The 57,671-nt window shown below is 31.7% G+C and carries 42 protein-coding genes (2 of these 42 cut by a window edge); 10 read left to right on the plus strand and 32 right to left on the minus strand.

The features are described 5' to 3' along the window. Positions 1–156, minus strand: the 5' end (the start) of a protein-coding gene (locus WC223_03595) for a PorP/SprF family type IX secretion system membrane protein (protein MFA6923317.1). Its footprint begins 864 nt before the window's first position; 156 of the gene's 1,020 nt are visible here — the first part of the coding sequence; the start codon lies at positions 154–156; its stop codon lies off the left edge, out of view. Between the two features lie 7 nt (positions 157–163). Continuing rightward, positions 164–4,597: a PKD domain-containing protein gene (locus tag WC223_03600; GenBank protein MFA6923318.1), complete on the minus strand. Its 4,434-nt coding sequence runs from the start codon at positions 4,595–4,597 to the stop codon at positions 164–166. Positions 4,598–4,988: 391 nt separating this feature from the next. On the opposite strand from WC223_03600, the gene WC223_03605 reads away from it, so the two are divergent. Further along, the gene (locus WC223_03605) at positions 4,989–5,840 is read left to right on the plus strand and encodes a M43 family zinc metalloprotease (GenBank protein ID MFA6923319.1); all 852 of its coding nucleotides are present in this window, start codon (positions 4,989–4,991) and stop codon (positions 5,838–5,840) included. Positions 5,841–6,658: 818 nt separating this feature from the next. Here the strand turns inward: WC223_03605 and efp are convergent. The 6 genes from efp to WC223_03635 form a co-directional block, all read right to left on the minus strand. Beyond that, a complete protein-coding gene (efp, locus tag WC223_03610) occupies positions 6,659–7,222 on the minus strand; it encodes an elongation factor P (GenBank protein ID MFA6923320.1) in 564 nt (187 codons plus the stop codon). Between the two features lie 51 nt (positions 7,223–7,273). Then, the gene (gene tsf, locus WC223_03615) at positions 7,274–8,101 is read right to left on the minus strand and encodes a translation elongation factor Ts (protein ID MFA6923321.1); all 828 of its coding nucleotides are present in this window, start codon (positions 8,099–8,101) and stop codon (positions 7,274–7,276) included. A 28-nt stretch (positions 8,102–8,129) separates the two neighbouring features. Further along, on the minus strand, positions 8,130–9,068 hold the full coding sequence (gene rpsB, locus WC223_03620; GenBank protein ID MFA6923322.1) for a 30S ribosomal protein S2: 939 nt from the start codon (positions 9,066–9,068) through the stop codon (positions 8,130–8,132). Positions 9,069–9,087: 19 nt separating this feature from the next. Next, positions 9,088–9,474, minus strand: coding sequence for a 30S ribosomal protein S9 (gene rpsI / locus WC223_03625; protein ID MFA6923323.1), 387 nt, complete (start codon positions 9,472–9,474; stop codon positions 9,088–9,090). Positions 9,475–9,479: 5 nt separating this feature from the next. Then, positions 9,480–9,935 (minus strand): 50S ribosomal protein L13, encoded by a 456-nt coding sequence (gene rplM, locus WC223_03630; GenBank protein MFA6923324.1) that lies wholly within the window; start codon positions 9,933–9,935, stop codon positions 9,480–9,482. Positions 9,936–10,161: 226 nt separating this feature from the next. Then, positions 10,162–10,938 (minus strand): toxin-antitoxin system YwqK family antitoxin, encoded by a 777-nt coding sequence (locus WC223_03635; GenBank protein ID MFA6923325.1) that lies wholly within the window; start codon positions 10,936–10,938, stop codon positions 10,162–10,164. 299 nt (positions 10,939–11,237) lie between these two features. Between WC223_03635 and WC223_03640 the strand changes: the two genes are divergently transcribed. The 3 genes from WC223_03640 to WC223_03650 all read left to right on the plus strand — a co-directional run bounded on the left by WC223_03640 (position 11,238) and on the right by WC223_03650 (position 17,045). Further along, the gene (locus WC223_03640; GenBank protein MFA6923326.1) at positions 11,238–12,776 is read left to right on the plus strand and encodes a Re/Si-specific NAD(P)(+) transhydrogenase subunit alpha; all 1,539 of its coding nucleotides are present in this window, start codon (positions 11,238–11,240) and stop codon (positions 12,774–12,776) included. A gap of 6 nt (positions 12,777–12,782) precedes the next feature. Beyond that, the gene (locus tag WC223_03645; protein MFA6923327.1) at positions 12,783–14,171 is read left to right on the plus strand and encodes an NAD(P)(+) transhydrogenase (Re/Si-specific) subunit beta; all 1,389 of its coding nucleotides are present in this window, start codon (positions 12,783–12,785) and stop codon (positions 14,169–14,171) included. Between the two features lie 606 nt (positions 14,172–14,777). Beyond that, positions 14,778–17,045 carry a molybdopterin-dependent oxidoreductase gene (locus tag WC223_03650; GenBank protein ID MFA6923328.1) on the plus strand — a complete coding sequence of 756 codons (2,268 nt, stop codon included), beginning with the start codon at positions 14,778–14,780 and terminating at the stop codon, positions 17,043–17,045. An 11-nt stretch (positions 17,046–17,056) separates the two neighbouring features. On the opposite strand, the gene WC223_03655 is transcribed toward WC223_03650, so the two are convergent. The 4 genes from WC223_03655 to WC223_03670 all read right to left on the minus strand — a co-directional run bounded on the left by WC223_03655 (position 17,057) and on the right by WC223_03670 (position 20,139). Next, positions 17,057–17,965 carry a DUF2279 domain-containing protein gene (locus WC223_03655; GenBank protein MFA6923329.1) on the minus strand — a complete coding sequence of 303 codons (909 nt, stop codon included), beginning with the start codon at positions 17,963–17,965 and terminating at the stop codon, positions 17,057–17,059. 6 nt (positions 17,966–17,971) lie between these two features. Beyond that, on the minus strand, positions 17,972–18,556 hold the full coding sequence (locus WC223_03660) for a Maf family nucleotide pyrophosphatase (protein ID MFA6923330.1): 585 nt from the start codon (positions 18,554–18,556) through the stop codon (positions 17,972–17,974). Between the two features lie 81 nt (positions 18,557–18,637). Further along, complete coding sequence (locus WC223_03665; protein ID MFA6923331.1) at positions 18,638–19,600, minus strand: geranylgeranylglycerol-phosphate geranylgeranyltransferase; 963 nt, start codon at positions 19,598–19,600, stop codon at positions 18,638–18,640. A gap of 17 nt (positions 19,601–19,617) precedes the next feature. Continuing rightward, the gene (locus WC223_03670) at positions 19,618–20,139 is read right to left on the minus strand and encodes an HAD hydrolase family protein (GenBank protein MFA6923332.1); all 522 of its coding nucleotides are present in this window, start codon (positions 20,137–20,139) and stop codon (positions 19,618–19,620) included. A gap of 515 nt (positions 20,140–20,654) precedes the next feature. Between WC223_03670 and argF the strand changes: the two genes are divergently transcribed. Next, a complete protein-coding gene (argF, locus tag WC223_03675) occupies positions 20,655–21,656 on the plus strand; it encodes an ornithine carbamoyltransferase (protein ID MFA6923333.1) in 1,002 nt (333 codons plus the stop codon). A gap of 242 nt (positions 21,657–21,898) precedes the next feature. On the opposite strand, the gene WC223_03680 is transcribed toward argF, so the two are convergent. Continuing rightward, positions 21,899–23,398: a glutamine synthetase family protein gene (locus WC223_03680; protein ID MFA6923334.1), complete on the minus strand. Its 1,500-nt coding sequence runs from the start codon at positions 23,396–23,398 to the stop codon at positions 21,899–21,901. A 141-nt stretch (positions 23,399–23,539) separates the two neighbouring features. Between WC223_03680 and WC223_03685 the strand changes: the two genes are divergently transcribed. After that, complete coding sequence (locus WC223_03685; protein ID MFA6923335.1) at positions 23,540–29,617, plus strand: alpha-2-macroglobulin family protein; 6,078 nt, start codon at positions 23,540–23,542, stop codon at positions 29,615–29,617. Between the two features lie 192 nt (positions 29,618–29,809). Here WC223_03685 and pheT read toward each other — a convergent pair whose 3' ends face one another. The 3 genes from pheT to WC223_03700 all read right to left on the minus strand — a co-directional run bounded on the left by pheT (position 29,810) and on the right by WC223_03700 (position 36,569). Then, a complete protein-coding gene (gene pheT, locus WC223_03690) occupies positions 29,810–32,293 on the minus strand; it encodes a phenylalanine--tRNA ligase subunit beta (protein MFA6923336.1) in 2,484 nt (827 codons plus the stop codon). 216 nt (positions 32,294–32,509) lie between these two features. Beyond that, positions 32,510–34,618 carry an ATP-dependent DNA helicase RecG gene (gene recG, locus WC223_03695; protein MFA6923337.1) on the minus strand — a complete coding sequence of 703 codons (2,109 nt, stop codon included), beginning with the start codon at positions 34,616–34,618 and terminating at the stop codon, positions 32,510–32,512. Between the two features lie 100 nt (positions 34,619–34,718). Next, the gene (locus WC223_03700) at positions 34,719–36,569 is read right to left on the minus strand and encodes a tetratricopeptide repeat protein (GenBank protein ID MFA6923338.1); all 1,851 of its coding nucleotides are present in this window, start codon (positions 36,567–36,569) and stop codon (positions 34,719–34,721) included. A 132-nt stretch (positions 36,570–36,701) separates the two neighbouring features. Between WC223_03700 and WC223_03705 the strand changes: the two genes are divergently transcribed. After that, positions 36,702–38,525, plus strand: coding sequence for a carbon starvation protein A (locus WC223_03705; GenBank protein MFA6923339.1), 1,824 nt, complete (start codon positions 36,702–36,704; stop codon positions 38,523–38,525). Between the two features lie 62 nt (positions 38,526–38,587). Here the strand turns inward: WC223_03705 and WC223_03710 are convergent, their stop codons facing one another. The 15 genes from WC223_03710 to WC223_03780 form a co-directional block, all read right to left on the minus strand. Beyond that, the gene (locus WC223_03710) at positions 38,588–39,217 is read right to left on the minus strand and encodes a hypothetical protein (protein ID MFA6923340.1); all 630 of its coding nucleotides are present in this window, start codon (positions 39,215–39,217) and stop codon (positions 38,588–38,590) included. 21 nt (positions 39,218–39,238) lie between these two features. After that, positions 39,239–39,727, minus strand: a complete 489-nt coding sequence (locus WC223_03715; protein MFA6923341.1) for a hypothetical protein — start codon at positions 39,725–39,727, stop codon at positions 39,239–39,241. Positions 39,728–39,737: 10 nt separating this feature from the next. Then, positions 39,738–40,454 (minus strand): head GIN domain-containing protein, encoded by a 717-nt coding sequence (locus WC223_03720; GenBank protein ID MFA6923342.1) that lies wholly within the window; start codon positions 40,452–40,454, stop codon positions 39,738–39,740. A gap of 153 nt (positions 40,455–40,607) precedes the next feature. Then, a complete protein-coding gene (locus WC223_03725; protein MFA6923343.1) occupies positions 40,608–41,711 on the minus strand; it encodes a hypothetical protein in 1,104 nt (367 codons plus the stop codon). Continuing rightward, complete coding sequence (locus WC223_03730) at positions 41,689–42,381, minus strand: hypothetical protein (protein MFA6923344.1); 693 nt, start codon at positions 42,379–42,381, stop codon at positions 41,689–41,691. The genes WC223_03725 and WC223_03730 overlap by 23 nt, the downstream gene beginning before the upstream one ends. Continuing rightward, entirely contained in the window at positions 42,368–42,952 is a 585-nt protein-coding gene (locus WC223_03735; protein ID MFA6923345.1) for a sigma-70 family RNA polymerase sigma factor, read from the minus strand. Before WC223_03735 ends, WC223_03730 begins: the two co-directional genes overlap by 14 nt. Before the next feature lie 180 nt (positions 42,953–43,132). Then, entirely contained in the window at positions 43,133–44,380 is a 1,248-nt protein-coding gene (locus WC223_03740) for a DUF1015 family protein (protein MFA6923346.1), read from the minus strand. A 102-nt stretch (positions 44,381–44,482) separates the two neighbouring features. After that, complete coding sequence (locus WC223_03745) at positions 44,483–45,403, minus strand: 3-phosphoglycerate dehydrogenase (protein ID MFA6923347.1); 921 nt, start codon at positions 45,401–45,403, stop codon at positions 44,483–44,485. 61 nt (positions 45,404–45,464) lie between these two features. Further along, entirely contained in the window at positions 45,465–45,857 is a 393-nt protein-coding gene (locus WC223_03750) for a four helix bundle protein (GenBank protein ID MFA6923348.1), read from the minus strand. 8 nt (positions 45,858–45,865) lie between these two features. Continuing rightward, on the minus strand, positions 45,866–46,942 hold the full coding sequence (gene serC, locus WC223_03755; GenBank protein MFA6923349.1) for a 3-phosphoserine/phosphohydroxythreonine transaminase: 1,077 nt from the start codon (positions 46,940–46,942) through the stop codon (positions 45,866–45,868). A 277-nt stretch (positions 46,943–47,219) separates the two neighbouring features. Next, a complete protein-coding gene (locus WC223_03760) occupies positions 47,220–47,891 on the minus strand; it encodes a YggS family pyridoxal phosphate-dependent enzyme (GenBank protein MFA6923350.1) in 672 nt (223 codons plus the stop codon). A gap of 243 nt (positions 47,892–48,134) precedes the next feature. Beyond that, on the minus strand, positions 48,135–49,124 hold the full coding sequence (locus WC223_03765; GenBank protein ID MFA6923351.1) for a T9SS type A sorting domain-containing protein: 990 nt from the start codon (positions 49,122–49,124) through the stop codon (positions 48,135–48,137). A gap of 112 nt (positions 49,125–49,236) precedes the next feature. Then, complete coding sequence (gene gcvP / locus WC223_03770) at positions 49,237–52,098, minus strand: aminomethyl-transferring glycine dehydrogenase (GenBank protein MFA6923352.1); 2,862 nt, start codon at positions 52,096–52,098, stop codon at positions 49,237–49,239. A gap of 153 nt (positions 52,099–52,251) precedes the next feature. Then, positions 52,252–53,715, minus strand: a complete 1,464-nt coding sequence (locus WC223_03775) for a restriction endonuclease subunit S (GenBank protein MFA6923353.1) — start codon at positions 53,713–53,715, stop codon at positions 52,252–52,254. A gap of 2 nt (positions 53,716–53,717) precedes the next feature. Further along, on the minus strand, positions 53,718–55,886 hold the full coding sequence (locus WC223_03780; GenBank protein ID MFA6923354.1) for an N-6 DNA methylase: 2,169 nt from the start codon (positions 55,884–55,886) through the stop codon (positions 53,718–53,720). Positions 55,887–56,099: 213 nt separating this feature from the next. On the opposite strand from WC223_03780, the gene lipB reads away from it, so the two are divergent. The 3 genes from lipB to WC223_03795 all read left to right on the plus strand — a co-directional run bounded on the left by lipB (position 56,100) and on the right by WC223_03795 (position 57,431). Then, entirely contained in the window at positions 56,100–56,771 is a 672-nt protein-coding gene (lipB, locus tag WC223_03785; protein ID MFA6923355.1) for a lipoyl(octanoyl) transferase LipB, read from the plus strand. Positions 56,772–56,898: 127 nt separating this feature from the next. Continuing rightward, positions 56,899–57,117 carry a hypothetical protein gene (locus WC223_03790; protein ID MFA6923356.1) on the plus strand — a complete coding sequence of 73 codons (219 nt, stop codon included), beginning with the start codon at positions 56,899–56,901 and terminating at the stop codon, positions 57,115–57,117. Further along, positions 57,102–57,431: a type II toxin-antitoxin system PemK/MazF family toxin gene (locus WC223_03795; protein MFA6923357.1), complete on the plus strand. Its 330-nt coding sequence runs from the start codon at positions 57,102–57,104 to the stop codon at positions 57,429–57,431. The genes WC223_03790 and WC223_03795 overlap by 16 nt, the downstream gene beginning before the upstream one ends. Positions 57,432–57,588: 157 nt before the next feature. On the opposite strand, the gene WC223_03800 is transcribed toward WC223_03795, so the two are convergent. Continuing rightward, positions 57,589–57,671, minus strand: partial view of a LysE family transporter gene (locus WC223_03800; GenBank protein ID MFA6923358.1) — the end only. Its footprint extends 550 nt past the window's final position; the window shows 83 of its 633 coding nt (coding positions 551–633); its start codon lies beyond the right edge, outside the window; its stop codon occupies positions 57,589–57,591.

A 57,671-nucleotide genomic window follows, 5' to 3' on the forward strand; every position in this document is an offset into this window, starting at 1 on the left:
GCTCATAATACGAGAATTACCATTATAATTTCCGGTGTTGGATGGCGATAAAGTTAATGGTGAAGCATAATATTGAGAGAAGTGAATGTCTTGTGCAAATTCACTTTTACAAATGAAAACAGCTATTAAGAGTAATATAAATTTTTTGTTAATCATTTAAAAATTATCTGAGAATTTTAATTAACCCTTTTTTTGTTATCGGTTCTTTATCAATGTATGTTTCAGCAATTACATAATAAGTATAAGTTTCAGTATTCTGAGGGGTTCCTTTATATTTTCCATCCCAGCCGACTTTAATGTCATTGGACTCAAATAATAATTCGCCCCAGCGATTAAATATTTTGAAAGAAATTAATTTCTTTATTCCCCAACCTGCAACATAAGCTATATCATTTATTCCATCTCCGTTAGGTGTAAATGCAGAAGGAACATCTACTGAAGATACCGGTAAAACTTTAATAGTAAATATGGATTCTCCGGTAAAACAACCCAATGTATCTCTAAATGTAACAACATATTTAATGTCTTGCAAAGTTGAGGAATTAGGTACGGGACAATCAGGACAACTTAAATCTTTTGGGGGGTTCCACGAATAAGTAAAGCCATCTCCGGCGTTACCATTTAGATTAACTTTTTCCCCCACAACAATTGTTGTATCCCATATTATTTCATTTGGCGGCTGTTGAATATATACATAAACATTTTTACTGTCAGTGCAGCCATTTATATCTGTTACTTTTATTTGATAATTTGTTGAAGTTTTCGGTGAAGCATAAGGGTTGGCAATAGTATCAGAACTTAATCCGGTGCTTGGTGTCCATTTGTATTTTATTGCATTATTTGCATTTGAGAATATTTGAACTGATTTATTAAAGCATGTATCTCCTCCACTTGCTATGATTTCAGGAAGAGGGAATATAATCATTTTTTTTGTAATTGTATCTTCGCAAGTTGTTGCAGTATTTTTAACTAAAAGCTCAACATTATATGTTCCGGCAGATTTATATTTGTGTTGAGTGTTAAATGTATTGTCTGTATAACTGTCTCCGAAATTCCAATAATAAGTATTTGCAGAATCTGAAGTATTAATAAAATTATCGGTGATATTTAAACAATGAGCTGTATCAATAGAACTAATTTCATTATTTCGTTTAAAGTCGGCAATAACCTGATGTACTTTTAAAGGTTTTGAAAATGTTTTAGGACAAGTTGAATCCTGCGACCAGCATATAAGAGTAATATTATTATTTCCATTTGAAGGATGATAATTAAATATATGATAAATGGGATTTGATTTATTAGCACCTGTTCCATCTCCAAAATCCCAATGCCATGTATCTAAATTAAAAGTATCTGATGTATTCAGTGATATCAATACACTATCACCTTTACAAACTGATGAAGGTGTTACGTTAAAGTTTGCTTTGGGTCCATACAACTGAAATGTTTTTAAAGAGCTGTCTTTGCATCCAAAAGTAGTTGTTAAGTATAATTTCACTGTATATTTACCGGGCTCTCCGTAATGCTGATATACAGAAGCATTAGAAATAGTTGCTCCGCCTGTTCCTAAATCCCATATACGTGAAACATAATTTTTATACCTGTTTGCTGTATCAATAAAATTAATATCTTTTGGGTAACACCTATTTGCGGCAGTATCCAAAGAAGAATAAAAATTAGGATTAGGATAATCCTGAACGTGAATATAATTAGAAATTGTACTTTGACTTGGACAATTTATAGAATCATTAATTTTAAGATTAACGCTATATGTTCCGCTATTAATATATTTATGATAAGGATTTATTATGGTATCCGTTTTGCCATCTCCAAAATTCCAACTATATTTTTCATGAGTTGTAACAACAGGATTAAATCTGACTGAATCGCCGACACAAAGATTTAATTTTGGTGTTGCACTAAAATTTGGATTTGGTTTTGATGGAATTATTGTATAGTTAGCTGTAGAACTACAACCTAATTTATCTGTTATTGTTAAAGTAACAATAAAAGAATTTGGTGCTGTATTAGTATAAAGATGGGATATTGAGTCAATGGTAGATGTTCCGCCATCACCAAAATTCCAGTTGTATGAAGTTATTGTTGTATCGGCAGTAGTACCTTTTGTATAAAAAATTACATCTTGCGGCACACAAATATAGGTTGAGTCGCAAACAATTTTAGGGAAAACTCCAAAGGACTTAACTCTTTTAGATATTGTATCCCAACAATAATTAACATCTTTAACCACAAGTTTTATATTATGATATCCGGAATTAGTAAAAATTTGATTGGTATTGGTACTGCTTGTCATTTTTGGCGGCTCATTATCAAAAAACCAAATGTATCCGGAATTATCACATGAAACATCAACATCTGTGGAACCAATAGAGTTAAATGGATTAATCACATTATTACAAAGTAAAGTATCAGGAGTAAAAAATGCTTTTAATTTTCTGACTTCAGCTATTTTTGTGTCTGTCCATGGATTGCAGCCCGTAGTATCGTTTTCAGCTTTAAGGGTAACAGTATAATTTCCGGAATTAATATATTTGTGCGAAACTATTGCTTGAGTTGTATTGTTAAGATTTGTGCCATCACCGAAGTTCCAACTCCATATTTTTGATTGTTGGGGAGCTGCTGTAAAAATATATACCTGTGGCGAATCGCAATACGATTGAGTTGTAAAAGTTATTATAGGTCCTTTAACCCATATTAAAGAATTTTTTGTAATTGAATTATAACAACCTTTTGACCCAACTTCAAGTTCTACATTCTGTGGTCCAGTGGAAGAAATAAATTTCCACGTAGGATTGCCATCATTAGGACAATGTGATGTCATAAATCCTTTGCCATCGGAGTAATAATGCCAAGTGTCAATACTGTCGGACAAAGGGGTTTTATCAGTGAAAGTAACTTCTTCATCAGGACATAGAGATGTTTTTGAAACGCTAAAATCAGGGAAGGGAATTTTACCAACATCTATTTTTATTGCATAAGAAGTATCAATACATCCTTTAATATTTGTAATAACGAGTTTAACCCAGTATGTGCCGGGATTATTAAAAGTATGCGGAACGTTTTTTCCACTGGTAGTTGTTCCATCGCCCCAAATATATTTCCAATTTGTAATTTCATCACACGACCTGCTTGAATCGGAAAAATTAACTTCTAATGGAGCACATCCATAAGTTATATCAGGCATAAAGCGTGCTATTGGCAGGCAAACAGTATCAATAAGTTTAGTTAAAGTAGCCGTACAACCGTGAGATGTTGTAACAGTTAAAGTAGCGTAAATTTTGGATTTATTAATAATAATGTATTGACTGGTATCGCTTCCTTTTTCAATAGTTATTACAGGATTGCAATTAGTTGAAGACGAAGGATTGATTTTTATTTTATTATGCAGAGAATCATCATCAGTCATTTGAGGAATATGAGAAAAGCTCCAACTGCATGTTGTTCCAGGTGAAGAATTATTAGTTAAAGTAATACTTGCCGGAATAGAACAGAAATATGTTGGAGTAAAAGTAAAATTTGCTGTAGGAATTTCCACATATATTCTTCTTGTTGTATCATCCTGACAATTTCCTGAAGAAATTACAGTTAATTTAACATTATAAAATCCGGAATTGGTGTATGTATGAAAAGGCGAATTACCATTTGTCCCATCCCCGTAAATCCAAATAGCTGTAGTTCCTGGTGTTGAATTATTTATAAAAGTAACAGGATTACATACTGTATCCCCAACATTGAAAGAAGCTACTGGTTTTCCAATTGATATTATTTTTTTTACAGAATCAGAACAGCCATTAATATCAGTTACAATAAGCTTTGCAGTATAACTGCCATTATGTGTATATGTTATAACAGGAGAAGGAGTAATAGATGAACTAGTTTGTCCATTACCGAAATTCCATATATAATTCAAAGTTTTATTCTGCGTAGCATTACTTGTAGCAGTAGTATTGTAAGTAACAACAAATGGCACGTTGCATGAAATTAAATTCAAAGGATTTGTAATTACAGATATTGTCGGTTTTTGAGAAACAGATATATATAGTTTTTTTACAATAGAAGAATCACAGCCATTATCATCAATTACTATCAATGATACATCAAATACTCCTCCAAGTGTATAAACGTATTGTGGATTCGGGTTATTTGTATTATCTCCTCCTCCATCACCAAAAGTCCACTGCCAATTTTTTATTGTACTTCCTCCCCAACCTGTAGATTGGTCGTTAAAGTGCATTAAATGAGGAATACATCCTTTTAAATTATCAGGAGTAGTAAATTTAGGAGTAGGTTTTCCAAAAACTTTTATATTAATGGTTGAACTATATGGTGATGAGTTAACAGTAGCATCATATTTAACTACATAATTACCGGTTAAAGCATACGTATGCTGAGGATTATTGATATTGCTTCCGGCGCCATCGCCAAAATCCCATAAAATATTTGTTGCTCCGGGTACTCCTGTAAAATGAACTAAAAATGGAGCACAACCAGTACTATCATCGGCTTGTTGTGAAAAAACAAAATTTGAAGTAAATAAAAAAAATAATGTAAAAATTATATAACTTTTTTTAAACATCTTTATTTAAATTTGATACCGCTTTGTAAGTGGTATAAAAAACGATATGAAATGTCATTATGAGTTTGTGAACGGTATTTTTTTATTTTTCTAAACATACTATAAAATAATTATTACTTTTCTATATTATTCAACAAACATAAAAAAATAAAACACTCCTGTCAAGTGCATTTTAGAATTCGCTGGAAACTATTTAGAATTTGTAGCACTTTTGTGAGAATTCGTCAAATAAATGAATTAACTCCGATATTATTATGGACAAACTCTAATTAGTTAATACTTAATTAGCAAATATATAATTTTACTTTTATTAATTCTAATTTTATTTTATTGAATATTTATATATTTTTGTTAATTAAATTTAATTTTCATATAAACTAATAGCAACAAAATGAAAAAAATAACTGCTTATTTATTTTTTTACTTTTCAATAATTTCATATTTATATGCTCAGGAAAACAAATGTGGAACAGTTGTCTCACCTGAGTTTATGAAATCATACAAACAAAGAATCAAGAATGAATTTAATAAAACCAGAAATGTTAACATCAAGGCATCCACTGTACCCGATACATGTTTGAATAAAGAAATTGCCATAACCATGCATATTGTTTGTGATAGTACAGGAAGTTGTAAAATAACAAAAAGCGATATTGACGATGCTTTTACTATTCTTAATAATGATTTTAAACCAATATGCTTATCATTTAAAATATGTAAAATTGACACAATAAAAAATTGGAAATATAATTTTTTTGATAGCCAAATTGAAGAAAAAGAAATTTTCACATTATATTATAATCCTAAAACAATAAACGTATATCTTGTAGAAAAAATAAAGCTTAATGGAGGTTATCCTGCCGGATATGCACCTCTTCCTCCAAGTTCGGATTATATTTTTTTGAATAAATCTGCTATTAAAACTTCAATATCGCATGAAATGGGACATTATTTTAATCTTCTTCACACTTTCGAAATTTCAGGTGGTGCAGAAGATGCTGATGGCGATAACTGCGAAACTGCCGGCGATTTAATATGCGACACTGAAGCCGACATTGAAAACGCACAATTTTCAGGATGTACTTATATTGGTAGTGCAAAAGATACCAAGGGGGATTATATTACGCCTCCAATATGCAATCTTATGTCGTATCATCCGAAAGCATGCAGATGCTGTTTTACAACACAGCAATATAATCGTATGGCTCACGCGTATATTTATTTTAGAAAGTATTTGTATTAAGCTCTGCCGGTAGGATTTATTATTTAAGTAGTTTAAAATATAGTATATATATTATTTTTATTATTCTAAATTGGATTTCGCTTTACTGCGGTAATATGTATTCCAACCGAATCGTGACCTATTCCCTATCCAAGAAGCTATTTTTTTAAATTGATATCGCAATAAAAATCTATGGGGAATTATTGAAACCTTATGATTAGAGAATGACATTAAAATGAACTTTCTTATATTTTGTTTGTCTTCAGAATTTTCTGAATTTGCATCCAGACAATCCCTTTGCATTTGTTCAACAGTGAACTTATACGAAAGTTCATCTAAATATTGTCTAAATTTTTTTTTTGATTTTACAGTTATCATAATTATTTAGAGATTAATAAACCTAATACTAATTAGAGTTTATGGACAAGTACTAATTAAGGTTGATGACACTCAATAAATAAATTTTTTATTTTCTTATTATCTTCTAATAACGAATTATTTTAACTGATTCACCTTTTTTGTTTTCCTAAATTTTGTTTTAAAAAACAATTTTCTTTTACAATAATTCATTTATAATTAATAAGATATTACAAAATTAATAAGAAAAAAATAAAATAATAAAAAAAAATAAAATTCAATATTTATTCTTAATATCACTATCAATTTGTACTATGAATTATCTTTGATATTCGATGTAAATACAGAAAAAAAATATAAGTATATAATACTTGATGAAATTTATTAATATATTGTTTTAATGAAAGGGAAAGATAAAAAAACAGGAACTCCCACATGGAAATGTTATTGCGGAAAAGTAATCAAAAATAAATTTATTGACTTTATTTTGCCCGTTCGGAATATGAAAGTGATCTGGTATCAACTTTAATTCTGTCACCCTGATTAATAAACAGGGGAACATTAATGATTGCACCTGTTTCTACTTTTGCCGGTTTCAGAGTATTTGTAGCAGTATCACCTTTTAATCCGGGCTCTGCATAAATCACTTCCATTTCAACAAACGGAGGTAATTCACATGAGAGGGGGGTTTCGGTATCGGCATGAAATAATATTTGCACTTCCTGACCTTCTTTTAATAAGGAAGGAGCATTAATAAGATTTTCATCAATTACAATTTGTTCAAAAGTTTCGGAATGCATGAAATTGTATCCCATATCATCCTTGTAAATAAACTGGTAAGTTCTGTTTTCAACACGCGCAACGTCAATTTTAACGCCCGAAGTAAACGTATTTGGAATTACCTTGCCTGTTTTCAGATTTTTAAGTTTTGTTCGAACAAAAGCAGGTCCTTTGCCAGGTTTGACATGCTGAAAATCAACAATTGTATATAATTCGTTATTAAATTCAATACAAAGACCATTTCTGAAATCGGCTGTTGTTGGCATATTAATTAATCATTAATTATCTGAAAATTTATTTTCTGGAACTTAGCAGAGTTAATTGCCAAGCTGGAAACGCCTGAATTCAGTTACCTGCAATTCTTTATCAGTTTCCTGCAAATATTGTCTTACGGTTTTCTTATTATCTTTAATAAATTCCTGATTTAAGAGAGTACTTTCATTATAGAATTTATTTATTTTTCCTTCAGTAATTTTTTCGAGCATTTGTTCTGGTTTTCCTTCCTGTCGAACCTGTTCCATGGCAATTTCTCTTTCCCTTGCAACAAGTGCAGGGTCAACGTCTGCCTTGTCAATGGCAACAGGACTCATGGCAGCAATTTGCATTGCAATATCTTTGCCCGTTTCGGTGCTTGTTTCTTTGTTAAATCCTACAATTGAAGCGAGGCGGTTACCCGGATGAACATAAGAAAATACTTTACTTGCATTTACTACCGCATATTTTGATAACTGAATTTTTTCACCAATTTTTCCGAGCATTTCATTCAATTTTTCAGAAACAGGTAATCCGTTTATTTTTAATCCGCAAAGTTCTTCAACGTTTTTCGGAGAATTCTGAACTGCAATGTTTAAAATTTCAGAAGCAAAATCAATAAATTCCTGATTTCTTGCAACAAAATCGGTTTCACAATTCAACATGATAATAAATGCCTTTTTATTATCATCGGAAGTTTTCGCAAGAATTACGCCTTCGTTGGCTTCTCTGTCGGCACGCTTGCTTGCTACTTTTTGTCCTTTTTTTCTGAGAGTATCAATTGCTTTTTCAAAGTCGCCTTCTGATTCTACAAGTGCATTTTTGCAATCCATTATTCCTGCACCGGTCATTTGTCTTAATTTATTAACATCTGCTGCTGTAATGTTTGCCATTTTTCTGTTTTCTTTTAAAAATTAAACTTTATTTCTTTTTCTGAAATCTTCTTGGTTTATCTCTATGAAAATCGTCATCCTTTCTCGGAGTACCTTTAATTTTAAGAGCTTCTTTCTTTGCAGGAGATATTTTATGTTTTCCTTTAATAACATCTTCATCTTCTTCCTCTGAAATCATTGTGCTTATTCTCTTTTCTTTCATTTTTATTTCATCATCATCTTCTTCAACTTTTGCTTCTTTCTTTATTCTTTCTTCTTCTATCTGTTTTTCCTTATCAATTTTTCTTTCATCCAATCCTTCCTGTACTGCTTCAGTGAGAGCTTTAACAATCGCTTCAATAGATTTTGCTGCATCATCGTTGCCTGGAATAGGAAAATCTATTTTATTAGGGTCGGAGTTTGTATCAACTATGCCGAAAGTAGGAATACTTAATTTTTTTGCTTCAGCAACCGCGATATCTTCTTTAATAATATCGACAACGAATACTGCAGCCGGAAGTCGTGTGAGGTCAACTATACTGCCGAGGTTCTTTTCAAGTTTTGCTCTTTGGCGGGTAACCTGCAAGCGTTCTCTTTTCGACAAATTTGTAAATGTACCATCAACCGCCATTTTATCAATAGATGACATTTTTTTTACGGCTTTTCTTATTGTAACAAAATTGGTGAGCATTCCGCCGGGCCATCTTTCTGTAACATAAGGCATGTTAACTTTTTTAACATAGTTTGCCACTACATCCTTTGCCTGTTTTTTTGTTCCAACAAACAAAATCTTTTTACCTGATTTTGCAATTTGTTTAAGTGCGGAAGATGCATCTTCAATTTTCGCAACAGTTTTATTGATGTCGATAATATGTATGCCATTACGTTCCATAAAAATATACGGAGCCATATTGGGATTCCATTTTCTTTTTAAGTGTCCGAAGTGAACACCAGCATCTAATAGTTCTTTGTAATTTGTTCTAGTCATATTTTTATTTGAATAATTTTTATCGTTTACTAAATTGAAATCTTTTTCTTGCTTTTTTCTGTCCCGGTTTTTTTCGTTCAACCATGCGCGGGTCTCTTGTCATTAAACCACTTGCTTTCAAAGGAGGTTTATTTTCTGCATTGACCTTGACCAATGCACGTGAAATAGCCAGTTTGAGAGCATCTGCCTGTCCCGATATTCCTCCACCCACAAGATTCACTTTCAAATCAAACTTTCCGGTACTGTTGGTAAGTTCGAATGGCTGGTCTATTCTTGCCTGTAAAATGGATATAGCAAAATATTCTTTGTAGTCCTTGCCGTTAACTGTGATTTTTCCCGTGCCTTCCTTCATGAAAATTCTTGCTACTGAAGTTTTTCTTCTTCCGATAGTGCTTATTATTTCCATCTTTATTATTTTATTGAGTTAAGTTTTATTTCTTTTGGTTGTTGTGCTGTATGAGGATGTTCGTTGCCTGCGTATATATGTAAATTTTTAATTATCGCATTGCCAAGACGGTTTTTTGGAAGCATACCGCGTACAGCTTTTCTTATTATTTGTGTGGGATCTTTTATAAGAAGCTTTTTGGGTGATGTAAATCTTTCTCCACCGGGATATCCCGTATAATGCTTGTAAACTTTATCGGTTAATTTTTTGCCTGTAAGTTTTATTTTTTCGGCATTGATGATGATAACATTATCACCGCAATCAACGTGAGGAGTAAAGTTTGTCTTATACTTTCCCCTGACAAATTTTGCAACTTTTGAAGCCAATCTGCCCAGAATTTCATTTTCTGCATCAATTAAAATCCATTCTTTTGTAACTGTTAATTTGTTTGCAGAAATTGTTTTATAACTAAGAGTGTCCACCTTTTTATTTCTTTATTATTAATATATATTCTTTTATTTCCTTTTAAAATGGGGTGCAAAGGTAAAATTTTTTTTCAGTAATACAAATTTATTATGCAACATTTTTAAGGCGAGAACTTCTATTCATAAATTCAATTTTTAAATGCGGCAAGAATCAAGGGAATTTAATATAATTCAAAAGATTCCATCTTATCGAAAGATGGAATCTTTGTACTTATTCTAACTTTTATTTTTTCTTTTTCACTTCCTCTCCACCTTTAAATACAGTAGTTTTAATGAGTTTTGCGTTTTCATCAAATTCTTTCCATTCACCTTCTTTCTTTCCATTTACATACATTCCCTGTATTTTCATTTGTCCTTTTTCATAATACTCTTTATGCTCGCCTTCTTCAACGTTATTCTTAAAATTCTGTTCACTCATAGTATTTCCGTTTTCATAATACGAAGTTTGCATGCCTTCAAAATTTCCGTTTTTATAATTAATTACAGTAGAAATCCTGCCAGATGTATAATACCACCTTCCCTCACCGTTTCTGATATTATCAACATATTGACTTTCTTCCTGCAGCTTTCCTGAATCGTAAAATGTTCTTTTGCTTCCGTTTATTTTTCCGTATTTATAAGAAATTTCGGTTTTTAATCTTTCTGATTCAAAGTATCTGCAATCGCCATCAAGCACGTCATCTATATAATATTTTTCTTCTACAATTACACCATTTTCATTTAATAATAATGAAAGACCATTTTTCTTTCCGTGGATATAATTTTCAACTTGTATAAGTCTTCCACTGCCAGTATTATATCCGAGCCACTGACCTTCTTTTAAGTCATTTACGTATATTCCTGTGGAATACATATTATCAATTTTGATTCGCCATTTTCCGGTTTTTAAATTTTTCGCATCTCTTTTATTAATGGTATCGCCATTATAGATTTCGGCATTCTGTGCTGAAATGCTTATCCACAAAGCCGTTAAAATAATAATTGCAAATAGTTTTTTCATAACCAAATCAAATTTATTTAAGCAAAACTAATTAAATTAATTTTTATAAAAATTAATTTTTATAAAAATATAAAAATAATTTTGATGTTTTTTAAAAAAAGAATTACGTTTGTGCCCGTTTTTATACAATAATTGTTTTTAACAAAAAAATCTATTTTAAAAATACGGATATCAAGAATATTTGAAAACGAACAAAAACAATTTTAAATTCATTATAAATACTACGTGGTGTTTTTTTATTTTAAATACAAGATATATTATACACTTTTGAATTTATTAAAACATAAAATTATGAAAATATGAAAGTAGGAATTCTAAAAGAGTTGAATCAAAGCGAATTTAGAGTCGCTGCAACTCCCAAAACGGTTACACGCTTGAAAAAGCAGGGTTTTAGTGTGCTTGTGGAATCTGGTTGCGGATTAAAAGCAAAGTATTCTGATGCTGAATATTCATCGGCTGGTGCTGAAATTATTTCTTCAGCAAACGAGCTTTATTCTAAGTCAGACATCATTCTTAAAGTTCAGCCACCCACAGAACAGGAGGTTGGTTTAATGAAAAAAGGTACGTTAATGTTAAGTTACCTTTGGCCTGCACAAAATCAACAACTGTTAAAAAAATTATCTGAAGCTGGCGTTAACGCCATAGCAATGGATGCTATTCCAAGAATTTCACGTGCACAGAAAATGGACGTATTGTCTTCAATGGCAAATATTGCAGGTTATAGAGCTGTTATCGAAAGCGCCAATTATTTCGGTCGTTTTTTAAATGGACAAATTACTGCTGCAGGGAAAGTTGAGCCGGCAAAGGTACTTGTTATAGGTGCTGGTGTTGCTGGTTTGGCTGCTATCGGAACGGCAAAATCATTAGGTGCCATTGTCAGAGCATTTGATACAAGAAAAGAAGTTGCTGAACAAATTCAGTCCATGGGCGCCCAATTTATAACTGTTGATATAAACGAGGATGGATCCACTTCTTCGGGTTATAGCAAATCAATGAGTCAGGCATTTATTGATGCTGAAATGGCATTGTTTAAACAACAGGCATCAGAAGTTGACATTATTATCACTACTGCACAGATTCCAGGTAAAGAAGCACCAAAACTGATATTGAAAGACCATGTTGAAGTAATGAAACCGGGTTCGGTAATTGTTGATTTGGCAGCAGGAACAGGTGGCAACTGTGTCTTAACAAAAAAGGATGAAGTTTATACAACTACAAACGGAGTCACTATAGTTGGCAAGGTTGATGCACTTCCTTCGCAAGCAAGTTTCCTTTATGGAAATAACTTGTGCAACCTATTAGATGACATGGGCAAAGCTGACAGTTTTAAAATAGATATGGCTGATGATATCGTAAAGCGTGCCATGGTTACATTTGAAGGAAAAATAAACTGGCCCCCGGAGCCATTAGCTGTAAGCGTCAATAAAACAACAGAAACACCAAAACCTTCTGCTGAAGAAGAAGCCAAGAAAAAGGCCTCAAAAGTAAAAAAAGCAATTATTTCGAATATTATATGGCTTGCAATTATTGGTGTACTGTTCTTCTTCCTTGGTAAAGTTGCACCTGCTGATTTTATGTCGCATTTTACTGCTTTTGTTCTTGCCGTTTTTGTTGGCTGGAATGTAATCTGGAATGTTACTCATGCTTTGCATACTCCGCTAATGTCGGTTACAAATGCAATAAGCGGAATTATTATCATCGGAGGATTGCTTATTATACAGGATGATTTTACTAGCCCGAGAACTATATTGGCTTTTATAGCAGTATTGATTGCAAGCATTAATATTGTCGGTGGTTTTATGGTTACATATAGAATGTTAAAAATGTTTAAAAAATAAATAACTATGATTACAACAAATATTCAAATAGCAGCGTATATCTTTTCTTCAATCCTGTTTATTCTAAGTTTATCAGGATTAGCTTCACAGGAAACAGCAAAAAAAGGAGTTATCTATGGTATTATAGGGATGATTATTGCCATTATGGCTACAGTATTTGGCGAAAATATCCAGGGATATACTTATATAATTGTAGCAATGGTTATAGCTTCCATTATTGGAATTATTGTTGCAAGGAAAGTTGAAATGACTTCAATGCCGCAGCTTATCGCATTACTTCATAGTTTTGTTGGTATGGCTGCAGTTTTAGTTGGTTTCGGTACTTTTATCGACCCTCATACTTTTGAATTGACAGGAGCTGAAAGGTCAATACATCTTGTTGAAATTTATGTTGGCATATTTATTGGCGCAATTACTTTTACAGGTTCTGTTATTGCTTGGGGAAAGCTTACCGAGAACATCTCCGGTAAACCACTTGTTTATATGGGGAAAGATATTGTAAATGTAGTCCTTCTTTTGGCATCTATTGTATTAGGTGTTTTGTTTGTTGGTGCTGACAGTTCTCATGCTATGTTATATTTAGGTATAATGACCGCCATTGCAGCATTTTTCGGAATAATTATGGTGATGGCTATCGGTGGAGCAGATATGCCTGTTGTAATATCAATGCTGAATTCACTATCAGGATGGACAGCTGCTGCTTCCGGTTTCATGCTGGGAAACGACCTCCTTATTGTTACCGGTGCACTGGTAGGTAGTTCGGGTGCAATTCTTTCAATAATTATGTGTAATGCTATGAACAGGTCTTTCTTTTCAGTTATATCAGGTGGTTTTGGTCAGGAAATTAAAACAGGAAAGAAGCTGGAAGGAAAAGTAAATTCAATAACTCATGAGGAAGCAGCTGAAATTCTTAATGAAGCACAATCAATTGTTATTGTTCCCGGATATGGCATGGCTGTTGCTAAAGCACAGTATCCTGTTCACGATATGGTCGAGAAATTAAAGAAAAAAGGGAAAACTGTCCTATTTGGTATTCATCCGGTAGCAGGACGTCTTCCCGGACACATGAATGTTTTGCTTGCTGAAGCAAATGTGCCTTATGATATTGTTTTGGAAATGGATGAAGTTAACCCTGATATGCCGGAAACAGATGTTACAATGGTTATTGGTGCTAACGACACGGTTAACCCCGGAGCGCAGGAAGACCCCTCAAGTCCGATTTATGGAATGCCTGTTGTTGAAGTTTGGAAAGCAAAAAGGGTTATTGTTATGAAACGTTCTATGGCAGTAGGTTATGCAGGCGTTGAGAATCCTCTGTTCTATAAAGAAAATGCCGCCATGCTTTATGGCGACGCTAAAGAGAGTGTTGATAAAATTAATAGTAATCTGAAGTGATTTTTAGAAATGTTTATATAATGAAGCCGTCCCAAAAACAATGACGGCTTTTTTTAAACAAAAATGGCATAAGTATTCACAATCCTTTAATTATCATTGCTACTAATGTTGATGTAAAGACGTTGTAAATCCTGCTACTGAAGAAGAACTTTCCGGTTCAATTTATGAAATGCCTGTAATAAATGTACTTGGTTCAAAAAATATTACTGATATGAAATATCCATGCAAACAAAAAAAGACAAATAAACAGCAATTAATTTCAACAACTTATAAAATTTAAACAGATGAAACGTATTATGGTTTAGGGTTATACCACAATTGATAATAAGCATGTTTTAACATGATAAAACAGAATGTTATTCGGAGATGCAAAAACAACAATGCAAAAATTAATTGCTGAAATTAAAAATATTTAAAATTTAAAAAACATCATACACCTAATCTTATGGTGATTATTTTTAAATATAGCTTTAAAAAATTAAGCTATAATTTTTTTCTAATAATTCAGTATTAATTAGAAATTAAATTTTAAATTTGTTGATATTTCAACTTTGTAATATGAAGTAAAAATACAATTATAATGATTCAATAAAAAAACTAAAACAAATGAACGAAGTAAATGTCTTCTTAAATGGGAAAAAACTTATAGGAAAAAAAGGGGAATCAATCTTAGAATTTGCAAATAGAAATGGGTATAAAATACCCACTCTTTGTTATGACCAGAGATTAGAACCATTCTCGTATTGTAAAATATGTGCAGTAGAAGTTAAAGGAATGAACGAACTTCAACCTGCATGCTCTACAATTATTGTTGAAGGAATGATTATTGAAACTGAAAGCGAAAACATTAAAAAATACAGAAAAAATTCATTAGAATCCATTGTTAGTAATTATTATGTTGGCGACGTGGAGAAAAGAAATGCGGATTTTTATAAAAGTGATTTAGTAAGATTAATAAATGAATACGGGGTTGATATAAAAAAATTTAAAACTAAAAGCAAAGAAAATAAAACTGATTTTAAACATCCGTTTATTAAAATTGATAATGATAAATGCATTTTATGTTCAAGATGTATAAGAATTTGTAATGAAGTAGCAGGAGCAAAAGCTATTAAGTTGGTTGAGAAAGGCAACGAAACTCTTGTTGTTCCGGCTATTGGCGAAAAACTTCAAGATTCAGTTTGTGAATCTTGCGGCTTATGTATTTCAACATGTCCTGCAGATGCTATTACAGAGAATGCTGCTTTTAAACTTATTGATGCTAAAATTGACGAAGATGAAACAATTTGTAATTATTGTTCTATAGGTTGTAAAATAAAAATACATCATAAAAATGGTTATGTAATGAGAATTACAGGAGCAGCTGGCGATATCAATAATGATGGTTCAATCTGCAAATTTCCAAAATTCGGATATAATTATTTTAATGATAAAAAAAGAATAATAAAACCACTTCAAAAAATAAATGGCAAATTTGAAGAAATATCATTCGATAAAGCATTTCAGCTTATAATAGAAAAAATTAAAAGTGTTAATGCTGATGAAAATGCTTTTTTTGCTGGTGCGCGTCTTACAAATGAAGAATTATATTTGATTCAAAAACTTTCAAGAGCTGCTGTAAAAACTAATAATATCGCAAGTTTTCATTATCTTGGCAGAGGAGAAAATTATTTCAGCAATATGTATGACAGTTTGCCTTTTGAACAAATAAAAGATTTGAAAAATGTTTTTTTGCTTGGAACAGAATTGAGCAAAGACAATCCTGTATTAGGATATATGATTAATAAATCAAAATTTAAAAATGATATAAAACTAACTGTTATTTCGAATAAGCCGAGTAGCTTGATGAAACCCAAAGCAGATGAGTTTATTCTGATAAAATCATATTATCATTTTATTAAAGCAATGAACCATTATCTGCTAAGCAATAATTTGGCAGAAACAAATTTTATCACAGATAATTGCTCTGGTTTTGAAGAATACAAAAAGAAACTTCTCTCCGAAAATTATAAAACTTTAGTGAAAGAATCGGGAGTAACCGATGAAAAAATAATTGAAGAAACTGCAAAATCATATTTAAAAGGATTGAACAGCGTGGTTGTTTTTTCAGAAAAAAATCTTTCAGCAAATGCAACTACTGCGTTGATAAATTTTTCACTACTGACAGGAAAGATGGGAAAAACAGCAAACGGAATAATTGCACTTAAAGAAAAAAATAATTCACAGGGATTGTTTGATATGGGAATTACTCCCGAATATGGAGTGGGTTATCAGTCGGTAAATGATGCAAATTACAAAATTCTTTTAAAGAAAAAATGGGAAGTAAATAATTTACCAGATAAAGTTTATGCAGACCAACTTTCGCTTCTTAATGAAAACAAAATAAAAAATCTGTTCGTTTTCGGCGAAGACCCTATCGGCTGTGCTGTTGATAAAAATGCCGTGAAACTTTTAATAAATAAAACAAAGTTTAAAGTTGTTCAGGATTATTTCATCACCGAAACCGTTGCTGAGGCAGATTTGATTTTACCAGCATCGTTGCCTGTTGAAATTGGAGGACATTTCACAAATACAGAAGGGTTTATTCAAAAATTAGATATTGTTTTTCAGAGTAAACCCGAAAAAAATTCATATAATCAAATTTATACTCTTTTAAATAAACTTGATGTAAAAACTGAAGTTGCTCCCGAAAACCTTATTCTCGAAACAGCATCATTATTAGAACAACCCAGCGAAACAGATGCAAGCGATAAGAAATATTCATTCATTAGCTTGGTAAAAGATAATGAAAATAGAATGTTTCATTATGGCTGCGATAATATTACAAAGCAGTTTGTAGAATATTTTAATAAAACTTTGGGATATAAAAATTAAAAATGCTACTGTTAAAAATATACTCCATGCAATTTAACTTTGTCAATTCTGTTAAATTCTATGGCAGGTGCAGGAAATTTAAGCAAGTTCAATGCCTGAAAAATGGTATTTACAAATTTCGATTTTGTTTTAATTCTTGATAAATCCAAATCCAAAGAAATATAATATTGGTGGTATCTTTCGTATATCGGTAGTATGCTTCCTTTATAATCATAAGGATTACTTGTAGCACCGAGCATTCCTTCGGCACCATAGCCAAATGAAACATTAAGCCATTTCGGAAATTTTGAATTTTTATTTAAAAATGAATATATATTACACGAAACCCAATATGTTTGTCCGTTATAATCTTTGAGCCAGTTTTCCTGCATATTTTTTCCGAGCAAATCCGGTCTGTATTTGGAATATTTCGTTTGATGAAATGACCATTTGCCGATAATTTTTTGTTCGTTCCATGCCAACTGCTGTGAAATAACGGCAAAAGAACCTAAAATATTTACAGTCATATCACCTAAAGAAAATCCCCAATGCTGTGAAAAACCATCGAGAATTTCAATGTTTGTCATGTAAACCGTGCCTATTAATCCACCAAGCCAGATTGCTTTTTTTCTTTCAAGTCCTGTCCAGTTAAAAAGTTTTATTCCATAAGTTCCGATATAATATGCAGTATAAAAATGCCCTAATTTATCAACCTGTAGCCACTCATTGTTATCATTAAAAAAATGAAATGATGATTTTGGATAATCTTTGTACCACAAATCATTCAATAAATACATTGATACTCCATAACCAACAACACAAGTTCCTGTGAGAAATAATAATCTTTTGGAATTATATTTATTTTGAGATTGAGATGAGTCAACCTGTGCTGAAGTATTGAGAAAATAAAGAGAAAATAATATTAAAATTATATTTTTCATTTTAATTTACTTGCAAAATTTAACAAGTTCTTCGTAAAGCTTATGAGTAGGCAAACCCATTACATTAAAATATGAGCCCTCAATTTTACTGATGCCAACAAAACCAAGCCATTCCTGTGCTCCATAAGCTCCGGCTTTATCATAAGGTTTATAATTGTCGATATAAAATTTTATTTCCTCTCTTGAAAGTTTTTTAAAATAAACTTTTGAAATATCATAAAAAGAAACTGTTTTATTTTTTGTTTTCAGGCAAACTCCAGTAATTACTTCGTGCATTTTTCCCGAAAGCTCAGAGAGCATATTAAAAGCATCAGTATAATTTTTTGGTTTGTTAAGTACTTTATTATTCAGAAATACCAATGTATCAGCTGAAATAAGAATAGTTTTATCATTTTTTATTTCATTAGCAAAAGTATTTGCTTTAAGTTCGCAAAGGTAGATGGGAATTTTTTCACGTTTGTATTCAGTTGGATATTTTTCATTAATTTCTTTAGTTTTTATTTTAAATTTTATTCCCATTCCCTCTAGCAACTGCTGACGACGCGGCGACTTTGAAACCAATATAAAATTATAATTTTTAAATAAAGTCATTGTTTAAAAAAGTTTGTAGTTTGTTGTTAGTTGTTTGTTTATTTGTTGATGTTTTTTTAACAACAAACCACAAACGTATTTTCAATTATTAAAAGGCCATATATGGAAAAGGGTAAAATGAAATACAACAATTGCAAAAATACCGGTAAACATAATAAGCTTTACTAAATTACTTGCATTGCTATAGTCCTTTCTTTTATTTGCTTTAGGAACAATATAAAACATTAAAATAAGAGGAATCTGGACGAAAATCATAAGATACCAGAACAAAACAAATAACCCCTCATCATAAATATTTTTTTGTGTAAGCACAATCAAAAGAAACACAATGCATGAAAAAACAAGTATTATTATTTCGGTATTTTTTATTCCTAATTTTATCGGTATTGTTTTGCATCCAATTTTCCTGTCGCCTTTTATGTCTTCAATATCTTTGATTATTTCGCGTATCAGATTTATAAAAAATGCGAAAAATGCAACAGCAAAAAGTCCTTTTTTTAAATCAGAAAAATTGAAAATAGTTATGTTATAGTTATTTTCTTTCATCGTTGAAATTTCAAAAAACCAAACGAGCAACGGCACAAATGCTGCATGCAATGAAATTATTATGTTTCCTATTAAAAAAGTTTTTTTCAGAGTTGTTGAATACCACCATAATAATATTATTGCAATTACATAAATCAATATTAATTTGAGATTTCCTGCAAGAATTGACAAGTAAACAGCAATAATAAAAGCAGCTGCATTTAAAACAAAATGCAGAAAAATAGCACGACTTCTTTTAATATGACGTCCCAGTATAATTTTATCGGGACGATTAATCCAATCGGCTTTAATATCAAAATAATCATTGATTATGTAACCAGCTGCAGCTATCATCATAGTTGATAGAACAAGTAAAAAGAAATTAAAATTATTCAGTTGAAGTTCGGTGTCGGTAAAATATCTGAAATATGGTTTCAACATACAATATCTCACAGTATATTGCGTCAACGCAATAATAAAAAGATTTTTATACCGTATAAGCCGTAAATAGTTTATCATTCAAAAAAAGTTTTCAGTTACCAGCAAAAAGCATTATCATTCATCCATTTCCCCTGTATTTTCAAAACCTGCTCAATTATATCCCTAACACAACCATCTCCTCCTTTTACTTCCGAAATATAAAGAGAAATTAACTTAATTTCATTTGCCGCATCCGAAGGACAGGCAGGTAATCCTGCCATTTGCATTGCCTTATAATCAGGAATATCATCTCCCATATATAAAATATTTCTTCGTTCCAGATTTTTATTTTTCATATATTTATCAAGCACTTCGCACTTGTTGCCGGTTCCCATAAAAATATCCTTAACTCCGATTCTTTCGAATCTTTTTTTTATCGAATCGGCTTTTGCTCCTGAAATAATACAAACATTATATTCATTCTTCACAGCAAGTTGAATGGCATATCCGTCCTTTGCATTCATTGTTCTTATTTGCTCTCCATCAGGCAAGGTTGATACATAACTACTTGCCAAAACTCCATCAACATCAAATACAAAAGTGTTTATATATTCCAATAATTTTCTGTAATTCTTCATTTTTAATTCACAATAGAGTTTATATGAGTTAATGTTATTTTATATTATTGTATTGGATTAGTGAAGCTGGAAGTTAGATGTTGGCTGTTTGAAATTTGCAATTTTTCTAACCTCGATTTTGTTACAATATTTCATGAATTTGTTTGTAATTAAGTTAACATATATAATGTCTAATATACAAAAAAAATTAATAAATATATAAATACGTAATTTTAACAAAGCAGTTTCGTTTATAAATAATTATTCATCTGTTTAAATTTTGTAAGTAATTGAAATTTCTGCTGTTAATTTGCTGTTTTGGTTAATAAACTTTTTTAGTTACTCACTCCCGCAAAAGCCAACCGCACAACCTGCTCGTGAATATCCATGCCTTACCTTGTTGAAAGCTGCACTCACTTTAATCATCTACGGTTTGTGCAACTTTTTTTGTTTGCATGGATATTTCATAAAATATTCCTAACGAAAAATTAAAAATTATTTATCTTTGTTTTTCTAAAAATTAAAACTTATAAGCTATGCCAGTAAATCTGAAAAACCGAAGTTTCCTGAAACTTCTTGACTTCACACCCGAAGAAATAAAATTTTTATTGAATCTTTCAATAGATTTGAAGAAAGCCAAATACTCAGGAATAGAACAGCAAAGATTAAAAGGTAAGAATATTGTCTTGATATTTGAAAAAGATTCAACTCGTACGCGATGTGCTTTTGAAACAGCGGCTCACGACCAAGGTGCTCATGTAACTTACATCGGACCTACGGGTTCGCAAATAGGAAAAAAAGAATCAATGAAAGACACAGCAAGAGTTCTGGGAAGAATGTATGATGGCATTGAATATCGCGGATATGCACAGGAAATAGCTGAAACGCTTGCAAAATACGCCGGTGTTCCTATATGGAACGGATTGACAAATGAATTTCATCCCACACAAATATTAGCCGATTTTCAAACAATGCTCGAACACATTGATAAACCTCTAAATAAAATTTCATTCTGCTTTTCTGGTGATGCCCGCAATAATGTCGGAAACTCTTTAATGGTTGGTGCTGCAAAAATGGGCATGGATTACAGAGCTGCTGCTCCCAAAAATTGTCAGCCCGATGAAAAGCTTGTTGCAAAATGTAAAGAAATTGCAAAGCAAACAGGTGCTAAAATAACGATTACCGACAATGTTGCTGATGCGGTAAAAGGTATTGATTTTATATATACCGACGTTTGGGTATCAATGGGCGAACCCGATAATGTTTGGGAAGAAAGAATTAAACTTTTAAAACCATTTCAGGTTAACAAAAAAATGCTTGATTTAACCGGTAATCCAAACGTAAAATTTCTGCATTGCCTGCCTGCATTTCATAACAGAGAAACTACAATAGGTGAACAAATTTTTCAAAAATTCGGATTAGACGGAGTGGAAGTAACAGAAGAAGTTTTCGAATCACATGCATCAGTTGTTTTTGATGAAGCTGAAAATAGGGTTCATACAATTAAAGCAGTGATGGTAGCAACTTTAGGGAATTAAATATAAAATTCTAAAACTTAAAATATCATTTAAATTGAAGTTATACTTTAAATGGCTCAATTGTTTAATTGTCAAATTGTTGTTTTAACTTAAGTAGTGTTTGCAAGAAAACTGCTGAATTATGATTTTCAAAAACAGGTATTTTATTGCAGGCAAATAGTTAATCGATTTTCCTCTGATAACTTTAATCAATAAAACGAGAAAGTTGTGGTTAATGAAGATATGATTAAAATGAATATGCTTTAAGCACAATGCAAATTAGTGTTCACCATTTTCTTGATTTCTTCGTGATTTCTGTATAATCTTTCGCTTAAATTTTTATCGTCATATGATTTAAGTTTCTGGATTATTCCATCAACTGTGCCTTTTGTAAAAATATTATCTTTTTGATATATGCTTCGCTGTTCATTCAGACAATCGGCAGAATCGCAACATGAAACAGGTAAATTTTTCAGTTTACTCGCTACATCGGCATGTTCATCTTTAAATATATTCACATTTACATATAACTTTTCGGCAAGCTTAAGTGCATCTTTCATTTCAATGCCATGTCTGATTGCAACTGAAAGTCCTGCAAGTAATAAATAAATATCAGCAGAACCATCAGGACAACGAAATTCAACGGTTTGTTTGTTAACAGCAGTTTGTAACTGTGTTTTATCCTGAGGATTTGCAATTTGTGCCATTTCATTTGAACCGAGCCATCCGAGAGGAACTCTTACGAGAACCGACCTGTTTCTGTCACCCCAGCAAATTGATGTGGGAGCTTCCTGATGAGGCACCAATCGCAAATATGATATTGGTAAAGTATTTCCAAATGCTGTAAGAGAAGGTGCCAAATCAAGAATTCCGGCAATAGATTTTTTTGCAATATCACTTAATTTGTTTCCTTCAATCATAATATTTTTCCCATCTTTGAGAAGGCGGTAATGTATATGTAATCCGCTTCCTGCTTTACCAACAGAAATTTTAGGAGTAAAACTAACAGTAACTCCATGTTTATATGCCAACATTCTTAATATCCACTTTGCCAATAAAAGATTATCTGCTGCATCTTCAACACTTGTAGGAGTAAATTCAATTTCATTTTGTTCATAAGAAATATCGTTTATGATAAAATTTCCTACTTCGGAATGTCCATACTTTATCAATCCTCCGGCTTGTGCAATTGCCTGCATTGCTTCGCATCTGAATTTTTCTGACTTTGCAAAAGGCATAGATTCATGATATCCTTTCTGTTCAACGGCAGCAAAATTTGGGTCTTTTTGCGAAATAACATAATATTCGAGTTCACCCATTGCCTGAAGCGTTAAACCGGTAGATTTCTCGAGAGCTTCATTTGCTTTTCTCATTACATAGTCCGAAGAACTTGCCAATGGCTGTCCATCTTTATCAAAATATGAACAAAGAATATCCAATGTCGGGATTTCGGAGAATGGATTTACAAAAGCAGTTCTGTAACGCGGCATAACGTATAAGTCACTGGAGCTGGCTTCAACATACGAAAACAAGCTTGAACCATCAACTCTTTCGCCGGTTGACAACAATTCATCTATATGTTTTTTGCTGTTAATATTAAAATTAAGTGTCTTCAATCTCCCATCACCGCCTATATATCTAAAGTTGAGCATTCTGATTTTACTATTTTCAATAAAATTCATTATATCCTGTTTAGTAAAATCATTCCTTGATTTATTAAGTTCCTTTTCTAAAAGGTTAGAATTCATTTCGTAATTTTCCATACTTATAAGTTTTTGCAATTGATTGCAAATATTGAAATAAATATTAAAAAAAACAAATCCCTTAAATTCGTTTTAATAAAAGTTGGTTAAATTTTTGATAATTGATACTTTTGTTGGAGATATAATAAAAAATAACTTCTTATGAAAAAAATATTTTTATTATTAACTTTTTTTTCAATAATTGTTTTTCCTGCTTTTTCAAATATGGTTAATGAAAATCCGAAATACGAAAAGCTATGGAAAAAAGTCGATTCTCTTTCAAAAAAGGGGCTTACCAAATCGGCTCTGGAAGAAGTTATAGTAATTTACAATATGTCAAAGAAGGGAAAAAATGCTCCTGAATTTGTAAAAGCGATAATCCATAAAATGAAATTTGAATCGGAAGCAGATGAAAAATTTTATGTTACTGCAATAAAAGAATTGCAAAATGAATGTGGGGAAAGTTTTTTTCCGATGAAGCAAATTTTACATTCGATATTAGCTGAAGTTTATTGGAATTACTATGAAACCAACAGATTCAAATTCGAAAGTCGCACTACAACTGTTAATTTTCAGCAAGATGATATTGAAACATGGGATTTTAAAAAAATTACAGAAGAGGTAATGATAAATTATAAACTTTCTCTTGAAAATACTGATGAGCTTAAGAAAGTTCAACTGAATATTTTTGACGAAATACTTCTTACTGAAAAAAATTCAAAAAAATTCAGACCAACGCTTTATGATTTTATTGCACATCGAGCTGTTGATTTTTTCATAAGTGAAGAACCAGATTTAATAAAACCGGCTTATAAATTCGAACTTGATAATAAAAATTATTTTTTACCGAATGAAAAATTTATAAATGAAGCTTTCCTGACCAAAGATACTTTTTCAATGAAGTACCATGCTGTTTTGCTTTTTCAGGATTTAATAAAATTTCATTTGAAAGATACTAATTGTGCTGCATTAATTGCTGCCGATTTAAAAAGATTGAAATTTGTTTACTCTCATTCTGTTTTGAAAAACAAGGATAGTATTTATCTGAATTCTCTTGTATCTCTTGAGAAACAATTTTCAGAAAATTTTTATTCAACTGATGTTTCTTATGAAATAGCAGATTTATATAAGGATAAAGGAGAATTATATAATCCTTTGAAATCGGAAGAAAATAAATGGAATCTCAAGAAAGCTTTTGAAATTTGCGAAGCAGCAATAAAAAAATATCCCGATTCCGAAGGAGCTGCAAAATGCAAATATTTGTTGGCTGTTATTCTTACAAAAAATATAGAATTAATTACTGATGATGCTATTTCTCCTGATAAATCGTCACTTGCGTATATTTCATATAAAAATATTCCTGAAATATTTTTCAGAATAATTAAAACTGATGGGAGAGATTATAAAAGAAACATAAGGAAAACAGGGGGTGTTGACTTTACCAAAAAATATATAAATGAAAAAACATTTAAAGAATGGAGCGTAAAACTTCCCGATGATAAAGATTTTCAGACACATTCGGTAGAAATGAAAATTCCAGATTTACCAATAGGTTTTTACGTGATTTTAGCCGGTACCGATAAAAATTTTAACACGAAAAACAATGCTGTCGGAATAAGCAGCATTTGGATTTCCGATATAAGTTATATCAACAGGAAAAACTCCGATGGAGGAAATGAATTTTATTTGCTCGACAGAACAGCCGGAACTCCTCTAAAACATGTACAAGCAGAAGTTTATTATGAGAGCTTCAGCTACGAAAAACATGAATATGAATATAACAAAGGAGAAACATACACTTCAAACAATGAGGGATATTTGGAAATGCCATCTTCGGATAATTATAGAAATTTTTATATCGAATTTTCTAAAGGTGATGACAAATTATTTAGCGATTTTAATTTTTATCAATACAAAAACAATAATAACTCTGATAGCTTAACCCGCATAAATACTATATTTTATACTGACAGGGCGATTTATCGCCCCGGGCAAACTGTTTATTATAAAGGAATAGTTCTCGAATCAAAAGGTGAAAAAGTATTGTTAAAAACGAATTACAAAACTAAAGTTGCATTTTATGATGTCAATTATCAGAAAGTTTCCGAAACGGATTTGGTAACAAATGAATATGGAGCTTTCGGCGGAAACTTCCCTGCTCCCGTTTCGGCTTTAAACGGAACAATGCACATTGCCAATGAAACCGGCTTGGTTTACTTTTCGGTTGAGGAATATAAAAGACCAAAGTTTGAAGTTAGTTTTTTGAAAATAAAAGGAAGTTATAAACTCGGCGAAACTATCACTGTCAAAGGAAGTGCAAAAGCATACTCCGGCTCAAATATTGATAATGCACTTGTAAAATACAGAGTTGTCAGAACTACACATTTTCCATATTACTGGAACTATCGTTATGATTACATTCCATATAATTCCGAAGAAATGGAAATTACAAACGGAATCACAAATACAAATGAGAATGGCGAATACACAATTAATTTCATTGCAATACCTGACCTTAGCATAGACAAAAAAAGAAATCCGCAATTTGATTTTAAAATTTATGCCGATGTAACAGATATTAACGGGGAAACACACTCTTCACAAGTGAGCATATCGGTGAGTTATAAATCGTTGATTGCTAAAGTCGAAATTTCTGAAATGCTTGATAAAAGCAGCAAAGCAAAAAATGAATTTAAAATAACAACAACAAATTTAAATGGAGAACCTGAGCTATCGAAAGGAAATATTTCAATTTACAAACTCAAGCAACCAGAAAGAATTTTCAGGGAACGCAAATGGAATAAACCCGATAAGTTTATTATGACAAAAGATGAATTTTATTCATATTTTCCAAACGATATTTATGATGATGAAAATAATATTTCAAAATGGGAAAAAGGAAATAAAGTTTTTAACTTGGATTTTGATACAAAATATGATTCATTGCTGAAGCTTGAAAATATTGATGCTTTTGAACAAGGTCAATATGTTGTGGAACTAAAAACAAAAGATAAATATGGCGAAAATGTTGAGTTTATATGTAATTTCACAATATATTCTTCAACAGAAAAATCTATTCCTGTAAATAAAATTGATTGGTTTACGGCAATTAAAAATAGCGGAGAACCCGGAGAAAAGGCAATATTTATAATAGGAACAAAAGAAAAAAATATTAACATTCTTTTTGAAATTGAAAACAAAAAGAAAATTATTAAAAAAGAATGGTTTGAGCTTTCCGAAGAACAGAAAACACTCGAAATTCCGATTACCGAAGATAATAGAGGTGATTTTTTCATTCATTTTTCTTTTATTAAAAATAACAGAATGTACAAGCATGATGAAAAAATAACTGTTCCACATACAAATAAAGAACTTGAAATAACTTATGAAACTTTCCGAAACAAACTTTTACCGGGACAAAAGGAAGAATGGAAATTGAAAATAAAAGGAAAAAACGGTGAAAAGTTTGCTGCAGAAATGCTTGCTTCGATGTATGATGCTTCGCTTGATGCTTTCAAACCTAATAAATGGAATTTTAATATATATCCTTCTTATTATTCATTTTTCTCGTGGAGAGGAGAAAGTTCATTTGGAACTGAAAAATCAAATTTTTATAATGAAGAATGGAATAATTATCCTTCTTTCACTGAAAGAAAATATGATAATTTGAATTGGTTCGGATTTTATCTTGGAGGACGACCTTATTATTCTTATGCTTCTTCGGTAGGTGGGAAAAGAGATTTTAGCGAAACAAAAACTGCACACCCTCTTGCGATGGCAAATATTAAAGATGAAGGAACAGTTACTGATGAAACTGTTTCAAAGAAAAAAAATTATTCTGACAAAAAAAACGTACCTGAAGAAAAATCAATTGATTTATCAAATGTGATAACCCGCAAAAACTTTAATGAAACAGCTTTCTTTTATCCTTTTCTGCAAACAAATGAAGATGGTGATGTGGTTATTTCTTTCACTGCCCCCGAAGCATTGACAAGATGGAAGTTTATGGGTTTTGCTCATACCAAAGATTTAAAATACGGATTTACCGAAAAGGAAATTATTACTCAGAAAGACCTAATGTTAATGCCAAATGCACCGAGGTTTTTGAGAGAAGGAGATAAAATTATTTTTTCTGCAAAAGTGTCAAATGTTTCATCAAATGATGTAAACGGCTCGGCGCAACTTACTTTATTTGATGCCACAACAATGAAGCCAATAGATTCACTTTTTAAAAATATAAATAATGTAAAGAGTTTTGAGACAAAGAAAGGACGGGGCACTGCATTAAATTGGGAACTGAGCGTTCCTCGGGAAATACAAGCAGTAATATATAGAATAGTTGCAAAAGCAAATGATTTCAGCGATGGTGAAGAAATGACAATTCCTGTTCTTTCAAACAGAATGTTAGTTACCGAATCGCTTCCTTTGCCAGTGAGAGGAAAACAAACAAAAGATTTTTCACTCACAAGTTTGCTTAATTCAAAAATTTCAACAACTTTAACAAATCATAAACTAACTCTTGAATACACTTCAAATCCTGCATGGTATGCTGTTCAGGCACTACCATATCTTATGGAATATCCCTACGAATGTGCCGAACAGATTTTCAGTCGTTATTATGCAAACAGCATTGCATCAACAATTGCAAATTCCAATCCTAAAATTAAAGCGGTTTTTGATAGTTGGAAAAATTATACACCTGATGCATTTCTTTCAAATCTTGAAAAAAATCAGGCGCTGAAATCAGTTATTCTTGAAGAAACTCCGTGGATGCTTGATGCAAAAGATGAAAATAAAAGCAAACAAAATATCGCATTGCTTTTCGACCTGAATAAAATGAGCGATGAATTAGAAAGAGCGATGAAAAAATTGCAGCAATTGCAAACACCAAGCGGAGCATGGCCCTGGTTTGCCGGTATGTCGGAAGATAGATATATTACACAACATATTGTAACCGGCATGGGACATCTTAAACGACTTGGAATAAAAAATATTTCCGAAGATAAAAATATCATGGAGATGACAAAAAAAGCAATTGAATACCTTGATAATTGCATTAAAAAAGATTACGAAAATATTTTAAAATATACAAAAAAAGAAGATTTAGATAAAAACCATTTGAACAGTTTACAAATACAGTATTTATATGCAAGAAGTTATTTTATCTATGATGTTGAAATATCAAAGAAAAACAAAGATGCATTTGATTATTTTAAAAGTCAGGCGAAAAAATACTGGCTTGATAATAACAAATATATGCAAGGAATGCTGGCTCTTACTTTTAACCGCATGAATGATAAAAATTTTGCAAACAACATTTTAAAATCACTTAAGGAAAAACTCATTTATTCGGAAGAAATGGGTGCTTACTGGAAAGACATGAATGCCGGCTATTATTGGTATCAGGCACCTATTGAAACACAGGCATTAATGATTGAAGCATTCGATGAAATTGCCAATGATGCAAAAACAGTTGAGGAATTAAAAATATGGCTGTTGAAACAAAAACAAACTCAAAATTGGAAAACCACAAAAGCCACTGTTGAGGCGTGTTATGCTTTGCTTTTGCGCGGAACGGATTTTTTGGCTGATGATGCTTTGGTAAAAATAAAACTCGGTAATATTGAAGTTGACCCGAAAAAAATTGATGATGTGAAAGTAGAAGCAGGCACCGGTTATTTCAAAACCTCATGGTCGGGAAATAACATAAAACCAGAAATGGGCAAAATAAAAATCAGTAAAACAACAGATGGAATTGCGTGGGGTGCTTTGTATTGGCAGTATTTCGAGCAGCTTGATAAAATAAAAATACAGGAGACAAATCTTAAAATCCAGAAAAAATTATTTATTGAACATAACACTCCAACAGGACCTGTGATTGAACCGATGAGCGAAACAAACAAATTGAAAATTGGCGATAAAATAATTGTAAGAATTGAAATCCGCACCGATAGAGATATGGAATATGTTCATTTGAAAGACATGCGTGCATCAGGCACCGAACCTATAAATGTTCTTTCGCAATACAAATATCAGGGCGGTCTTGGATATTATGAAAGCACAAAAGATGCTTCCACAAATTTCTTTATTTCATATTTGCCAAAGGGAACTTATGTTTTTGAATATCCTTTAAAAGTAACTCATAATGGCGATTTTTCAAATGGCATTACTTCAATTCAATGCATGTATGCACCAGAATTTACTGCACATTCGGAAGGAATGAGAATTAAAGTTGAATAAAAAAAATCTGAGATTAGAAGAATTATATAAAATATCAATAATTTTGTTTTTAAGCTTTTCAGGGGGAAAATTTGTAACAGTATTAATTTTATAAATAACATACATCATATCTGCTTGCTTATATAAAAAACAATTAAAAGCAAACTTTACTAAACTTCAAAAGTTTAGCAAGTGTATATTCGTTTTTCGATATTATCTTATCGTTGCATTAATCTGCTGTTGATAAGCTTTTACAAGATTATTCATTACTTTCTCAATTTCATTATCGGATAGTGTTTTTTCTTTATCCTGTAAAATATAGCTCACCGCATACGATTTTTTTCCTTTGGGTAATTTATCTCCTTCGTAAATATCAAATAAATTAACTTCTTTCAATAATTTCTTTTCTGTATCGAAAGCAATTTTTTCTATTTTTTCAAACTGAATATTTTCATCAAGTAACAATGCAAGGTCGCGTCTTACTTCAGGAAATCTGGGTAATTCATCAAATTCAGTTTTATTATTTTTTGCAAGTTCCAATAATTTATCCCATTTTATTTCGGCAAATAATACTTCATTCTTAATAGCAAAAATTTCGGTTATTTTTTTGCTTAATGTGCCAAATTCGGCAATTACAGATTCTTCCGGTTTCCCTTTAACTTTTATTATTGCCCGATTATTATAAATATCTGTTTTTGAATTTTTGATTTCAATTGAATATTCGGATAATCCGACACGTTTTAAAATATTAGTTACAATATTTTTTAAAAAATAAAAATCAACTTTTTCATAGGTTGTTTTCCAGTTTTCCCTTTGTTTTCTGCCTGTAATAAGAATCGAAAGATTTTTGAATTCGGAAAAATTTTCAGAAGTTTTTACTTTTTGATTTTTAAAATTATGATATGTTTTGCCGAATTCGTAAAATTTCAAATCCGGATTTTGCCTGTTCTGATTATATTCAATTGCTTCCAATCCGCTAAACAGCAATGTTTGCCTGAGAACATTCAATTCATTGCTTAATGGATTTTGAATAACAACATTATTTTCACTTTTTAGTGTTTCCTGTTTTTCAATATAACCGGCATTTGTAAGCGAATTACACATTATTTCATTAAACCCGTTTGATGAAAGATAATCCGAAATAACATTCTGCAATTTTTCTTTATCGGGTTTTTCAGAAAATGTCAAAGATGACCTCAAAAAATTTGGTAGTTCAATATTATTTAAACCGTAAATTCTCAATATTTCTTCGATTATATCAACTTCCCTCTGAACATCAACTCTGAAAAGAGGAACCGATAAAATCAACCCTTCATTATTTTCGGAAATTGTTTTTATATCAAGGTAAGAAAGAATATTTTTTATTAAGTTTTTATGGAGCATTTGCCCAACAAAATTTTCAAAAAACTTATATTTCAATTCAACTTTAAAATTTTCGATTTTTTTAGGATAAATATCAACAATATCTGAAGAGATTTTTCCACCCGCAAGTTCTTTCATAAGCAATATTGCCCGCTTAATTGCATATACCGTATTATTCGGGTCGGTGCCTTTTTCGAATCTGAATGCAGCATCGGTTCTTAAATTGTGAAGTTTTGATGTTTTGCGGATTGAAACCGGCTTAAAATATGCACTTTCAAGAAAAATATTTTTTGTTTTTCCAGTAATTCCCGAATGCAAACCGCCGTAAACTCCGCCAATACACATTGGTTCAGTTTCATTACATATCATCAAATCGTTTGCAGAAAGTTGTCTTTCAACTCCGTCGAGCGTTGTAAATTTTGTTCCTTCTGCAAGTTTTTTTATAATAACTTTATTTCCTTTTATCTCATCGGCATCGAAAGCGTGAAGCGGCTGTCCGAACTCATGTAAAATAAAGTTTGTTATATCAACAATATTATTTATAGGATTCAAGCCAATGGCTTTCATGTAATTTTTAAGCCATTCCGGTGATTCTTTTATCTCAACTCCGGTAATTGTTATTCCCGAATATCTCGGACATGCTTCGGTATCTTCGATAATTACTTCAATTTTTTTATCTTCATTATCAATTTTAAAATTTTCGACAGATGGATATTTTACATCGAAGCATTCAACATTTTTTGCATTTCTGAAATTTAAAGTTTTTAAAACCGCCGATAAATCACGAGCAACACCCATGTGTGAAGTTGCATCTGCGCGATTTGGAGTTAAGCCGATTTCAAAAGTTTCATCTTCGTAAACATTAAAATATTCTTTTGCAGGAGCACCAATTTTTGCAGAATGAGCAAGGACAATAATTCCCTCATGCGAATTTCCTGTTCCCAATTCATCTTCGGCGCAAATCATTCCTTCGGAAAGCTCACCTCTGATTTTTGATTTTCTAATTTCGAATTCTCCTTTCGGTGAAAATACTTTTGTGCCTTCCAAAGCAACTATAACCTTTTGTCCTGCTTCAACATTAGGAGCACCGCAAACAATACTTAAAAGATTTTCACTTCCAACATTTACTTTTGTTAAACTTAATTTGTCGGCATTCGGATGCTTTATTTTTTCAACTACTTCGCCAACTACAAAACCTTTCAATCCACCTTTTATTGATTCGTATTTTTCAATACCCTCAACTTCAAGTCCGCAGTCGGTAAGCAATTTAGCAACTTCTATTGCAGGTAAATTTATTTTTAAATATTGCTTAAGCCAGTTATAAGAGATTTTCATTTTAGTTTATATTTTAAAAAAAACATTTCACAAAAACATTCTGTGTCAATATTTAAATTTATTTTTTATGATTTTCTTCTTTGCTTCTTTGCGAGGAACTTTTTTATCTTTCAAAAACGCAGAGATGCAAAAATTTAAGCAAAGTTAAAAAAATGTGTTGTATTTTATATTTGATAATAAAAATAAAGAAATAGAGACAATTTTTTTAATTTTTACTCAGCTTATTCTGCTCCAATTCGGCTTATTTTTATTAATGTAAATAAAATGGTTTCTTATATTTTTGTTTTCTTCTTTTTCAAGCTGCGGGTCGGAAGATAGAATGTCGGATGCTATATTTCGTGAAATGCTTATTAACTTTTCATCTTTTATTAAATCTGCAATTTTTAAATCAACAATTCCGCTTTGTTGAGTTCCCGCCATATCGCCGGGACCGCGCAAACGCAAATCGGCTTCAGCAATTTCAAATCCGTCATTTGTGCTTGTCATAGTTTGCATACGGATTTTTGCTTCGTTCGTGAGTTTCGGAGAAGAAATTAAAATACAATATGATTGTTCTCCGCCTCTGCCAACTCTTCCTCTCAACTGGTGAAGCTGCGATAAGCCAAATCTTTCGGCGCTTTCAATAATCATGACTGTAGCATTAGGAACATCAATACCAACTTCTATTACAGTTGTTGCAACCATAATATTTGTTATGCCTTCGGCAAATCTTTGCATTTCTATTTCTTTATCCTTAGCTTTCATTTGCCCGTGAACACAGCTTACTCCGTATTTTGGCAATGGAAATTCTTTGAGTAAATTTTCATAACCATCCTGCAAATGTTTTAAGTCAAGTTTTTCAGATTCTTTAATTAGCGGATAAACCATATAAATCTGTCGCCCCTGATTTATTTGTTCACGCATGAATTTGTAAACCTTGAATTTTTCTACATCGTAAATGTGAATTGTTTTTATAAGCTTTCTGCCCGGAGGCATTTCGTCAATAACCGATTTATCAAGGTCGCCGTAAAATGTCATTGCGAGAGTGCGTGGAATAGGTGTTGCCGTCATCACAAGAATGTGTGGAGCAATTTCATTTTTCTTCCAAAGCTTTGAACGTTGCTCAACACCAAATTTATGTTGCTCGTCAATTACAACTAATCCGAGATTTTTAAATTGAACATTTTCTTCAATCAATGCATGCGTACCAAGTAATATTTGTAATTCACCGCAATTAAGTTTATCGAGAATTAATTTTCTTTCTGCTTTTTTTGTTGAGCCGGTGAGCAAAGCAATTTTAATATCAAGTCCATCTAGCATTTTTGAAATAGTTTCGAAATGCTGATTTGCCAATGTTTCGGTGGGTGCCATGAGGCATGTCTGAAAATTATTATCAAGGGCAATGAGCATTGTCATCAGTGCAACCAATGTTTTTCCGCTGCCAACATCGCCTTGCAGCAATCTGTTCATTTGCTTTGAAGAACCAATATCAGCGCGTATTTCTTTTATTACTCTTTTTTGTGCATTTGTTAATTCAAACGGAAGTTTTTCTTTATAAAATTTATTCAGATAATCGCCAACCTTAGCAAATACATGACCTTTGATATTTTTTTCCCTGTTTAATTTATATCTTAAAATACCAATCTGTATAAAAAACAATTCATCAAATTTTAATCTGAACTGAGCTTTTGCAAGTAAATCGGTATTTTCGGGAAAGTGAATATTTTTTATTGCTTCTTCTCTTGAAATTAATTTCAAATTTCCGATTATGGAATTATTTAATGTTTCAGGAAACTGGTTGTCGCAATTTGAAATTAAAGTTCTCATTAATTTCGAAATGCCTTTACTTTCGAGTCCTCTTGATTTTAATTTTTCTGTTGCGCTATAAACAGCTTGTAAAGACGATGATGGCAGGGCTTCATTTTTTTCAGATTCATACTCAATTTCGGGATGTGTAATATTAAATCTGTTTTTGAAAACAACAGGTTTTCCGAAAATTGTACATTCTTCATGAAGCTTCAAGCTTTTTGTTACCCATTTTACTCCCTGAAACCACACGAGTTCGATAAACCCTGTATCATCTTTAAATAATGCAACCAATCTTTGTGCATATTTTTTCCCGACAATTTCATAATCTTCAATACTACCCTTTATTTGAACGTAAGGTAAATCGGGTTTTAGTTCTTTTATTTTATAAAATTTTGTTCTGTCAACATAACGAAAAGGAAAATATGAAAGCAAATCTTCGAAAGTAAAAATTTTAAGTTCTTTTTTCAAAACATCGGCTCGCTGGGGTCCAACGCCTTTTAGATATTCTATCGGTGTTTCGAGAAAAGTGCGGAGCATTTTTGTTTAAAATAATTTCAACAAAGATAAAAAAGCTCTTCTAAATTATTTTAATTTGCTTATTAACAAATTATTTAATTTATTTGTATTATTGTTGATATTATTTTTCCTTAACCTGAATTTCTTTAGCTTTCTTTGAGTATTCTGCTGCTTTATCGGTTTTTCCGATTATCTGATAGGTCAATGCGAGATTACTGATAATACTAATATTTTCGGGAGCAACTTTCAATCCTTTTTCAAAAACCTCAATGGCCTTGTCATATTGCTTAGCCACACCGTAAGCTGTTCCCAGATTGTTGTATGATTCAATGTTGCTAAGGTCTAAATTCATTGCATTATTAAGATAATAAATGGACTTATTCATATCATTTTTGTATTTACCGTAAATAGTGCCGAGAATAAAATTAACATTTTGCATATTGGGATTTATTTTAAATGCCTTATCACAACATTGAAGAGCAAGTTCATAATACTTTGCTTTTTCATTTGCATCTTTAAGTTTTTCAGCTTTATTGTATAAGTCGCTTCCATAAGAACCATTGCTTTTTGCACTGTTGAATGATGTTTTAACATCCGTTTCAATCAAAACAGCACTGTTTTTCCACACCTGATTTCTTGTAATTGTTTTAAAAGAATATAAAAACAAAACCGGAACTAAAAATAAATACGGCATGCTGAAAATTGTTTTGAAAAAATTATTCGGTTTCATAGCTATTAAATATGCTATAATGAGAGTAAACCCAAGAGAAGCAGCGTAAAGAAACCTTTCGCACATAAAAGCTCCCACGGGGAAAAGAATATTTGAAGTCAATGATAAAGGTACAAGGTACAAAAAAATGCAATACGAAAAGAAATTTTTGCTTTTCAATCCCGTGAAAGCGAAAAAAAGAAGAGTCAGATAAATCAACAAAGACAATAGTACAGCAAAGTTAGACCATTCCATAATTGATATGTGATAAGGATAATAATCCCAGGTTAGAGGATGAGGATAAAATAAAAGCTTCAGATATAACCCGAGTGTGTAAGTGATTGTAGCATATTTCTGCGAAAAGTTCATAGCCCCGAAAGAATTATTCATTATGTCTTTTGTATTTGCTATAGATATTCCTGTTTTGGAAATTATCATTTGCCTTAGAATTATAAATGCAATAATTATAATAAATAAAGGAATTAAAGAAATGATAATTTTTTTCAGGGAATGATTTGTGAAGAAATAAAAAGACAAAGGGAAAATTACGATAAATACAATTGCAATTTCTTTTGAAATAAGAGCAAGGAAGAACAAAACAGAACTAAAAAACAAATGAATGATTTTTTTTGAATCAAGATGTTTCCATAAAAACCATAAAGTAAGCAATGAAAATAAAAGTGAAAAAATTTCATCGCGGCTTTTAATATTAGCTACAACTTCGGTATGAATGGGATGAGCAATGAACAGGATTGTAGCAATAAACGGAATGGTAGCATACCATTTCTGCTTGGGATATTTTTCCAAAAGTTTTGAAAGCAAAATAAAAATGAGAAGGCATGTTAATGAATAAAGAAGAATATTTATAAAATGGCTGATATGTGGATTTTTTCCAAAAAATTCATGTTCGATTGCAAAAGTGGCAATTGACAAAGGTCTATATCTTCCGCCGGAAACTGCATTCAGTAAATTTTCATTATTGCCTTTAAATGAATCGTAAGAAAAAATTTCCCTAATTCCGTCAATTCCTTTTTGTGTGAATTTGTTTTCTGTTATTACTATTGCATCATCGAGAGCATAATCGTTGAAAATTGTATTTCCGTATAAAATAAAAGAAAAGAAAATGATGATACCATAAATGTAAAACTTATTTACAGTTATATTTTTTTCTGTTTTAGTTTCCCTCAAAGTAACTACTTTTGGGGCTTTTCCTTTTGTCTGAAATTTTTTAGGATTTTTTTTATTTGGTTTGTTGTTTTGCATTTATAAATTGAATTCAGTTTATCAAAAATATTAAAATTACTTTTAAAAAATTATTTTATACCATCTTTTATTTTTTATTATAATTTTGCTTTTTACTTACGACTAATCACTAAATACTTTTTTATGAATGCAATGCCTTTGGTTATAGGAGCTGTGGTAATTTTTGTATTAGCTTATAGATTTTATTTTGCATTTATTTCAACAAAAGTTCTAGTTCTCGACAACTCTCGAATAACGCCTTCAAACCGGTTATATGACGGCCAAAATTATTATCCTATGAACAAATGGATTTTGTTCGGTCATCATTTTGCTGCAATTGCAGGAGCGGGTCCTTTGGTTGGTCCTGTTCTTGCTGCTCAATTTGGATATTTTCCAGGTTTCTTGTGGATGGTTGTTGGAGCAGTTATGGCAGGTGCAGTTCACGATTTTGTAATTCTCACAGCATCTGTCCGCCACAATGGAATGTCGCTTGCCGAAATTGCAAAGACAGAAATAAGCAAATTAAGCGGAACAACTGCTTCGGTTGCAATTTTAATAATAATAGTGGTAGCGCTTGCAGGACTCGGATTGGTAGTTGTAAATGCGCTTGCAGAAAGTTCATGGGGAACATTCACAATTGCCGCAACAATCCCTATTGCACTATTCATGGGTGTATGGATGTTTCAGTTCAGAAAAGGAAAAACTATTGAAGCAACAATAATCGGAGTTATTTTATTGACTGCTGCTGTTATTTATGGGCGCTACATTCCGCAATCTTCATTTGCTTCGTGGTTTAGTTTTGATAAAAAAACATTAACAATTTTAATCGCCATTTACGGTTTTTGTGCTTCTGTATTACCTGTGTGGTTGTTGCTTTCGCCGCGTGATTATCTGAGTTCAATAATGAAACTTAGCGTTATCGCTATGCTTGCGATAGGAATTATAGTTGTTGCTCCTGAACTGAGAATGCCTGCTTTTACGCATTTTACAGGCGGCGGCGGACCTATTATTCCCGGAACTTTATTTCCTTATCTTTTTATAACAATTGCCTGCGGAGCAATTTCGGGCTTTCATTCTCTTGTTAGCTCGGGAACCACTCCGAAAATGCTCATGCAGGAATCGCATATAAAATTTATTGCTGTTGGTTCAATGCTTTCAGAAGGAATTGTGAGTATTTTAGCATTGATTGCTGCATCGAGTTTATTTCCTCTTGATTATTTTCAGATAAATGTTCCGGTTGAAAAATTTAATGCTATTCTTCCTCAACTCAAAGCAATGGGATTTGTTGATTCGAATATCAGCCAACTTTCTGCTGAAGTGGGAGAAAAAATTGTCGGGAGAACAGGAGGTGCAGTTTCACTTGCAGTTGGCATGGCACAAATATTTTCTTCAATTCCAGGATTTAAAAGTTTAATGTCTTACTGGTATCATTTTGCAATTATGTTCGAAGCACTGTTTATTTTAACCACAATTGATGCAGGAACCAGAATAGGAAGATTTGTTTTGCAGGAATCGCTCGGTAAAGTTTATAAACCGTTTTCAAAAACAAACTGGCTGCCCGGAAATATTATTGCAAGTTTAGTTATAGTTTTTGCATGGGGATATTTTATTTATACAGGGACCGTGGCAACAATATGGCCCATGTTCGGAACAGCAAACCAATTACTCGCTACAATTGCTCTGGCAATTGGAACATCTTATATTATTAATAACGGAAAAAGAAAATATGCTTTTATTACAATTGTTCCAATGATTTTTGTAGGAATAACGACTCTTACGGCAGGATTCACAAATATTAAAAATATATATTTTCCACAAATTACTGCAACAGGAACAAAAGTACAGGGAATAATAAATTTTTCATTAACACTTATAATAATGATTTGTGTTACGGTTATTTTGATTGATGCGGTGCCAAGGTGGGTAAAAAGAAAAAACAAGTCAGAAATATCAGAAACTGATTGTGGAATAAATTAAAATTGTATTTTGACACTGGAATGTAGACCTCAAAGGTTTTGAAAGCCGTTGAGGTCTTATTTTTAAAATTTCCCGAACTTTATTGTAAATCCTGTTGTCAGTCCATCTAAAACTTGTCGAGGAGTATTGATTAAATTTATTGAAGAAGTATAACGATATGTTGCCCCCAAAGATAATCTTATACATTTTACCAGATTAAGTTCGAGTTCTATGCCGGGTTCAACAATTAAAAAAGCATCGGCATCTTTTACATAATAATCATTATCGTGGCTTGAATAAGAATTATCAATATATGAAATTCCTCCTGCACCAATTAATACAGGAACAGAAATATGAACAGGAAATTTCGGCAGAAAAATAGTTTCAAATAAAAGTCCTCCATAACCGCCGGCAAGATTATTACTGTTGAAATTATTATAAAATTTATAATCATTTACAAAACCGCTACCGGCAAAACCAATACAAAATGAATGATTTATAATCCACGCAAGACGCATGCCTGCTGACAAAGCATCTTTGTTGTTGATTTGCGAATATCCAAATGATATTCCGCCGTAACCGCCGTGTTTTATCTTTCCTTTAAAAATTGTTTTTATTTCGTCATTGTTTTTTTTGGCAGTGTCGGCATTTTGCCCCTGCATATTTGCTGTACATATTGCAACAGCAAATAAGATTAATAATAAATGTTTCATTTTAGTGAAGTTTAGTTAATATTAAAAATTATATTTTGCAGTAACTCCGAAATCAAATAATCGTAAAGAGAATATTTTTCTTCCCAATAAGTCCACGTACGGTTTATACTCCGCCCCCAATGAAAACGGATATTTGAAAAAGCGGTATTCCAAACCAATAACGGCATCTGCACCAATTAAAGGAGCGCAATAATTTACAGAACGAAATTCGTTATTTCTATATTTTTCCCATGAAACAAAACCTGCATGAGCTCCTATTCCGGTGTAAAAAAACAAATGGTCGGAATAGCTTAACAATACAGGAATTACCTTTTCTTTCAGAATTACAATTCGTATTTCGTTATGACTTAATTTCAAAATTGCACCAATAGAAATACTTTCATCAAGATTGTAATTATAGGTGAAGCCAAATGTTTCTCCTCCGCGAAAACCTATTGCTCTTTCTTTATTCTGAGCAGAAATATTTGCAATAATTATTAATGATGCGAATAATAAAATGAATTTCCTCATAATGATTTTATTAATGATGAATTACTTTTCCCGAACCTTTTATATGGGTTTCAACAGCCGGATTACCATAATAATGTAAATTGCCGCTTCCCGATATATCAACACTGATATATTTTTCAACCGATGCATAAATATTTCCCGAACCGTCAATATCGGCATAGCATGAATTTTGTGAAAGCAGATAACTGTTAATATTTCCTGAACCCGAAATATCAAAGTTCGTTTTATCGGAAGTTCCCGAAATATTTATTTCACCCGAGCCGGAAATATATGCATTTATTGTTCCGCATTTTGCCGCCAGATTAATGTTTCCGGAGCCCGATAATTTTATATTAATTTCATTGGCTTTTAAAGTATCAGCTTTAATTTTTCCCGAACCGGAAAGATGTAAACCACTAATTTGCGGACTTCTCACATTAATTATTATCCTGTAATGATTTTTTATGTTTTTGTTTCGCTTAGTTCTTACTATTAATTTATTGTTAGAAACATAAGTTTCAATAAAAGGCAGAAGATTTTCTTCGGCTTCAACGCTGAGTTCTTTTGTTGAATCATTGACAACCGCTACATCAAAATCTCCTTCTGAAACAATTTCATTGAACTCCGAAACATTGCGGGTTTGAGTTATTACATGATGATTTCCTTCTATTTGCCAAAACTTGTGGCAGGAAGTAAATAATCCGAAAAAGAAAAATGCTGCGGCTGTTGTTAGTATTTTTGTCCTCATAGTAAAATGTTTTGAAATTTTAATATAAAGACAAGTGATTTTTTTAAAGGTTGGAAAAATTGGGGAAAAATTTTAAAAATATACCACAGATTATTCGCTTAATTTTTATTAAAGGATGCTCATGAGAACGCTTCGCTTAGTTCACAAATTAATTTATCTGAATTTCACAACAACACTTCCATTAGAAGCATTAATCTGAACTTCGGGCAGTGATTGCTGGCTTTGTCCGATTGTACCTGCAACTTTGTACTCTTCATTTTCTTTATCAATAAAAATTTTTTCAAGCGAATTGAAAGTTTCGGGCAATGAGGTTAATGTTTTTTTAGTTGTTAAACTAAATGTAAATGACGATTCTTTGTTGAATGATAAATTTATATCGGAATAAGTTGGAATAAGATTAACATATTTAAAACCGTTTTCAACAGCATCAATTTTTAAACTTCCGTATTTACTTTTTGAGAAAATACTTTTTTTCAATTGCGAAATAATTAAATATGAAAAATCAGCACCGGAATTTATTACGTTGGCAGTGTCAATATAATATTTATCTCTTTTTGAATTTATTTCAATTTCGTTCACTTTCTTTATTTCAATTTTTGATGATTTGCTTTCAATGCTTAATTTATTTGCTGACAACAAATCAAATTCGGAATAATTGAAAACAAGTTTTGCATTTTTCATATTACTTATGCTGCAATTGCCGAATTCGAGATTTAATTTTGTTTCACCGAAAAGATTATTTGCCTTGAAATCCCCGTTTGATATTGATATGTCGAGGTTACCGTTGAGATTTGTTGTATAAATATTTCCGAATTTATTTTCAAGGGAAAGCGATATTTTTTCGGGTATATGTATAGTCCAGTTGATTTCAACTTTATTGCCTCCGCTTATGCTTGTTGTTGCCATATCTGAGAAATCGGCTAAAGCGGTTCCCTTAAAATCGTTGAAAACAAGTTTTGCAATAATGTAATATTGGGAATTTGTAAAATTCACATCAACATTGTTCAATATTTTTTCAACTTTATCTGGCCTGGCAATTGCTTTAATGTCAATTTCTATCCGAACCGAATCTTTTTCCCAAGTAATTACATTTATATTCCCATATTTATTTGCAATTTGAACATTTGTTTCGGAAAATGCTTTATAAACATTAGAAATATATTTATGCTTTTCTGATGGTTGTGCTTTTATTACCAAAGAAATTCCAAATATAAAAGCAGTAATTAATGCAAATTTATATTTTATATTCTTTCTCATTTTTTTGTTTGTTTTTGTTTTTAAGTTGTTCTAAAATATTTTCAAGTACATCAAGTTTTATGCGATAATTCTGTATCATTGCTTCAATAATTTCCTCATTGTTTACATTGTCTTTTAGGTCTTTCCGAAGTTCTTTAAGGTTTTTATCGAGAATCGAAAATTCCACATTGATTTCATTTTTTGTGTCAAATCCGGCATTTGCAAAATGAAAAATTTCATTTTTTTTGTTTTCAATGAGATAAGAATAATATCCGTTTACTTCTTCAATTTGTTTTTCAACAATATTTTCGGAAGATTTTTTATTTATTACTTTTCTTTTGCTTTGCGCAAAACTTCTTTTAGTTACAGTGTTTTGTGTTACTTCTTTTTTCGGTTCTTCAATTGTGTTTTTTATAACTGGTTTTGAAATGTCCTTGACAGGTTTGTTATTTTTCACTGCTACGATTGTTTGTTGCGGCTTGTTATCATAATATCTATGAAAATAATATGACATAACAAATATCAAAACTGCCGCTGCTGCTTTCCACAAAATGCCGAGCCAGTTTATTCTTTTTTGTTTTTTTTGCTCAATATTTTTTTCAATGCGGCTCCAGACATCTGATGAAGGTGTCTTATCATCAAATTCGCGGCGGTTGTCGCTGATGAATTTTTCTAATTTATCGGGTTGCATAATTATTTTTAATTAACATTTCTTTTATCAATTGTTTTGCTCTCATATATTGTGTTTTCGATGTTGATTCGCTTATTTTTAAAATCCTTGCTATTTCCTGATGGTCGTATCCTTCAAAGCTGTACAGAGAAAAAACTACTCTGCATCCTTCGGGCAATTGCTCCGTTGCCTCTTTCACTTTTGCTACACTCATTTTTAATTCTTCTTCATTTATTGCTCCATTTTCTTCTGCGAAATCATAATTTTCTATGTCAATGAATTCAAAATTTGTTTTTGTTTTATTAAGTTCGTTCAAACATTTGTTCACTGCTATCTGCTTTAGCCATGCTCCGAATGTTGATTCATAACGGAATAAATCAAGTTTGGTAAATGCATCAATAAATGTGTCTTGCAGTATGTCTTCTGCAACATTTCTATTGTTTAATAACCGGTAGCAAATATTATACATGGCTTTAGAGTATAGCTTATAAAGCTCGTACTGTGCGACTCTTATTCCGTTTTTGCTTTGCTCAATAAGCTCGCGATGAATATCTACCGATACATTATCCAAATTTGTTCTGTCAATTTGCAAATTCAATAATAAAGACAAGTGAAAATTTAAAAGGTTGTAATTATAGGAAATTTTTTTGAAAGAAGTTGGAATTATAGAAACAAAAGAGATTGTGTTTTCTTTGTGTTCCTTTGTGGTTAAATATTTTTTTTAACTTAACCACAAAGTACTCAAAGAAATTTTGAAAAAGCGGCAAAAAAATTAATCCAGCAAATGCACTACCAATCCGCTTCTTAATTTTGGTTCGAACCATGTAGTTTTTGGTGGCATTATATTTCCTGTGTCGGCAATATTGAATAATTGCTGAATCGGAACAGGATAAAGAGCAAAAGCAACTTTCATTTCGCCGCTGTCAACGCGTTTTTTTAATTCACCCAGTCCTCTTATTCCACCAATAAAATCAATTCTTTTATCAGTTCTCAAATCTTTTATTCCAAAAATATTATCAAGAACAAGGTTTGATAGTATTGTAACATCAAGTCCTCCGATGGGGTCGTTATCGTTGTATGTCCCGGGCTTTGCAGTCAATGAATACCATTTACCGTCAATATACATGCTGAAATTGTGCATTTTATTCGGCTTGTAAATTTCAGTTCCTTTTTCCTGAACATCAAAAGATTTACTGAGTTTTTCAAACAATTCGGCTTTCGATAATCCGTTCAAATCCTTCATAACACGATTATAATCTATAATATGCAGTTGATTTCCGGGAAATATTACAGCGAGGAAAAAATTATATTCTTCTTTTCCTGTGTGGTTCGGATTTTTCTGTTTTTTTTCATTTCCTACAAGTGCTGCGGCAGCAGTGCGATGATGACCGTCGGCAACATAAAGAGAAGGAATTTTTGCAAACAACTCGATAAGTTTGTTTATGATTTTATCATCTTTTATAACCCAAAAATGATGTCCGAAGCCGTCATCTGCCACAAAATCATATTCTGGCTTCTGATTTTTTACAACATCGGCAACTATTTCATCAACTTCTTTAACGGCAGGATAAGTAAAGAAAACGGGCTCTATATTTGCATTATTCACACGAACATGTTTCATGCGGTCTTCTTCTTTATCTTTTCTTGTTAGCTCATGTTTTTTTATAATGTTATTCAGATAATCTGTAACACCTGCACAGCCAACGATTCCGTATTGTGTTCTGCCTTCCATTGTTTGCGCATAAATGTAAAGACAATCTTTTTCGTCGGGAGCAAGCCATCCGTTTTCTCTGAACATATCGAAATTTTTTCTTGCTTTTTCATAAACCTGCGGTTCGTGCTCATCAACATTTTCTCCCAAGTCAATTTCGGGTTTTGTAATATGAAGCAGCGAATATTTGTTTCCTTTCGCTTCAATTCTTGCTTCATTTGAACTCAGCACATCATACGGGCGTGCTGCAATTTCCTTTACAATTTCTTTCGGCGGACGTAGTCCTTTGAATGCTTTTAATATTGCCATAGTTTAATTTAGGATTTAGGATTTTCGATTTGGGATTTTAAAAAAAATTGTTTAAAGTTTAAGGTTTAACGTTTAAAGTTAAAGCCACTATTAACAATTAACTTATTTATTCACCTGAAAAGTTTTGTCGCCGTTCTTTATGAATTTTACAATTTGATTTGCGGCAGCAAGACCTGCATTAACATTTGCTTCAGACGTTTCTGCTCCTTGTTTTTTAGGAGTTGAATAATAGCGGTTTTCAAATTGCAACAGGTCAGCATGACAGTCGGGAGCTATGTCGGAAACATACTTGAAATCCTGTCTTTCAGCAAAAATCTTTTTCAAATCATCTTCGTTAATAACTTCTTTTCTCGCAGTGTTCACAAGTGTTGCATTCTTTGGCATTTTTGAAAGAAGTGCATAATTTATTGATTTTTTTGTTTTATCATTTGCAGGAATATGCAATGAAACATACTGACAAGTGCTGTAAAGTTCTTCAACGGAATTTACAACTTTCACACCGTCTTTAGTAATTGCTTCTTTCGGTACGAAAGGGTCGAAAGCATAAACATCCATGCCAAATCCTTTTGCAATAGTTGCAACTGCTTTTCCAACGTAACCATAAGCTTGCAAGCCAAGTTTCTTGCCTTTTAATTCTGTTCCCGAAATTCCTTTAAAACATCCTCTTGCCATGAAAGCCATCATTCCGAGCGCTAATTCGGCAACGGCATTTGAATTTTGTCCGGGAGTGTTCATTGCCACTATTCCTTTTTCGGTAGCTGCAGCAAGGTCAATATTATCAAATCCTGCACCTGCACGAACAATAATCTTGAGATTTTTCCCTGCTTCAATAACCTGCCGCGTTGCTTTGTCGCTTCTGATAATTAGTCCATCAACATCGGCAGCCGCTTTTATCAAATCATTTGGGTCGGTGTATTTTTCCAGAAGAACGGTTTCAAAACCTGCTTCTGTGAATATTTTTTTAATACCATCAACTGCTGCTGCAGCAAATGGCTTTTCTGTTGCTATTAATACTTTTGTCATTGTTTATTTAATTTTTAAGTTTATAAAATATGTTTGGTGTATGGTGCCAGGAGCCGGGAGATTATTTTTTCAAACTTGTGATTAATCCACTAATCATTTTAGAAATTAAAATTAATTGATTCCTTAATATAATTTCTATTTCCTCATTAATATATTTTCTTCGCTTAGCTATTGAAACACAAACAATACATTCGCGAACCGAAGATTTTGCAATATTCAAATATCTTATAAATAATGGTACCGTATTTCCAGAACCTTCAGCTATATTCAACGATATAGATTGAGCAGCTCTAATAAATTGATTTGTTAATGCAAAATTTTCCATTTTAGGAAAAGTATCAGAAGTTTTATAAACTAAGTCTAAAAACGCTAATGATTTTTGATAAACATTAAGTTTCTCAAAATTGAATATTTCATCTTTACTTACTACAAAACTCCCAACACCTGACTCCATACTCATGACTATTTTGCATATTTCACTTCAAATTCTTTCATCAGGTTAACTAATGCCTGAACGCTTTCAATAGGAAGTGCATTGTATGTTGAAGCTCTGAATCCGCCAACTGAACGGTGTCCTTTGATGCCTATCATACTGTTAGCTTTTGCTAAATTCATGAATTCTTCTTCTAACTCTTTGTATCCTTCTCTCATTACAAAGCAAATGTTCATTAGTGAACGTGAATCTTTTTCAACAGTGCCAACAAAAACTTTGCTGTTGTCCATTGCATCATAAAGAAGTTTTGCTTTTGCTTTATTCATTTCTTCAATTTTCTTAACGCCGCCAAGTCCTTTTATCCATTTCAATGTTTCGAGAACAGTGAATATAGGCAAACAAGGAGGAGTGTTGAACATCGAACCTTCTTTAATATGTGTTCTGTAATCAAGCATTGTCGGTATAGTTCTTTCAACTTTGCCAAGAATACTTTCTTTAACAATAACGAAAGTAACACCTGCAGGACCTAAATTTTTTTGTGCTCCGCCGTATATAAGTGAATATTTTGATACATCAACAGGACGGCTTAAAATATCGGACGACATGTCGGCAACTAATGGAACCGGACTGTTAAAGTCCTCGCGGATTTCCGAGCCGTAAATTGTATTGTTTGTTGTGATGTGAAAATAATCAACATCTGTAGGTATTGTAAAACCTTTTGGAATATATGAATAATTTTTGTCTTTTGAAGAAGCCACAACGTTGACTTCGCCGAAAAGTTTTGCTTCTTTTAATGCTTTGCTTGCCCACACGCCTGTATCAAGGTAAGCAGATTTTTTATTCATAAGATTGAAAGGAACCGTACAGAATTGCATGCTTGCTCCACCACCTAAAAATAATATCTGATAACCTTCAGGAACTCCAATTAATTCTTTAAATAATGAAGATGCTTCGTTAATAATTGCTTCGAAATCTTTGCTTCTGTGCGAGATTTCTAAAATTGACATTCCTATGCCATTAAGGTCTAATACTGCTTTTGCAGTGTTTTCAATTGCAATCCTTGGAAGAATCGAAGGACCTGCATTAAAATTATGAACTTTTTTCATGGTTTTGTTTTTAAATTTCGTTTATAATTAGTACTTAATCATTGAATTTTGCTGCAATTTGCAAAAATATTTTGAATTAAAAAAACAAATTTGAAAATTTTGCTATGCCCTGTAATTGAAGCATAGTAAGTATAAGAATAATACTTATTTTTTCAGCAGAAAACCAAAATATATTAAAAATTTTATTTCGGTTTTTACGACATTTTATAATTGACATAACTATAGAAGTGTCTGTCCATAAAAAGTCGAGAGTTTCGTTCAGAATGTCCGATGACTATTAACTTTTATTCCTTTCTCCAAATATGGCTGTTCCTATTCGAACCATTGTGCTTCCTTCTTCTATTGCAATTTGAAAATCATCGGACATTCCTGCTGAAATTTCTTTGAAATGATTGCTGTTGGCAAAATATGAAGTTTTTAGATTATCGAAATATCTTTTTAGTTCTTTAAATTCTTTTTGTATTAAATCTTTATCGCTTGTGAAGGTTGCCATTCCCATCACTCCTGTTAATCTTATATTTTTTGATTCACGATATGCCATAGATGACAAGAGTTCTTCCACTTCATAATAATTGAATCCGAATTTGGTGTCTTCGGTTGCAATGTGGAATTGAAGAAGACAATCAATAATGCGGTTATTTTTTTTGGCTTCTTTATCTACTTCGAACAGTAACTTCATACTATCTATGCCATGAATTAAGTTAACAAAAGGAGCAATTTGTTTAACTTTGTTGGTTTGAAGATGACCTATAAAATGCCATTCTATATCCTGAGGTAATTGTGTGTGTTTTTCAACCAATTCCTGAACTTTATTTTCACCAAAAATTTTATGTCCCGAATCATAAACTTCAGTAATTTCTTTTATTGATTTTGTTTTTGAAACCACAATTAATTTAACATTTCCGGGAATTTGTAATTTCAGATTGGTTAAATTTTCTTTTATTGACATAAACTTATTTAATGGGAAAAACAAAATTAAAAAAAATAAAATAAGATGGAAAAAAATTGCTTCAAATGCTTTTATTTACTTTATAGTTATGATAAAATTTTAACCACAAAGGGCACAAAGTATTCACAAAGGAACACAAAGAAAAACAATAATATTTGTTTTTAAATAATTTCTTTGAATTTGATAATAAATAAAAAAAGGCTACTTTTTTAAGAGCAGCCTTTTATATTATTTTGAAAGATTTTATTGAGCAATTAATTGCTTTGTAATTCTTCCGTATTCTGTGCCAATTGAGTAAACATACATTCCTTTGCCATATTTGGCCAAATCTAAATCAAAGGAATACCTACCCGCACTTCTGTTGCTTTCAGAACTTGAATAAATTAACTTTCCTGTTGCATCATATAAATCAAAATTTACATATTCTGTATTCTTTGATAATTCATAAACTATTTTTGTTGAGCTTACAGTTGGGTTAGGATAAGTATTTAATTTTAATCCCTGGAAATAACCGTCGGTTTGAATATTTGATGTTTGATTTATAATTACATCAATAGCCAATTCCCATGCATTAGGAGAATTAAACAAACCGGTAAATGACCACCATGTTGAACTATAATAAGCACCAGCCGAATCAGCATAATAATTTTTACAAGTTGTTGATTCAAGAAGTTTATTTTTTGAAGACCTAACAGCAGCGGTATCAGTAGCAGTGGGAGCACAAAAAACTACCGCAAATGACGTTGCTGACCCTAATGCAACCGGGGTTGAAAATGTAAATAATGTTTTATTTGGAATGTCAGTAAGGTTTTTAGCTAAAATTGCAGTGCTTGTGCCTAATGCACTTCCTGTTGGTTTCTTTCCTGCTGTTACATTATATATTTTCATATATGTATTTGAATTTCCTTGTCCCGAAGGGTTTTTTGTGTAAAAGAAGCCTAATGCACCTGTTACTTCGTTTGTACCACTTAAGCCGGAAATACTCTGAAATAATTGGTTGTAATAAGGATTGTTTCCTGTAACAAAGCCGCCTCCAACTACACCTTGAACCCATAATGAGTCAGCACAAGTTGCCTGGCTGAAATAAGCTGCATGAATAGTATCAACTAATCTCTGTGCGGGCTGAATAATACTGCTGTTAACCTTTGCATCTCCATTTGGAGTAGCAATAATTTGCGCATTTATACTGAAACAAAATGCAGCAAACAACACTGTAAACGTAAATTTTTTCATGATTTTTAAAATTTTAGTTAATAATTTATTATAAGTAAGATTTGCCAAAATTATATAAATTTTTAATAAAAAAAATTTTTTAAAGGAAAATTAACAAAAATTTTAATAGTTTTTATTGGTTGGAACAAGTACAAACCAGATTTCTGTCGCCAAAAGCATCGTCAATGCGGCTTACGACAGTCCAATATTTGTCGTTGTGTAAACCTTTAACCGGAAATGCTGCTTTTTCTCTGCTGTATTTGTGATTCCATTCGGAGTTTGCAACAACATTTACGGTGTGCGGTGAGTTTTTAATTACATTATCTGTAATGTCAGCGGTGCCTTTTTCAATTTCGTCAATTTCATTTCTTATCGAGAGCATTGCTTCGCAAAATCTGTCAAGTTCGGCTAATGGCTCACTTTCGGTTGGCTCAACCATTAATGTTCCGTGAACAGGAAATGCAACTGTGGGAGCATGAAAGCCATAGTCCATAAGCCGTTTGGCAATATCAATCGCTTCAATGTGTCCGTCTTTTTTAAAAGAGTTGCAGTCGAGAATCATTTCATGAGCCACTCTGCCTTTTGTTCCGGTGTAAAGAATCGGATAATATTTTTCAAGTTTTGATTTTATATAATTTGCATTCAGTATTGCATACTTTGTGGCTTCTGTTAATCCTTTGCCGCCCATCATCTTTATATAGGCATAAGAAATTGTCAAAACTAATGCACTTCCATAAGGAGAAGCCGAAACGGCATGTCCTTTTTCACCACCTACTTTAACTACCGAATGTGATGGTAAAAATTCAACTAAATGTTTTGCAACACCGATAGGACCAACACCGGGACCGCCTCCGCCATGAGGTATTGCAAATGTTTTATGCAGATTCAAATGGCAAACGTCGGCGCCAATAGTTGCCGGACTTGTCAGTCCAACCTGTGCGTTCATATTAGCTCCGTCCATATAAACCTGTCCGCCATTCTGGTGAATGATATTATTTATTTCAATTATGCTTTCTTCAAAAACACCATGTGTTGAAGGATAGGTTACCATTAGCGCAGCAAGATTATCTTTATGTTTTGTTGCTTGTTCCTTCAAATCGTTTGTATCAATATTTCCCTGAGCATCGCATTTTACAACTACTACCTGCATTCCTGCCATAACAGCACTTGCAGGATTTGTTCCATGAGCCGATGCGGGAATTAATACTATATTTCTGTTACTTTGTCCTTTTGCCTTGAGGTAATGGCGGATAACCATCAATCCTGCATATTCGCCCTGCGCACCCGAATTAGGCTGCAAGGAAATAGCTGCAAAACCTGTAATTTCGCATAAATCTTTTTCCAGTTCTTTTATTAAAATATTATACCCTTCGGTTTGTTCTGCGGGAGCAAACGGATGAACATTACCGAATTCATCCCAGCTTAATGCGAGCATTTCTGTTGCAGCATTAAGTTTCATTGTGCATGAACCAAGTGGTATCATTGTTCTGTTTAACGCCAAATCTTTATTTTCGAGTTTTTTGATATACCTCATCATTTCGGTTTCGGAATGAAATGAATTGAAAACTTCATTTTCAAGGAAAGAGCTTTTTCTGATAAGTTCATTTGGCAATGTTTCTTTAACCGAATTGAGCATGCTGCACTCAATTTTTGAAGGAGTTCTTTTTGCTGATTTTGCAAAAATTTCAATTAATGTATTTATCTCTTCTGCTGTTGTGGCTTCATCCAAGCTGAGCCATATTGTTTTTTCATCAGCATAATAAAGATTTATTTTTTGAGCTAGAGCATTCTTTTTTATTTCATCAGCGGAAACACCTGAAGGCATGGTTATTCGCAAAGTATCGAAGAAATCTTCATTTTCCTGAGTGTAACCAAGTTTTGTAATTTCGGAATTTAAAAGAGAAGTTTTTTTATGAATTTTTTCGGCAATTTTTTTAATACCGCATTTGCCATGATAAACTGCATACATTCCAGCCATAACTGCAAGCAGAACCTGTGAAGTACAAATGTTCGATGTTGCTTTTTCGCGTTTTATGTGTTGCTCTCTTGTCTGGATAGCCATACGAAATGCCTTGTTTCCCTGTGCATCAACCGAAATACCGATAATTCTTCCGGGAATGCTTCGTTTAAACTCTTCTTTTGTTGCAAAATAAGCAGCAGATGGGCCACCGTAACTAAGCGGTATTCCTAATCTCTGAGTAGAGCCGACAGCAACATCAGCGCCAAATTCGGCAGGTGGAGTTAATAATGCCAAGCTCAAAATATCGGCAACTACAACTACAGGGCAATTTCCTGTATGTGATTTTTTTACAAATTCAGTGTAATCATAAATCTCACCGTGACCTGCGGGGTATTGAACTATTGAGCCAAAAGTTTTTTCATCAAATTTAAATTCATCGTGGCAACCGATTAATAGTTCTATTCCCATTGGTTCTGCTCTTGTTTTCAGAACATCTATTGTTTGAGGGAATAATCTGCGTGAAACAAAAAATTTGTTTGCATTTTTTTTAACAGCATCGCGTGAACGTGAATTGAAAAGCATGAGCATTGCTTCGGCAGCGGCAGTGGCTTCATCCAGAAGAGAAGCATTTGCAATCGGAAAGCCGGTTAAATCGGATATTACTGTTTGAAAATTAAGAACTGCCTCAAGTCGTCCCTGCGAAATTTCTGCCTGATAGGGAGTGTAAGCAGTGTACCAACCCGGGTTTTCAAAAATATTTCTTAAAATCACATTTGGTGTAATTGTACTGTAATAGCCCATGCCAATGAATGTTCTGAATTTTTTATTCTTTGAAGCAATCTCTTTAATGTGCTTCATGTATTGAAATTCCGACATTCCTTCGGGAAGATTTAATGGTTGTTTTAATCTTATTGATGCTGGAACTGTTTCATCTATCAGCCCATCAATTGAGGAAGTCCCGATAACTTTAAGCATTTTTTCAACTTCGCTTTGTCGGGGACCGTTATGTCTTTTTACAAATTCGTCTTTTCCCATTGTTATCTGTATTTTGAGTTAATAATTTTTTTAATTTATATAAAGAAATGCAAATTTAGAAATTAAGGTATATTATCAAAAAAAATTATGGAAATTATTTTGGGGTTAAATATAGTTCAAAAAAAAGAAGTATTTTGATTTTTTTCAATTCATTTAAACTGAAAAATCAATTGTTATTTTTTCATTAATTATTATCTTTTCTAATGTATCGTTCAACTTTGTCTTCAATTTTCTCAATAAGATTTCGAGTTGGACTAATCCTCCTTTATTCAAATACAAGTCCGGCTTGTCAAAAATTATTGATAACTCTTTATTTAAGTTTGTTTCGTTGTTATAAAGATTAACAATTTTAGATTTTATTTTTTTATCAAAGTTGGGAAATGGAATAGTGAAAAATTGACTTGCTTTTAATTCTTTCATTTTTGAACCTACACACATAAATGAGCAATATTTTCTCATAATATCAGTGTTCATAAAGCAAGTCATAAAAATCAAATCTTCATTTGTATAGTTAAACACTCTATAAATTCCTTGGTTATGATGTCCTGTTCCATAAACGCTAATATCGTAATAGGCAGCAATGCCCACATATTCGCCCCTTCCACCTCTTGATGTACGATTAATTAAAAGCATTGCATTTTGATTTAGATTATTTTCACCGAGCATACTTATTCTTTCATCAACCATAAGATAACCAATATCTGAACAGTTTGTTGGTGTTACCCAACGATATTTAAGTGTAGAATCTGTTCCTATATGTCGAATTTCCGGAGTATTTCCACTTCTAAAATTATCTGTATTCAAAAAGAAAAAACCATCAACATAATTTTTAATGAGAAAATCAATTTTTTTGAATGTTTCAGAGTAAATGCCTGTATCTAACCTTTTACTTTCTTTTAAGTTATTAAAAAAAGGTTGTTCAAAATTGAATTTATTTTTTTTCTGACCATTATTTAATTCCGTAATGATGATGTCATTAATTAATCGGAATTTATTTTTTATTGCTACTTCAAACTCAATTATTAATTTCATTATTGCTTCAACGTAAGCAATAATATTTTTTTCGTTTGTGTTTGGTAATGGAATTTTGCAATCTAAAAATTTTGTTCCTGCATGTCTGATAGTTGCACCTTTCGGAACGATCATATCTAATTGATTTCTGAAAAACGAATGTTTAATAAAAGCTAAAAGATAATATTTCCTGTTTTCAATCGGCAATCTATAAAGGGCTCCCGAAGGCATATAGTTCAAGTAATTTTTATCTAATATTATTATTTCTCCAATATTGCTGTCTTTGGAAATTAGAATATCACCTTTTTTTAAGTTATAATTTTTAAATGCTTTCGGATGTATGCTTTCAATGCTTTCATTTGATATTTCAGGAAGGAATGTGTGGTTTTGAAGCGCTTTAGTTCGGATAAAAAAATAATTGGAATTTTTAACATAATTCAATGAACCTACCTCAAAACCCAAATCCTTTTTTTCTAAATTTCTTGATAGAAAATCAAAAACTTTAAGTGAATTATTATTTTGAGAAATAGATTTCCTGTGTAATGATGGAGAAAGTTTAAAATTGCTTGCTATTGTACTTTTATATTTTATTATAATTGGATTCATATTCATTTTACCTTTACAAAAAGGTCTTTAAGTGTTTCTTCCTGACTTAAACACCACTTACGAAAATCAGCAATGGTTTTAGTAAAATCTTCTAAAAGAACCGGACTACCGTCTTCGTCAATTTCAATATCAAAAGTTTCTAAATTCCTTTTGTAAACAGGTTCAAATCCCTTCACTCTTTCAACAGTTTTTACTTCATATCCAACATTTATAATTTCATTCATAAAAATTTGATAATTGGCTTTTTGTAATTTTTCCAATTCTTTATTTTGAGGTTTATAAGCAACAATGATTGTTGTATTAACTCCTGTTTCTGCGAAAACATTTGCAGGCATATCAAAACAAGCAACTATTCGCATTTTCCCCATTAACCATTCTCTTGCTTTTTCAAATTCATCAATAGATGCAATGGAATTTGAAAGAACAATTCCTAATCTACCGTTATCTTTAAGAATACGATAAGCATTTTCTAAAAATACCAATCCTAAATCAATACTATTACCAGTTCTTCCAATATGCCAAAGTTCATACATCTCAATAATTTCTTTATCTGTCTGGTATGTGGGTTCAAATTTTCTTCCCTTTCCAAAAGGCGGATTTGTTAATACAACATCAAATTTTTTCAGTTTTGTTTGGTCTTTCCAATTATCCCAGTTACCACAACTGTGAATTTTTGGATTTAGTTCTACCAATTCATTTCTGTCATCAAATTTCCAAGTAATAGAACCTTTGTCTGCTTTATATTTTAAGATAGCATTCCCATCTCCATTTAAAAGCATATTCAATTGAGCAAGCATTATCATTTGTTCATCATTGTCGATACCATAAATATTTTTATCATCCAATTTTGAATTTGAATTAACATAGGCAATTGAAAGGAAGTCTGCAATGCCCGCTGTAGGGTCAATTACCTTTTCTGAACTTCTTGGATTAACTATTTGAACCAAAAAATCAATCAAAGGAATTGGAGTTATAAATTGTCCCTTCTCTGCTTTTGAAAATTCATTTGCAAATTTGTAAAAGACAATTTGGTATAAATCTGTTTTCTGTGATTTCACAAAACTATAATCTTGAAACTGCTCAACAACTTCGGAAATAATTCTTATGTGCTCCTCTTTTTGCCAAGTAATTGTTTCAGTATCGATTCGTTTTAAAATAAAATGGTATTCTTGTGATGCCTCATTGTAAAGGGTTTTCATTCTCTCAATAAACGAGGCAATATTTTCATCCGCTAAACTTGTATAGTTTTTCTCTTTAGGTGTTACGTAAAATAATAAGTCCAACTCATTTTTTTCTGTGTCTGTTTTGTAAAACTCCAGATACGATTTTGCTTTTTCACTACGTTTTTCATCATAAATTTTTAAAGCCATAATTTGAATTAGTATCTCGTATCCTCTTTGGTTTTTCAAACTGACTTTATCCATTGTTTTTACAATATTTGAAATGCCTTCAGAAAGTTGCGTACTATAAACCCCTGTGATAATTTCCAAATCATTAATAGTTCTTTTTGTTCTGTCAATTTGAGGATGATAAATTTTCTGAATAAGTTGATCAAAGGTTGGGATTTTATAATAAGCATCTGTTAGATGTAAACTTAAATCTTTTGTGGTACTTTGTTCTTTTTTTAAATTGAATCCTTCATCTAATCTTAAGAATAACCCATTTTGTTTTTTAAATAAGTATAAGCGTTCCGTATCGTATAAGATGCCTAAGCAAAATCCATTTTCACTTTCTTTAAGTGCAGGTTTTAATTGTTGATTCCAGATTGATTCAGTATTTTTACCACTCTCTTTTTTAAATTCAATTACTGCAATTATATGCTTTCTTAACCAATCTAAAGCTGATTGGTCTTTTTGAGTATGAAATTTTTTGTAATAGTCAAACCAATTTTTATTGTCAAAAATTGCTCCATCAAATTTTATTGGTGCGGAAGTGACATTACCTTTAGGAAATTGAACCTCCACTCCCACGTAATCTTTTGAATACATTCCGGAATAAACAAGCGAATAAAAAAATTGCCATTTATAAAATTCTTCATTTGGCAAACCAGATTTTCCTTCAATATTTTTTTTCGCATCGAAATTTAAATGCACAGGAAGAAAAGAAGAAATTTCTTTTTTTCCTCTATATTTTTTATCAAACTCGTTTTTAAATTTTGTAAATAAGTACATACTTTTTACTTTTTTTTTGTTTGATATTTATTTCCAATGAATGAAGAGTTATCGAAAGTTTCCATATTGCAAATATATGGAAAAAACTTATTGCCCTTAAATTTTAAAATGAAAAGTTTAATTTTTTTATTTTCTTTGTATTTTTTAGAATGCCTTAATTTAAATTTCAAATACAGAAGCTATTGTAATCATTGGATTTAATATTATTAATTTATGAGCATAATTTTCAAAGACCTTGGATTAATTGATTACAAAAAAGCATGGGCGCTTCAGGAAGAATTGTTTAATAAAGTTCTTGAAGCAAAACTTTCAAAAGAAAAATCGGAAAGCGTGAATTATCTTTTATTTTGCGAGCATCCGCACGTTTATACTTTGGGAAAAAGCGGCGAAAAAAATAATTTGCTTATTGACCATATTCAATTAAAAGCGAAAAATGCAACATTTTACAAAACAAACAGAGGTGGCGATATCACATATCATGGTCCCGGACAAATTGTGGGATATCCTATTTTAAATCTGGAAAATTTCAAACTCGGAGTTAAAAGTTATATTTTTAATCTCGAAGAAGCAATAATAAATACTTTAAAAGAATATGGAATTGAAGCATCACGATTAGCAGGTGCTACAGGCGTTTGGCTTGATATTGATGTGAAAACAAGAGTTCGGAAAATATGTGCAATCGGAGTTAGAGTTTCCAGATATGTTACCATGCACGGATTTGCTTTTAATATAAATACAGATTTATCATATTTCAATTATATTAACCCTTGCGGATTTATTGATAAGGGCGTAACTTCAATGGAAAAAGAATTGAATAAAAAAATTGATATTGAAGAAGTGAAAAATGTTTTGAAAGAAAAAATTTATAAGGTGTTTGGAAATTAATAAAATTGTTTATGGTTCTGTAACGAATAGTTTGTGTAATCAAATTTGCTTTTATTTTTATTTTCGCTTACTTTTGTGATTATAAAATTTCAGAATTAAATATTCTTATGCTCAAAAAACTTTTTTTATGAATACCTTGAATATTCCTATTGAAGTTAGCCGAATTTTTAATGTTTTAAGGAATTTGCCTTATAATGAAAGGAAAAAGTTAGCTAATAAACTTTTACGTGTAAAAAATATTAAAGAATCTACGCGGGATTTTACTTTTACTCATCTTGCTAGTGAAACTGCTCTTGCAAAAGATTGGCTTAAACCAGAAGAAGACGAAGCATGGAAAAACTTATAAAAGGTGATATTGTTGTTATTCCTTTTCCTTTTTCTGATTTGTCAGATAGTAAAAGACGTCCTGCTTTTGTTTTGGCTGATTTACAAGGCGATGATGTCATCCTTTGCCAAATTACAAGTCAGAATGTGAAAGATGCATATGCTATTTCTTTAAATGAAATTGATTTTGTTAAAGGTTCTCTGAATCAGCAAAGCAACATAAGACCTAACAGATTATTTACTGCCAGTAAAATTATTATTGTTAAGAAAATAGGCTCTGTTAGTAATACCTTATCAAATAAGGTTATTGACAAATTATTTGAAATTCTTAAATGATTTTTATAATTTTAAATAAGGGTGTTTCAATGGAAAAAGAATTGAATAAAAAAATTGATATTGAAGAAGTGAAAAGTGTTTTGAAAGATAAAATTTATAAAGTATTTGAATTTTAAACTGACGGAGTGACTTCGAGTCACTCCGTCAGTCAATGCTTTTATTGAATCACTCTGCTAAACCCATAATAAATAAAAATCCCTGAAAATATTATTAATAATACGGCACAAACACCAATCAGGT

Source organism: Bacteroidales bacterium, from assembly GCA_041671145.1.
Classification (GTDB): domain Bacteria; phylum Bacteroidota; class Bacteroidia; order Bacteroidales; family JAHJDW01; genus JAQUPB01.

Coding starts and splice junctions, on each gene's coding strand:
- WC223_03640 (MFA6923326.1), top strand. CDS start 11,238: ATGAAAGTAGGAATTCTAAAAGAGTTGAATCAAAGCGAATTTAGAGTC.
- WC223_03710 (MFA6923340.1), bottom strand. CDS start 39,217: ATGAAACATTTATTATTAATCTTATTTGCTGTTGCAATATGTACAGCA.
- WC223_03705 (MFA6923339.1), top strand. CDS start 36,702: ATGCCTTTGGTTATAGGAGCTGTGGTAATTTTTGTATTAGCTTATAGA.
- WC223_03635 (MFA6923325.1), bottom strand. CDS start 10,938: ATGAAAAAACTATTTGCAATTATTATTTTAACGGCTTTGTGGATAAGC.
- WC223_03725 (MFA6923343.1), bottom strand. CDS start 41,711: ATGAGAAAGAATATAAAATATAAATTTGCATTAATTACTGCTTTTATA.
- efp (MFA6923320.1), bottom strand. CDS start 7,222: ATGCCAACAACAGCCGATTTCAGAAATGGTCTTTGTATTGAATTTAAT.
- gcvP (MFA6923352.1), bottom strand. CDS start 52,098: ATGGGAAAAGACGAATTTGTAAAAAGACATAACGGTCCCCGACAAAGC.
- rpsI (MFA6923323.1), bottom strand. CDS start 9,474: ATGGAAATAATAAGCACTATCGGAAGAAGAAAAACTTCAGTAGCAAGA.
- WC223_03775 (MFA6923353.1), bottom strand. CDS start 53,715: ATGAATCCAATTATAATAAAATATAAAAGTACAATAGCAAGCAATTTT.
- WC223_03790 (MFA6923356.1), top strand. CDS start 56,899: ATGAATACCTTGAATATTCCTATTGAAGTTAGCCGAATTTTTAATGTT.
- argF (MFA6923333.1), top strand. CDS start 20,655: ATGCCAGTAAATCTGAAAAACCGAAGTTTCCTGAAACTTCTTGACTTC.
- WC223_03680 (MFA6923334.1), bottom strand. CDS start 23,398: ATGGAAAATTACGAAATGAATTCTAACCTTTTAGAAAAGGAACTTAAT.
- WC223_03765 (MFA6923351.1), bottom strand. CDS start 49,124: ATGAAAAAATTTACGTTTACAGTGTTGTTTGCTGCATTTTGTTTCAGT.
- WC223_03780 (MFA6923354.1), bottom strand. CDS start 55,886: ATGTACTTATTTACAAAATTTAAAAACGAGTTTGATAAAAAATATAGA.
- pheT (MFA6923336.1), bottom strand. CDS start 32,293: ATGAAAATCTCTTATAACTGGCTTAAGCAATATTTAAAAATAAATTTA.
- WC223_03745 (MFA6923347.1), bottom strand. CDS start 45,403: ATGACAAAAGTATTAATAGCAACAGAAAAGCCATTTGCTGCAGCAGCA.
- WC223_03750 (MFA6923348.1), bottom strand. CDS start 45,857: ATGGAGTCAGGTGTTGGGAGTTTTGTAGTAAGTAAAGATGAAATATTC.
- WC223_03605 (MFA6923319.1), top strand. CDS start 4,989: ATGAAAAAAATAACTGCTTATTTATTTTTTTACTTTTCAATAATTTCA.
- WC223_03720 (MFA6923342.1), bottom strand. CDS start 40,454: ATGAGGACAAAAATACTAACAACAGCCGCAGCATTTTTCTTTTTCGGA.
- WC223_03740 (MFA6923346.1), bottom strand. CDS start 44,380: ATGGCAATATTAAAAGCATTCAAAGGACTACGTCCGCCGAAAGAAATT.
- WC223_03715 (MFA6923341.1), bottom strand. CDS start 39,727: ATGAGGAAATTCATTTTATTATTCGCATCATTAATAATTATTGCAAAT.
- tsf (MFA6923321.1), bottom strand. CDS start 8,101: ATGGCAAACATTACAGCAGCAGATGTTAATAAATTAAGACAAATGACC.
- serC (MFA6923349.1), bottom strand. CDS start 46,942: ATGAAAAAAGTTCATAATTTTAATGCAGGTCCTTCGATTCTTCCAAGG.
- WC223_03645 (MFA6923327.1), top strand. CDS start 12,783: ATGATTACAACAAATATTCAAATAGCAGCGTATATCTTTTCTTCAATC.
- WC223_03795 (MFA6923357.1), top strand. CDS start 57,102: ATGGAAAAACTTATAAAAGGTGATATTGTTGTTATTCCTTTTCCTTTT.
- WC223_03700 (MFA6923338.1), bottom strand. CDS start 36,569: ATGCAAAACAACAAACCAAATAAAAAAAATCCTAAAAAATTTCAGACA.
- WC223_03760 (MFA6923350.1), bottom strand. CDS start 47,891: ATGTCAATAAAAGAAAATTTAACCAATCTGAAATTACAAATTCCCGGA.
- WC223_03685 (MFA6923335.1), top strand. CDS start 23,540: ATGAAAAAAATATTTTTATTATTAACTTTTTTTTCAATAATTGTTTTT.
- WC223_03660 (MFA6923330.1), bottom strand. CDS start 18,556: ATGACTTTATTTAAAAATTATAATTTTATATTGGTTTCAAAGTCGCCG.
- rpsB (MFA6923322.1), bottom strand. CDS start 9,068: ATGACTAGAACAAATTACAAAGAACTATTAGATGCTGGTGTTCACTTC.
- lipB (MFA6923355.1), top strand. CDS start 56,100: ATGAGCATAATTTTCAAAGACCTTGGATTAATTGATTACAAAAAAGCA.
- WC223_03730 (MFA6923344.1), bottom strand. CDS start 42,381: ATGCAACCCGATAAATTAGAAAAATTCATCAGCGACAACCGCCGCGAA.
- WC223_03655 (MFA6923329.1), bottom strand. CDS start 17,965: ATGAAAAATATAATTTTAATATTATTTTCTCTTTATTTTCTCAATACT.
- WC223_03665 (MFA6923331.1), bottom strand. CDS start 19,600: ATGATAAACTATTTACGGCTTATACGGTATAAAAATCTTTTTATTATT.
- recG (MFA6923337.1), bottom strand. CDS start 34,618: ATGCTCCGCACTTTTCTCGAAACACCGATAGAATATCTAAAAGGCGTT.
- WC223_03650 (MFA6923328.1), top strand. CDS start 14,778: ATGAACGAAGTAAATGTCTTCTTAAATGGGAAAAAACTTATAGGAAAA.
- WC223_03670 (MFA6923332.1), bottom strand. CDS start 20,139: ATGAAGAATTACAGAAAATTATTGGAATATATAAACACTTTTGTATTT.
- WC223_03600 (MFA6923318.1), bottom strand. CDS start 4,597: ATGTTTAAAAAAAGTTATATAATTTTTACATTATTTTTTTTATTTACT.